The organism is Granulicatella sp. 572.rep1_STHE (genome assembly GCF_001073445.1).
Classification (GTDB): Bacteria; Bacillota; Bacilli; order Lactobacillales; family Aerococcaceae; genus Granulicatella; species Granulicatella adiacens.
The window spans coordinates 1-57,671 of the sequence record NZ_JVBO01000043.1; the positions used below are offsets into that span (position 1 = coordinate 1).

Here is a 57,671-nt window from a genome sequence, read left to right on the forward strand (position 1 = left end):
TCGTCTGGCAAACATCAGCTCGCTTTCCACTTCTTGTAATTTTTTTAGTGCGGCATTTTCTGTTTCTAAATATTCGTTTCGTGCCTTTAATATAGCCATTTCTGCACGAATACGCTCAGTTTCTGTCTGTATATTATCTGGTTTTCGTTTTCCTCGACTGTCTATTAATCCATCAGGGCCATATTTTTGATATTTTTTTACCCATTGATACACCAAGTTGTACGAGATGTTATATTTCTGTGCAGTTTGTTTATAGTTTAATTGATTTTGAATACAGTCTTTGACGATAAGGATTCTTTCTTCGTGCGATGTTTTTCTATATTTCATAGTGTATACCTCTGGCTTAGGATAGTAGGCCTTCGTGGCCTCACCATTAGTATACTTAATAATCCAATTTCGTACAGTTGTAACAGAAGGAATATTATATTTTCTTGTGATTGCCGTTAAATAGGTTTTCGATTCTAAAAACTCTTTAACCACCATTTCTTTAAATTCATTTGTATAAGTGTTAAACCCATCTCTATCTTCTAAAGCAGAAAGTCCATATGCTTTATATTTCGAAAAATACATATTAAATGTTCCAGGTGAAATCCTTAAACCATATTCACTACGCAACTCACGAAAAGGCACACCATCTAAATACAATTCTATGAATCGTTCTAATTCTTTTGCAGTATGTTTCTTAGCCAATCTAAAAAATACCCCCTCTAAAGTAGTTTACTTTTTTAGTGTCTACTTTAGAGGGAGCATATCAAAGTGAATTTCGGGATTTTTTATATATGGTAGAAAAGTTTATAATATAAAGCAAAAAAAGCAAATGTATCATTTTTGATACATTTGCTTTTTAACAAGTAGTAAATGCTTTTCTTAGTTCTGGATGGATTTCCCAATCTATTTTTGAATAGCTAGTAGTAATTGTATGTTCTTCTGAAAAGAGAAGGACACGTTCAACGATAGAGGCAATTTGATTGAAATGATGAGAGGAAATAATGATGGTTTTTCCTGCTGTTTTTAACTCTTCTAGTAATTCCACAATGAGGCGTTGATATTTTGGTGAGAGGCCGTTAAAGGGTTCATCAAACAATAATACGCTAGGATTCATGGTGAGCACACTAGCAATTGCCACGAGTTTCTTTTCCCCGCCAGAAAGGTGGTAGGGAATCCGGTCTTTTAAGTGTTCGATTTCAAGGAGCGCCAGTGTATCATTCACTCGTTTTTCGATTTCTTCTTCGGGCAATCCGAGCTGACGTGGACCGAAGGCAAGCTCTTCAGCAACCGTCGTATTGAATAATTGAATGTCGCTGTTTTGGAAAATCAAACCGACTTGTTGGTATAAGTGACCAGCATTACTTGGGTCTTTTAAGAAGTCTGCATCAATTACCCAATTGTTGAATTGGTATTTCCCAGAAGAGAGAGGAAGTAATCCAACCAAAATTTTAAAAAGTGTTGATTTTCCGGCTCCATTTGGTCCCATTAAAGCCACTGTTTCGCCTTTTTCGATATGAAGGTTGATATCGTGGATTCCAATGTCTTCGCTGTAGTGATAATTTCCATCTTGAATTGTAATCATAAGCATTCCTTTCTAGCGTAGCACGGTTGTTACAACAACTAGCACGATTAATTCGAATAATAATAAGACGTCCTCTTTCTTCCAGTTGAAAGGGACTTTATTTTTGACATCCATTCCGTAACCTCGAAGCGTCATGGCCTCGTAGACTTCTTTCGTGTGGTTTTTCGATGATAAATACAAGAGCCCAAGAATCGATCCAAATAACCCGAGATTTACTTTTTGTCCGATGGTTCGCAGTTGGACGCATTCGATTTGTTGCTGTAGATGCTTTCCGAGGATATAAGTGTATTTCATCGAGAGTTCGATTGTTTGAATCATCGTTTTTGGAAAATGCAACTGGCGAAGCGCCTCAACGAGTTGAACGCTTGTCGTTGTGGCTAAAAAGAGCGACAAGTTTAAGACAAGAATTCCTGTACGACCAAGGAAGAGGCCACTGTTCTGGAAACCTCTTAGAAGAATGCTTGGTAAGAGGACAATCACTGTAAAGAGGAGTACGCGAGTAAGTACTTTCCAAAGACGAAGGAGTGCTTCTCCTGGAAGAAAGGCGATATGCGTTAATAGGAAAATCGCCAAAATCCATAGTTGGATGGTGGAATGGCTGAGTGTGATCAGAATGGCTAAGCACACAAAGTAAACGAGCCGCATTGAGGACGAAGATTTCGCCTGCAATGCGGGTGTCATTTGTTTCATTTTGCCAAGGAGACGGCGCAATGAGTTGATATTCATTTGTAAATATTGATGGCTTTTTGAAGAGGCTGCGAGTGCTTCTTCGGTTTTTAGCCAGTCAGGGAGTTTACGCATGAGATACTTTTGCTCCATTCATTGATCGAATCATTTTTCCTAAAATATAGAAGATTAATAGTGCAGTAATGGCCGATAAAATATAACCAACTGCGATGTTTGTCCCAGGGATGGTGTAGTCACTGAAGAGGGCTTCGAATGAAAATCCATTCTCGATTCCTGCTGGGACATTGGTCATCATTTCAGCAAGTTCTTCAGAAGACCATTCTCCAAAAGCAGTACCTTCTGCTAATAATCCTAATGGACTTAACACAACTAAGGCGATTAAGACATAGCGGATTTTCTTCACGAAAGAAGTCGTATTGACTAAAGTTGGTGTGTATAGTTCTTGTGGAGCGACTTGTTTTACGAAACGATAAATCACATAAGTAAAGAAGACTTCCACGGCACCGGCAATCGTTAAGTGAGTTGCCATCATGGCAGGAATCGTAACTGCTAATCCATAAGGGTTATACAGTGGCTCTCCTCCTTGAGTGGCAATGATTGGTTGGATTCCAAGTTCAATGGCTGTTAAAAATGCTGCCACATTAATCCCTACGTAAGAACCAACGAGAACTCCGGCTGTTTCATGGTTTTGTTTACGGAAGAAATTGTAAACAGCATATCCGGCAAATGGCATTGCAATCGCCATGTTGAAAATATTTGCGCCAAGAGCAAGAATTCCTCCATCTCCAAATAGAAGAGCTTGTAAGAGAAGAGCGACGGTCAACGCCAGACTTGCGGCATACGGTCCAATTAAGATTGAAAGTAACACGCCGCCAACAGCGTGAGCAGTTGTACCACCAGGGATTGGCACATTAAACATCATTAATAAGAAAGATAACGAAGCAGCGATTCCAAGCATAGGAGCTAATTCTTTATTCTCTTTTAATTGAGCTTTTACTTTCGTAATGGATAATCCCACTACCGGTGCAGCAGCAACTGCTAAAACTGCACAAGTTGTTGGGCTTAAATAATTATCGGGTATATGCATAACAAATTCTCCATTCTGAAAAATAATTTCTGTTAACAGAATACCATAATCAAAAAAATGACTTCGTTATAAAATAGGTATAACAAATGTTACTATTTTCGAATCACATTCTTCGATTTCTATCTCATTGAGTCGTATACTAGAGATAGAACTATAAAGGGGGAGTTGTTAATGGAATTTGTTCAAGAAAATCAAGCGTTTAGACATTATAATGCTGCAGGAGAAGTGGATGCAGAAATTACATATACTCCGGAAGAAGAGGGAGTGATTGGTGCGGACGCGGACCACACTTTTGTCGATCCTAGTCTTCGTGGACAAGGAGTAGCGCGTCAATTAGTAGAACGATTAGCTGTGTATGCAAGAGAGGAAAACTTAAAAGTTCGCCCAATTTGTTCGTACGTAGTGGAATTATTCAAAAAAAGTACTGACTACGACGATATTAAAATATAAAAAAAGTTTCATTTTAAAAAAATTCAAAGCAAAATTCACACAAAATTCAAAATTAACCTCTATAATCTATTTATACCCAATAAAACACCTAAGGTTTACTTCTCCCAAATAAAAAAATGAACTCCCAACATTTTTTTATTAGTAAACCCTCCTAACCTTTTCCCGCTGTTCCCAAACAGCGGGTTTTTTTGTTTTGGAAAAAAGGTGATTTATGCTAGTATGAAGAAAGATACAAAAAAAGGAGATACTCATGAATCAAAATCACTATTATACACAGCAACCAAATAGTAAGAGTCAAGAGAAACATTTTAGTTATGTTTTAAAAGGATTCTCTTTCCAGTTTGTTAGTGACAATGGAGTGTTTTCAAAGAATACCATTGATTTTGGAAGTCAGTTATTGATTGAGTCTTATGAAGTTCCTTCTTCTTTTCAGGAAGGAAAACTGTTAGATGTTGGTTGTGGTTATGGTCCAATGGGTTTGTCTTTTGCAAAGGCCTATCCGAAGATGCATGTAGAAATGGTAGACGTCAATGAACGTGCACTCGAATTAGCTAGACGTAATGCTAAAGCGAATGGGATTGAAAATGTATCGATTCACGAAAGCTCGATTTATGATGAAATAAATGCGAAGGACTATTCTGTTATTATTAGTAACCCGCCAATCCGTGCAGGAAAAGAAGTGGTCCATTGTATTTTAGAAGAGGCGTATGACCATTTAATAGATGGCGGCCAACTAGTCATCGTAATTCAGAAGAAACAAGGTGCTCCAAGTGCGCAAAAGAAAATGCAGGAAGTCTTTGGAAATGTAGAGCGTATTGCTTTAGATAAGGGATATTGGATCCTTGTGAGCACAAAAGAGAAAGAGGATTGATGTATGGAAAAAATAGAAGGAAGAAGAAATAGTCGAAACCAACAGAAGAATCATAAGCCAAAGAAAAAATTCAACTGGAGAATCTTTTTGGCGTCAATTTTATTTGTGATTGCTGCCATCTTGTTAGCTGCGGATCCGATTCGTACATTCTTATTATCTAGACTACAAGCAGAACAGTCTCAAATCAATTCTTCGTTAACATTATCAGCGGTTAAAGCCAATGAATTACAAGAAGCGGAATTTGACTTTTCTAAAGTAGAACCGATTGATTTAAATCAAGTTTTAAAAGCCAATATGAAAAAAGGCACATTCTTAACACTAGGACAAATCGCTGTTCCAAGTGTGAAATTGAATTTACCGATTTATAAAGGTTTAGCAAATGAAGTCCTTCTATCGGGTGCTGGAACGATGAAACCCACACAGAAAATGGGTCAAGGGAACTACGCATTAGCGAGTCATAATTATTTCGGAGATATGACTTTATTATTCTCTCCGCTGGTAAACTTAAAAGTTGGAGATAAAATTTATACAACAGATTTAGAGTATGTGTATGAATATGAAACAACATCCGTAGAATTAATCGAACCAACACGAGTGGAAGTTATTAATGACCAACCTGGTGTTACAGAAATTACTTTAATTACGTGTGATGATTACAATGCGACAAAACGTTATTGTTTTAAAGGGAAATACGTTTCAAAAACTCCCGTTAGCGAAGCAAGTGATTCTGTAAAACAGGCGTTCAACTTGAACTTTAATACGATTCAATAATAGAAAATCCCAATCTCTTCATAAAGAGATTGGGATTTTTTTACTCATAAGGATATGGTTCGACGTGAATATCGATAAATGAGATAGCAAACTCGTCGTAAAGCTCTTTTTCAATAAATTCCGTTACTTGATGACTTTTGAAAACTGTTAAATCTTCATCCATACAAACCGTTAAGTCGATATAAATATTCGATCCATAACGACGTGCTTTGATTTCACGAATATCTTTAACTTCAGGATGACGTAGGATAACTGGAATATATTTGTCTAGTTCAGTTTGGTCGAAGCCGTCTGTTAATTGGAAGGTACTCTCAGAAAATACTTCATAAGCTGTGCGGACAATGAGAAGGCCGACAACGAAAGCCATGATATTATCGAGCCAGTGTAAGCCAAGAGAAGCAAATAACACCGCTAAGGCTGTCAAGAAACTGGTCATCGCATCGCTTAAGTTATCTTTAGCGGTTGCCTTAAGTCCTAGTGATTGAATGCGTGCTGCCAGGTTTTTGTTGTAGAAGTATACACCAATCATCACAATCCCTGAGAAGAATCCAACGACAGAAGAAATGAGTGAAGGAGCCTCCGTTACAGGGCTAAGGAATGTTTGGAAGGCATTTCTGACGACTTCAATCCCGATGAAGAACATGATAAATGAAGTTGCAAGGCTGGCGATGGTTTCGAATTTCCAATGGCCGTAGGGGTGGTTTTCGTCGCTTGGTTTTTGTGACAAGCGTAACCCTACGAATACAAGGATTGATGAAATCACATCTGTAAAGTTGTTCCAACCATCGGCAAACAGGGCTTCGGAGTTGAAGAGTTTCCCAACGAACAGTTTTGCTGCAGATAAAAAGATATATGTGCCGATACTTAAGAGGGCTCCGCGTTCGGCTTGTTTGAGGCGATCCGTTGCTGATAATGGCAAAATTGTCATCTCCTAAAAATAAATTCGTTTATTATAGTAAAACTTTTGAAAAAGGGGTGCAACAGATAAAGTATACCTAAAAAACTCAGTGAATATGGTGGCTAATTCAATTCTTGGGAATCCTTACGGATGTTATTATCATTACCATAATAGGATACCGGCGCAAGCCTTGGTCTTGCGCCTTTCAAGCCTCAAAGAGGGAGTAGGAAACGAGTTTCCACTCCCTCTAATTCGCATTGAATATTATTCCCTATTATGGTGATGATAAAATCCGTAATGCCCAAGAATTGATTTACTACGTATTTACCTTCGTGAAATGGAAAAGTGCAAGGAGTTAATGTGTGCTTCTCACTAACTTTTTAAATTAAGGACGGTTATTATCATTATCATAATAGGATACCGGTGCAAGCCTGGGTCTTGCACCTTTCAAGCCTCAAAGTAGGAGTAACGAGCAAGCTCAAACTCCTACTAGGCACAGTGGTTGAATGGCATGAGCTTCACTGTGAACAGTTTGCTCATACCTATTCAACTTTGTGGGGGAAAGAAAACGAAATGCACGAGATGCAATGATGTATCTCGTGCGTTTCTGTCTTTCTCCCTCGCATTGAATATCGTTCCCTATTATGGTGATGATAAAATCCGTAAGGTCCAAGAATTGATTTACTACGTATCCACCTTCGTGAAAAGGAGAGGTGCAGAGAGTTAATGAGTGCTCCTCACAATTTTTTAAATCGTTACGGATGATTATGATAAAATCCGTAAGGCCCAAGAATTGATTTACTACGTATTTATCATCGTGAAATGGAAAAAGTGCAAGGAGTTAATGTGTGCTCCTCTCCTTTTATATATGTTATATCTTTGAGAGAATAGGGCGCAGGGAAAAAGTGGAGTTTGCTGTAGACTCTCCTATATTTTTAATCAGAAACAATAGACGGAGTTTTGTGGATTTGTTATAATCGTTGTATTGAATGAGAAAGAGAGTGGTATCATGGCAACAGCATTGATCGTATATGCAAGTTTAACAGGTAATACAGAAGAGATTGCGGATATTTTAGCAGAAGCATTAGAAGAACGTGGAGTAGAAGTAGATGTGAAAGAATGTACTTCAGCACAAGCAAGCGAATTCCATAATTATGATATTAATGTTGTCGCAACATATACTTACGGAACAGATGGCGACTTACCTGATGAAATCGTTGACTTCTATGAAGAATTAGAGGAAGAAGATTTAACAGGAAAAGTATACGGTGCACTTGGTTCAGGAGATACTTTTTACGATAAGTTCTGCCAATCCGTATTAGATTTTGATGCTCAATTTGCAAAAACAGGTGCCAAAAAAGGTGCTGAAAATGTCTTAGTAGACTTAAACGCAGAAGCAGAAGATATTGAACATATCCAAGCTTTCGCACAAAGCCTTGTTGAAGCTTTAGCATAATTGAAAATGTTGGCTACCTTAGACCATTCGTTTAGGGTAGCTTTTTTATTGGAGGAAAAGGATGTATTATACAGTACAACAAACCGCAGAGAATCTGGAAATAGAATTAGGATATCTCATGCATTTAATCCAAACAAAGCAAGTGAAGACGGTGGAAGTGGATGGAGAGGTACTGTTAAACAGTGCGCAGTTCGACTTCTTCTTGAAACAACGGGAACGTCTCTTAGAAGAATATCAAAAGTACTTGGATGAACCAATCCCAGAAGATATTGATATTAAGGATGAGGACTAGTCTTTTATAGTTCATTTCATAAAAAACTCTGAAGCACAGCTTCAGAGTTTTTCGTTTTTGTTCAATTGGAAATTAATTATTTTCTTTTGCATATGCAGCAGATTGGGCACCTGCTTGACGACCAAAGATGATGATATCAGCAACTGCGTTACCACCGATACGGTTTTCACCGTGAACGCCACCTGTTACTTCACCAGCAGCATATAGACCTTGAATCGCAGAACCGTCTTCTTTAAGAACTTGAGCTTTCGTATTAATCTTCAATCCTCCCATTGTATGGTGGATACCAGGAGCAATTTGGATTGCGTAGTAAGGACCTTTAGATAAGTCATGATCCATTGCTGTTTTACGGCCAAATTCAGCATCGTTCTTATCGGCAACAGCTTTATTCCAAGTTTCTAATGTTGCTTTTAAAGTATCAGCAGGAACATTAATTTCTTTTGCTAGACCTTCAATCGTATCTGCTTTTTTCACTAGTCCACGTTTTTCGTAGAATTTAACAGCTTTAGCACGTTCAGTTAAAGCAGAGTCAAATACTAAGTAAGCATATTTTTCTTTTAATCCAATAATTTGTTGAGAAACTTTATCACGAGTTTCCATTTCGTTGTAGAAACGTTTACCATCTTGGTTCACAAGAATAGCACCTTCACCACGAACAGATTCAGAAATCAATGTTGAAGTAGATTGTTCTACTGTTGGGTGGATTTGAATATCTTTCATATCTACTGTTGCAGCGCCTAATTCTTTTGCTAAAACAATTCCGTCACCAGTAGAACCTTTTTGGTTTGTAGTAACAAAGCCTTTTAATTCTGGTTTGTATTCAGTAACCATTTCCATGTTTGCACCAAATCCACCAGTTGTTAGAACAACTGCTTTTGCAGAGATTGTTTTTTCTTTACCATCGACAGTAACGTTAACACCAGTGACTTTACCATCTTTTTCATTCACTTTTGTCACTACTGCATTGACGAATAATGGAATTTCTCTTTCAGAAACATTTCGTAATAATCCATTTACTAAATATTCACCAACAGCTGAACCATCAGCAGGGCGGTGAGTACGTTTTTGACTCATTCCACCAGTAGTTGTTAAATTGCTTAGTGTAATTCCCATTGAATCTAACCAATCGATGGCACTAGCTGAATTATCTACTAAGTAACGAAGTAGTTCAGGGTTGTTAGTTCCATGTCCACCTTTTAGTGATTCTTCATAGAATTTATCGTTAGAATCTTGAATTCCTTCTTTTTCTTGGAATTTCGTTTGAGAAGCATTCATACCAGCTGAAGATTTTGTAGTATTTCCTCCTGCAGTTGGCATTTTTTCCAAGATGACTGGATTTAAGCCAGCTTCTTTAGCTTGGATGGCTGCTGAAAGACCAGCACCCCCTGAACCAACGATGATAACATCGTAGCTTTCTTTTAATGTTGAAGGATCTGCGTATTTTTGAGCAGAAGCACTTGCAACAGCTTCAGCAGTTGTAGTAGTTGTTTCTTTGGCTGAAGACGAAGATTGTGAACTATTATTTCCGCATGCTGCTAGTAATAGTACGGAAGATAAAGCTAAACTAGCTAAAATTCCTTTTCTCATTTTCATTCTCCTTTGTGAAAAAAATGTTTTATTAATTTCCTTTGATATAATAGCACAGATTTAAGAAAACCTCAATAAAAAATAAAGAATTGTTTAAGAAATAACAATGTGTTCATAGATATTGATAAAAATAAAAGATCATCTTTTTGAAAAAAATAGTTGACACCGAGGACATTTGCGTTCATAATGAACACATCACTAGAAAAGGAGTTAAGAACATGGCAAATATTTGTATCGTATTAAAATTAAATACGCGTTGGCAAAGCCACTAGATACAGGTTGTTCTTAACGTACATTTGTACATGTAGATACAACCTTCATTGACGTGAACTTGTATCTATGTGGAATTTATCTTTTAAAGCAAACTCGACCACGTAGATCTATAGACTAGAGCTGACGTGGTCTTTCTATTTGTATGAGAGACTCGTAGTGGAATACGTAGTCTCTTTTTTTAATAGAGTTTGCAATATCATATTCAATTTTGGAGGAATTCATCATGAAAAAGAACAAAGGCATTTATTTATTCGGAGTATTATTAGTATTAGTAGTGATAGGAGCACTATTCTTCAATCAATCAGGAGACAAAAATAAAGAAACAAATACAACTAACACAGCATCCACACAAACAGAAACCGTTAAAGTTGGGGTATTACAATTACTTAGCCACCCAGCGTTAGATGCCATCTATAAAGGGCTACAAGACGAATTGAAGAACGAAGGATACGAAGTTGGTAAAAACTTAGAAATCGACCTTCAAAACGCGCAAGGAGACCAAAGTAACTTAGCCAGCATGTCTGAAAAATTAGTTTCAGGCGGAAACAACATCTTAGTAGGGATTACAACTCCTGCGACTTTAGCGTTGGCGAACAATACAAAAGAAACACCAATTATCATGGGTGGGATTACTTATCCAGTTGAAGCAGGCCTAATCGCAAGCGAATCAAAACCAGGAAACAACATCACAGGGGTGAGTGACCGTACACCAATCAAACAACAATTAGAAATCATGAAACAAGTTCTTCCTAACATGAAGAAAGTGGGAATCCTTTACACTTCAAGCGAAGATAACTCTGTGAAACAAGCCGAAGAAGCGCAAAAAGCAGCGAAAGAATTAGGCCTAGAAGTTAAAGTATCAACAATTGCAAACACAAACGATATTCAACAAGTAACTGAAAGTTTAGCAAGCCAAGTAGATGCCATCTTCGTTCCAATTGATAACACAATCGCAAGTGCAATGGCAACAGTCGTTCAAGTAACAGATGCGGTTAAAATTCCAGTATTCCCATCAGCAGATACAATGGTTGCTGATGGTGGAGTATTAGGAGTAGGGGTTGACCAATACCAAATCGGTGTAGAAACAGCTAAAGTAGTTGTAAAAGTATTAAAAGGTGCAAACCCAGCCGATACACCAATCACATTAGCAAACAAAGGTGTTGTTTATGTCAACGAAGAAAAATCGAAAAAATTAGGCATTACAATTCCAGAAAGTATCTTAAAAGATGCACAAAAAGTAACACCAACAATTAAATAAGATAGTTTAGAAACGTTGATATGATAACGACTATATGATGTGGTGATTCATACACAATATGACTTAAACGTCATAATGATCGTTTCAGAGGAGGATTTTTTTCGAAATGGATTTAGTAATTTCTTCGATTTCTCAAGGGATATTATGGGGCGTATTATCCCTAGGGTTATTCATTAGTTTTCGAATTTTAAATATTGCAGATATGACGACAGAGGGGAGCTTTCCTCTTGGGGCTGCCACTTGTGTGATTTTGATTCAACAAGGGGTAAATCCATTTTTAGCAACGCTTGTAGCCATGATTGCTGGGGCGCTTGCTGGTGGAGTGACGGCATTTCTGATGACTGTTTGTAAAATCCCAAGTTTATTAGCAGGGATTTTAACAATGACGTCACTCTTATCAATTAACTTACGTGTGATGGGGAAAGCCAATATCACACTGCTTGGGCAAGATACCATTTTTAGTGTCCTTTCAAAACTGGGCTTACCAAAGTATTTTGACATCATCATTATGGGGCTTGTCGTGATTGGGATTTTAATCTTCTTGATGTATTGCTTCTTCAAAACAGAATTTGGACAAGCGCTGATTGCAACAGGGGACAACGAAAAGATGGCGCGTGCACTTGGAATTAACACGCGTAAGATGACGGTATTTGGTTTGATGCTTTCCAATGCACTCATCGCCTTAGCCGGTGCGATTTTAGCGCAAAATAATGGATACGCAGATGTGAACTCAGGTCTTGGAACCATCGTTATTGCTCTAGCTGCGATTATTATCGGTGAAGTGATTTTTGCGGACGAGTCTTTCGTAGGACGTCTTGTCTGCATCCTTTACGGATCAATTATTTATCGTTTACTATTAATGCTTGTGTTATTACTCAATGTCTTCCAAGCAAATGACTTCAAACTCATCTCAGCAGCACTGATTGCCTTCTGTTTAACAGTGCCGCAAATAAAGAGCTGGATTCAGCAAAAAAGCACACGTCATAGAAAGGGGGAAAACTAAATGAGTATTGAAATTCAACACTTGTCAAAAACATTTTTCCCTGGAACTTCACGTGAGCATAAGGCACTAAAACTCGTCAGCTTATCGATTCAAGAAGGGGACTTCATTACGATTGTCGGCGGAAATGGTGCAGGGAAATCGACTTTCCTCAATGCGATTGCCGGTAATTTTGCTTTAGATGAAGGAACGATTTCGTTTGGTGGTCATCAAATTGAACAGACTGCGGACTTTGAACGCGCAGCTTACATTAGTCGTGTCTTCCAAGACCCAATGCAAGGAACAGCTCCTCGGATGACGGTTGCTGAGAACTTAGCCTTAGCGAATCGGAGAGGTCAAAAACGTAGCCTCTTTAAAACGTCTTCTAAAGAAGAATTGCAACAATTCGAAGCCTTACTAGCCCCGCTAGGACTTGGATTAGAAGAACGTCTTCATACAGAAATCGGACTCTTATCAGGCGGACAACGCCAAGCCATTTCACTCCTCATGGCAACGATGAACGCTCCGCAACTATTACTATTAGACGAACATACAGCAGCGCTTGATCCGAAAACACAGCGCAAAATTATGCAGAAAACACAAGAAACCATCGAAGAAAAGAACTTAACCGCGCTTATGATTACACACAATCTATCTGACGCGATTCGTTTTGGAAACAGACTCATTGTCATGCATCGTGGCGAGATTGTACGCGATTTTGTCAAAGAGGAAAAAGCAGCATTAACAGAGGAAGAACTATTCCGTTTAATGAATGCTCTTGATGAAGCAGACTTACAAGGTGAATAAAATAAAGGAAGAAGTGAAAGAATTTTCATTTCTTCCTTTTTTTATGGGCAGACTTTGATATAATGAAAGAGAATAAATTGTAAAGGATGAGTGCGAGTGGAGTTTTGGAGTCATTTGAACCCTAGGAGATACCGCAAATCAGGGTATATTGCTATTGGCGCATTAATCGGAGTCCTAGCAGGAAGTGCGGTTAGTTTATTTAGATATATGATTGGTTTTATTTTAGAACAAGTAGTGACCGTCTATTCATTTTTAAGAGAACAACCGCAATGGATTCTGGCATGGATTCTCTTTAGCCTTGTAATGGGGGTTATTTTAGGGCAGATTGTAAAGAGCGATCCTGATATTAAAGGAAGTGGGATTCCACAAGTAGAATTACAACTTCAAGGAAAGATGGATATGAATTGGTGGTCTGTCTGTTGGAAGAAATTCGTCGGTGGAGCGATTTCGATTGGCTCAGGACTCTTGCTTGGACGTGAAGGTCCTTCGATTCAATTAGGAGCATCAGTTGGTCAAGGAGTGGCAGAGACCTTTAAGGCAAATCGTGTACAGAAGAATGTATTTATTTCCAGTGGAGCTGGCGCCGGCCTTGCCGCAGCATTTAATGCTCCGATTGCGGGACTTATGTTTGTATTAGAAGAAGTTCATCATACTTTCAGTCCACTTGTCGCCGTGACAACTCTAACAGCGGCAATCGTGGCTAACTTTATTTCATTAAATGTATTTGGGACGCATCCATCGCTTAACCTTGGGAATGACCAACGTTTTCCGATGGAATATTATGGATATGTTGTCCTTCTTGGCATTGTCCTTGCAATTTTTGGATTAGCGTACCATCGTCTCACATTAGCTTTGCCAAAGATTTACAAGACGCTTTTCCCAAAAGTGGCACCATATAATTACTGTCTCATTGCCTTTATGTTGATTATTCCTCTTGGCATGTGGAATCCGCATGTTTTAGGCGGTGGTGGTGAGTTAGTATTAGCACTCGTTAAAGAAAATCATACTGTTCAATTTTTAGTGGGGCTATTTGTGATTCGTTTTGTCTACTCAATGATTTCATACGGAACGGGACTTCCTGGAGGGATTTTTTTACCGATTCTTTCACTTGGAGCTCTTCTTGGATTGGCATATGCTGAATTCCTCATTGAATTTTTAGGGGTAGACCCAAGTGTACGTGTGAGCTTCGTCTTTTTTGCGATGGCAGGGTATTTTGCGGCGATTGGGAAAGCGCCCCTAACAGCTTTACTTCTTGTAACAGAAATGGTGGGAGGCTTAAACCAATTAATGCCGCTTGGAATTTGTACTTTAGTGGCGTATATTGTGGCTGACTTCTTGAAGATGGACCCAATTTATGAAGTGTTGGCAGAACGTTTAGATAAAGAACATTCTACTACTACCAAAGGAGAACGAACGACTTTTGAAATTCCAATTATGGTAGATAGCTCGCTGGTTGGAAAAGCCATTCGTGAAGTAGAGTGGCCAAAAGAGATTATTATTGTAACCATAAGACGTGGTGCAAAAGAAATAGTGGCAAAAGGAGATACGATTCTTCTATCTGGTGACATCTTAATCGTTGTGTGTGATGAAGGTATAGTGGGTGCAATGACCGAACAAATGACCAAAATTGCAAGTGCCATCTAGAGATATTTCAAAATAAATGGTATACTGTTGAAAAGTCAAGAGGTGAAGATGAATGAGTAACTCAGGGAAAAATTTTCAAAGAACATTTAACCAATACGTCAGAAGAAATCAAGGTTGGGTATTTATTATTCTAACGCTCGTAATATTATTTTTATCAGTATTTATCTTCCGAAGTTTCTCGAAAACGACACCAACTCCATTAGAGAACTATCAAGATCAAATGACGAAAATGCAAGAACAAATTAATTCTCAAGCGGAGAAGATTCAACTCCTCGAAGAGCAAATTAAAAAATTACAGGAAAAAACAAATTAGAATAAACACCTAGATACGATCGTAAGAAGGTATCTAGGTGTTTTCATTATTGAGTTGATCAAAAATATGATGTAGTTTTTTCTGCAATTTATTAAACTTTATGTCGTCTGGTTTGTTTCCATTTAAATATAAGGAGTATGGAATTTCTATTTGTAGAGCTTGAACACGTTCTTGCCTTCCAAAAGTGGCAACAATACTTCCTCCTGAAAAAGGAGTATCTAAACGAGTAGGGAGGTTTTGTTCTTGAAAGAGAGCTTCGATTCTCTGAAGGGAATTCTTACTGATAGAAGTCTGTTTCCTGCTCCCAAGTATCATTTCATGAGAAGGAAAAAGCGAATCATCATAACTGTGTAAATCTAAAAGAAAAACCTGTTGGTGAATGTTCAATTTTTGAGTTAAGAGCTCTTGAGTTTTACGATAGTAAGGCTCGTAATAATCTTGAATCCATTGTCTTTGCTTCTGTTTTGAAGGGAAGTTTTTAAATAGAGGGACACCTTCTTCATCTGTCCTTGGAATAATCGGTTGAATGGAGTGTTTCTGTGTCATTTTAAATCGATTCACATCAACAATGTATCTAGAAACCGTAGCTTGGATGATTGTATAAGAATTAGAAGCGACTAATTCAGGAAGAAACCAATCGGTATGATTTCGTTTGGCATGTGGATTACAAAGAACTTCTATTTCTTCTGGAATATGGAGCCCACTATGAGGAATAGACAGTAAAAGAGAACTGTTAGAAAGTTCGTTTTGAATATACAAAGAGCCACCTGCTTTCGATTTTCTAATAGTCCTAGTATAGCAAACGATAGGGAGATTGTGTATAATTGATACTAACTGAAAAGGAGTGAAATTATGGCTGAAATTAAATTAGTACCAAGAAGTGAAGTAGATCCTTCTATTACATGGGATATGACTTTACTTTACCCAAGCGACGAAGCATTTTATGCAGAGTTGGACAGACTAAAGAAAGAAATGAAAGCTTTCAAAGATAAATATGAAAACAAATTAGGAGATTTAGAAGTATTAGATGAAGCGATTCGCCAATATGAAGCGATTGAATTAGCAGTATACCGCGCTTCTCATTATGCAGAACTCCCAATGACCGTAGACCGCTTGAATCCGAAAGTGATTGAAAATGCGACAGCGTTTGAAGCAGTCAGCGTATCCTATGCGGAAAATATGAGCTTTGTGATGACAGAACTCATTTCATTAGAAGAAGACTTCTTAAATCAATTCGTGGCAGAGAAGAGACCAGACTTAGCCTACTTTGTTGAAAAAGTGATTCGCCAAAAGAAACATACGCTCTCAAAAGATGCAGAACAAGTGTTATCAAACTTAAGCAGCTTACCAGGTTTCTACCAATTATATGAAGTAACAAAACATGAAGATATGCAATTCGAGTCATTTGAAGCAAATGGGAAGACACTTGAAAATAGCTTTGTATTATACGAAAACTTGCACGAAATGGATGCGGACAAAGAAGTGCGTCGCGCTGCGGCTAAGAGCTTCTACAAGACGTTAAACGCATATAAAAATACAGTTGCCAATGAATACATTTCTCAATTGAAGAAAGAAAAAATGATGGCAACAATGCGTGGATATGATAGTGTGATTGACTACTTATTAGACGAACAAGATGGGGATCGTGAATTATACGACCGTCAAATTCGTATGCTGATGACAGATTTAGCGCCTCATATGCAACGCTACATTAAATTATTAGCGAAAGAACACGGCATTTCTGATATGCAATTTATGGATGCCAAAATCAACTTGGATCCAGAATTCGAAGTGGATATGACGATTGAAGAATCTCGCGAGTACTTGAAGAAAGCTTTAGGCATTCTTGGCGAAGACTATAAAGCGATGATTGATGAAAGTTATGACAAACGCTGGACTGACTTCCCACAAAACATTGGTAAGAGTACAGGCGGATTCTGTGCGACGGTTCCTAACGTTGCCGGATTTATTCTATTATCATGGACTGGTAAAATGAACGAAGTATTCGTGTTAGCGCACGAATTAGGACACGCATATCACTTCATGTCAACAGGGAAACATCAATCGATTTTAAACAATGAGTGTTCATTATACTTCGTTGAAGCTCCTTCAACATGTAATGAAGTCATCGTTTCAAACTACTTACTCAAAACAAGTACAGATGCTCGTTTCAAACGTTGGGTGATCAGTAATATGATTAGCCGTACGTATTTCCACAACATGGTTACTCACTACATGGAAGCTGTGTACCAAGATCGTATTTATAAGATGATTGATAATAACGAAATGTTAAACGCAGATGTATTATCAAACGTGAAAAAAGAAGTGATGCAAGAATTCTTTGGAGACAGCTTAGATGTCAACGAAGGGGCAGAATTAACTTGGATGCGTCAACCTCACTACTACATGGGATTATATCCATATACGTATTCAGCAGGGCTTACAATCGGTACTGCAATTGCCAACCAAATCGAAGAGAATCCTGAACACGCTAAAGTATGGTTAGATACATTGTCTAAAGGTGGAAGCATGTCTGCCAAAGACTTAGCGATTCATGCGGGTTGTGATGTTTCAACAGATGAACCATTAAAACAAGCGATTGCTTACGTTGGACATTTAGTAGACCAATTAGAAAGCTTAACAGCAGAATTAAAAGCATAATCATAGTAAATAAAAAACGCGCTACAATCGTAGCGCGTTTTTTATTTAAGTGATAACTATGACTAACTTGAGATGAAGATAGTCCACTTTCAAAATGTTCAATTGAATTCATTTATTTATCTTTGTTTTCTATTGTTACCAAAGAATTTCGCATTGAGCACCCACCGTATCTTGAAAGGATTCGACAGGAGCTTGATTGGTTACAATATAGTCAATAGCATTGTAATTAGATAACTTGAAGTAATGACTCGTATTAAACTTTGAGTGGTCCGCAAGAAGTATCGCAACATCAGAGTTTGCAATCATCTGTTGCTTAAAAAGTGCTTGACTATGATTAGCTTCATAAGCAGCGAAACGGTCAAGCCCTCGACAGCTCATAAAGCAAATATCAGCATGGAAATTATTGATAAAACCCGTCGCAAAATCTCCCAAAGCCGAGTTTGTTCCATAGCCGATATGTCCTCCGCAGAAGAACAAAGTTATATTTTCATAATTGTTCAACTTACGTGCAATTTCGATCCCATTTGTAATCACACGTAAATTCTGAAGAGTTCCTAAGTGAGGAGCGAGTGTGGCGCACGTGGATGAACTATCGATAAAAATCGATTGGTTATCCGTTAAAAAAGTGGAGGCTGTTTCCGCTATTTGTTGTTTTCCCTGAGTTTCTTCATGGCTTCTGCTATCGTAAGCGTATTCAATATTGTTTGTAGTAACAAGTCGAACTTCACCATGAGATCGAATGATTTTTCCTTCTTTTTCCAATTTAATCAGGTCACGCCTCAATGTAGAGGTGGAGCAGTACATCAACGCTTCCAATTGAAAGGTTGAGATGATTTTCCTTTTCGTGAGAATATCCATAATACGGGACATTCGCTCGAAAGATACCATAATAAAACCCCCTAGTTGAACGTTTTTGAACATTTATGAACAAATTATAGCACAATACTTGAAGGATGTTCAATAGTTCATCCACGTATTGTATCCGCTTTCTTCAGTTGCTAATATATTAATCAGAAAGGGATGATACTATGACTTTTGATGAACAAGTAGTACGCGAACAAATTTGTGATGTGTGTCATAAAATGTGGCAACTAGGATGGGTAGCTGCCAATGACGGAAATGTCTCAGTTCGTATTGATGAGGATACCATCATCGCAACACCAACAGGTATCAGTAAGAGTTTTATCACTCCTGAAAAACTCGTTAAATTAAATATGAAAGGGGAAGTAATTGAAGCCAACGAAGGCTATCGTCCTTCAAGCGAAATTAAAATGCATATTCGCTGTTATGAAGAACGTGACGATGTGAGATCTGTTGTTCATGCTCATCCGCCAATTGCAACCGGATTTACATTAGCACATATTCCATTAGATACTTATTCACTAATTGAAAGTGCGATTGTTATCGGTTCAATTCCAATTACACCATTCGGGGTTCCTTCAACAATGGAAGTTCCAGATGCGATTACACCATACTTACAAGAACACGATGTGATGTTACTTGAAAACCATGGTGCATTAACAGTGGGTAGTGATGTCATTACAGCATACTACAGAATGGAAACATTAGAACTCGTGGCTAAATCAACATTCCACGGAAGAATGTTATTACTAACAAAAGGCATTGAAGAAAAAGAAATCTCAAGAGAAAAATTAGAGCAAATGTTCAAGATGCGCGAAAACTACAAAGTTACAGGACGCCACCCAGGATACAAGAAATACAATCCTGACGGAACGGTTCGTGAAGTGTAGAAGAATAGGAGGAACAAAAATGATTCAACATCCACGCATTGGGATTCGCCCAACTATTGACGGTCGTCGCCAAGGAGTTCGCGAGTCTTTAGAAGTTCAAACAATGAATATGGCGAAGAGTGTCGCTGCTTTAATCGAGTCCACATTGAAATATCCTGATGGACAACCGGTTGAATGTGTGATTTCACCATCAACAATTGGTCGTGTACCAGAAGCAGCAGCATCTCACGAACTATTCAAAAAATCAAACGTTTGTGCAACGATTACAGTAACACCTTGCTGGTGCTATGGTAGTGAAACAATGGATATGTCTCCTGATATTCCACATGCTATTTGGGGATTCAATGGAACTGAAAGACCAGGGGCTGTATATTTAGCAGCAGTTCTTGCTTCTCATGCTCAAAAAGGAATTCCAGCATTCGGAATTTACGGTAAAGACGTACAAGAAGCTACAGATACAGAAATTCCTGAAGACGTTAAAGAAAAAATCTTACGTTACGCAAGAGCAGCTCTTGCTACAGGTTTAATGAGAGATACAGCTTACTTATCTATGGGTAGCGTATCAATGGGTATCGGTGGTTCTATCGTAGATCCTAACTTCTTCCAAGAATACTTAGGAATGCGTAATGAATCAGTAGATATGACAGAATTTACTCGCCGTATCGACCGTGGCATTTATGATCACGAAGAATTCGAACGTGCGCTTAAATGGGTGAAAGAAAACGTTAAAGAAGGATTCGACCACAACCGTGAAGACCTTGTTTTGAGCCGTGAAGAAAAAGATAAACAATGGGAATTCGTGATTAAGATGTTCTTAATTGGACGTGACTTAATGATTGGAAACCCAAGACTTGCTGAACTAGGCTTCGAAGAAGAAGCGGTTGGTCACTACGCTCTTGTGGGAGGATTCCAAGGTCAACGTCAATGGACAGACCACTTCCCTAACGGAGACTTCATGGAAACATTCCTAAACACTCAATTTGACTGGAACGGAATTCGCAGACCATACATCTTCGCAACTGAAAATGATGCGTTAAACGGTGTATCAATGCTATTCAACTACTTATTAACAAACACTCCACAAATCTTTGCGGATGTTCGTACTTACTGGAGTCCAGAAGCAGTTGAACGTGTAACAGGACATAAACTTGAAGGCCATGCTGAAAATGGATTCTTACACTTAATCAACTCTGGTTCTTGTACATTAGATGGTACTGGTCAAGCTACAAGAAACGGTGAGCCAGTGATTAAACCATTCTGGGAATTAGAACAAAGTGAAGTAGATGCAATGCTTGCAAATACTGATTTCCCAGCAGCAAACCGCGAATACTTCCGTGGTGGCGGTTACTCAACTCGCTTCTTATCTAAAGGAAACATGCCTGTGACAATGGTTCGCTTGAACTTATTGAAAGGCGTTGGACCTGTATTACAAATCGCAGAAGGATACACACTTGAATTACCTGAAGATGTACACCATACATTGGATAACCGTACAGATCCAGGCTGGCCAACAACTTGGTTTGCTCCTCGCTTAACAGGTAAAGGCGCATTCAAGTCAGTATACGATGTAATGAATAACTGGGGTGCAAACCACGGTGCTATCACTTATGGACATATTGGGGCTGACCTTATCACTCTTGCTTCAATGTTACGCATTCCTGTAAATATGCATAACGTTGCTGAAGAAGATATCTTCAGACCTAAGAACTGGTCATTATTCGGAACAGAAGATTTAGAATCAGCTGACTACCGTGCATGCCAATTATTAGGACCTATCCATAAGTAATAGAAAGGAGAGACTAAAATGACAAAAACAATTATTTTAGCCTGTGTCGGTGGGTTAACAACAAGTATGCTCGTTGAACGCATTCAAGAAGTAATTTACCGTGATAAATTAGATTACTCATTCTACTCAGTAGGGATTACTGGGATTGATACTCTAAAAAATATTGATGTCTTATTATTAGGACCTCAATTAGCTTATTTAGAAGAAAAAGCAAAAGCTTCACTTCATGTTCCAGTTGCTGTAATTTCAGACGATGACTTTGAAAACATGCGCGGAGAAGAAGTTCTAAAACAAGCGATTGAATTATTAGGTTAAGCCAATGAGCGAGACAAAAAAAGTAGATACGCAACGATTGATGCAACTCATTGTCAAAAGTAGCAAAGTAACGACTTTAGCAATGCAATCCGTTAAGAGTGCTCTTGCAGGTGATATTTCATCTGCAAGAAGCCTCCTTGATGAAGCAAGAGTTAAAGGAGTTGAAGCGCATAATGTTCAAACAGAAATGATTCAGCAAGAAATTAGAGGCGAGGGAGATAGCCCTACACTTCTTTCCGTTCATGCGCAAGATCATTTTATGAACAGCCACTTGCTGCTAGAAGTTGTGAACATCATTGTAAATCAACAAGAACAAATAGAAACGCTGAAAGAGCGTATTACAAAACTGGAACAGGTAGGTGAAATGCATGAGTAATCCAGTTATTCTTGAAATGAAGGGAATTGTGAAATCGTTTGGACCTGTAAAAGCCTTAAAAGGTGTAGACTTTGACCTAAGAGCAGGTGAAGTACACGCGCTAATGGGTGAAAACGGGGCTGGTAAATCCACTTTAATGAAAGTATTGACAGGTATTTACGGCGCGAACGAAGGAACGATTCACTATAACGGAAAACAAGTAGAATATTCTAAGCCAAAAGAGGCTATGGACGATGGGATTGTAATCGTGCACCAAGAGTTGAATATGATGAACCACTTAACAGTGGCTCAAAACATCTTCATCGGTCGTGAAGAAATTAATCAAGGTCTCTTCATCAATGATAATGCCGGAAATAAAAAGGCAAAAGAATTATTCAAATTGTTGAAACTGGATATTAATCCACAAGAAAAAGTGGGAAACTTAACAGTTGGTAAACAACAAATGGTTGAAATTGCCAAAGCATTGTCAATGGATGCTAAGATTATTGTTTTCGACGAACCAACAGCAGCGTTAACAGAATCAGAAATTAATGAATTATTCGCAATTATTGATGACTTACGTGCTAAAGGTGTAGGAATTATCTATATTTCTCACCGTATGGACGAAATTGCCCGTATTACGGACCGTGTAACGGTTATGAGGGACGGGGAATATGTTGGAACTGTAAATACAAAAGAAACTACAAAGGACGAGATCATCGCAATGATGGTTGGTCGTACTATTTACGAAGATCCGAAAGCGGTTTCTGCAGTACCAGAAGGAGCACCTGTTGTATTAGAAGTGGAACACTTAAACTCAGGAAGCCACGTAAAAGATGTTAGCTTTGTGCTTCATAAAGGTGAAATCTTAGGTTTCTCTGGATTAATGGGAGCGGGCCGAACAGAAGTAGCTCGTTTACTATTCGGAGCGGATAAGAAAGATAGCGGAACAATTAAAATTAATGGTAAAGAGGTTGATATTAAAAATCCTCAAGATGCTATTAGAGAAGGTATTGGTTATCTTTCAGAAGACCGTAAACGTTATGGATGTATCGTTGATATGACCATTGCCAATAACACAGTAATGACAAACCTTGATAAGTACATTAAGGGTGGTTTAATCGATGACGGTGAAATTGTGAAAGTCAGTGATGAATTCGTTAAACAATTAAGAACGAAAACACCATCATCGAAACAACTAGTTCGTAACTTATCAGGTGGTAACCAACAAAAAGTTGTTATTGCGAAATGGCTAGAACAAAATAGCGATATTCTAATTTTTGACGAACCAACTCGAGGAATTGACGTTGGTGCGAAAAGTGAAATCTACTCATTAATGAATGAACTAGTAGCTCAAGGAAAATCAATCATTATGATTTCTTCAGAGCTTACAGAAATTTTACGTATGAGCGATCGTATTGTTGTCATGTGTGAAGGACGTAAAACAGGGGAACTTGATATCAGTCAAGCAACTCAAGAACGTATCCTCGCTTTAGCAACGGATCGATAATCGAAGAGAGGTATTGATATGGAAGAGAAAAAGTCCCTATGGACGAAACTGGTACAATCAGTTGGATTACAAAAATTAATTGCATTAATCGCGTTGATCGTGATTTTCACATTCTTTGCAGTCTCAAGTGAATCGTTCCGTTCGTTTGATACAGCGGTAAGCATTTTAGACGCATCTTATTACATTGGTTTCTTAGCAATTGGGGTAACATTCGTTATTATCACCGGTGGTATTGACTTATCAATCGGTACAGTAATGATGTGTTCTGCCATCGTTGGTGGAGTACTCCATACAAAAATGGGTTGGCCATTATGGCTAGCATTGTTGGCAATATTAGTGATTGGGGGTGTATTTGGATTATTCAACGGAATTTTAATTGCGAAATTTGGATTGCCACCATTCATCGCAACACTTGGTACAATGATGATTTCACGTGGTTTAAGCTCAATCGTATCAAACGTACAAAGTGTAACGTTCCCATTACGTGGAACTGGTGAAGGCTGGTATAAAGACTTATTCAGAACGCAAGATAATTTTCCGACCGGGTTGATCGTCTTGATTGTCGTAGCGATTATTGCAGCCATTGTTTTAAACAAAACAAAAATTGGTCGTTACATCTTTGCTATCGGTTCAAATAAAGAAGCTACTAGACTTTCAGGTGTAAACGTTATCAAATGGGAAGGTATGGCTTATGTTATCAGTGGACTTCTAGCAGGTCTAGCTGGTATTGCATATGCTGCAACGTATTCAACAATCCTTCCTGGTACAGGGAACGGTATGGAACTTGATGCCATCGCCGGAGTTGTAGTCGGTGGTACTTCACTTGCTGGTGGGGTTGGTTCTGTTGTTGGTACTATCATTGGGGTATTCATTATGTCTGTCTTGAAGATCGGTTTACCATACATCGACTTACAACCACACTATCAATTATTCATTACAGGTTTTGTTGTAATCGTTGCCGTTTACTCAGATATCTTAATCCGCATGAATAAGAAAAAATAAGTTTGATATTGTACACAATGAGTTGGGAAGACTCCTTCTTGGAAGGATCAAAAGGGACATATAAAGGAGAAAACATTATGAAAAAGTCATTCAAATATGCTATTGCAACTCTAGCTTGTGCTTCTGCATTATTAGCAGGATGTACATCAAATAAATCAAATGCTGATGGTGGAAAATCTCAATCAGGTGGCGACTTCAAAGTGGAAGTAATCGCGAAAGGTTTCCAACATGACTTCTGGAAAGCAGTTAACAAAGGAGCTGAAAAAGCAGCTCAAGAATTAGGGGCTAAAGTTACTTTCGTAGGACCTCAAAATGAAACAGCTATCGCAGAACAATTGGAACAATTAAATAACGCGATCAACAAAAATCCAAAAGCAATCGCTTTAGCTGCATTAGATACTGAAGCAGAATTAGATGCGATTAAACAAGCACAATCTAAAAACATTCCTATTATTGGGTTTGACTCAGGGGTTCCTGGGGCACCAGAAGGAGCAATTAAAGCTACTGCCTCAACAGATAACCATGCTGCTGGTGGTAATGCCGCTGAACACTTATTCCCATTACTAGAAAAGAAAATCGGCGACAAGAAAGTTCGTATCGGGGTTGTTTCTCAAGAAGTAAACTCACTTTCAATCACTCAAAGAACAAGTGGTTTCATTGATAAAATGGTTGAATTATTAAATAAAAAAGGCATTAAAACTGCTGTAACTGGACATGACAAGTTCAAAAACGATGTAAACGAAGCGGATGCAAAAGTTGTAATCGAAGTTCGTGTTCCAGCACAAGTAGATGATGCTGCAGGTAAAACAGAAGCTTCTACAGTTCTTGAAAAAGAAGATACTGTCGCAATCTATGGTTCTAATGAATTCGCTGCAAAAGCAATCATCAATGCTAACGGCGGTTTTAAAGAATCTAAACTTGGCGCAGACAAAATCTTAGCTGTTGGGTTCGACTCAGGTGCATTACAACAAGATGCTATCCGTAAAGGAATCTTCGTTGGTTCTGTAACTCAAGACCCAGTTCAAATTGGTTACCAAGCTGTTAAATTAGCGGTTGCCGCAGCTAAAGGTGAAACAGTGAAAGACGTGGATACTGGTTCTAAATGGTATGACGCTAAAAACATAGATAGCGATGAAATCAAAGCTTTACTATACGAATAAAAAATAGGGATTAGTAATGGAGGAGAAAACATGAGCTTGATTAAATTATTAGCCATTGATTTAGGTGCAAGTTCAGGACGTGTTATGCAGGCGATTTATGACGGACGCTCCCTCCAATTATCAGAGGTTCATCGGTTCAAAAACGAACCGGTGAATCTTAATGATGGTTTGTATTGGAATTTGTTGCACTTGTTTGGAGAAATTAAGCAAGGAATCAAGAAGGCTTCCAAAGATTCGATTCCGATTCGTTCCATCTCTGTTGATACATGGGGAGTAGACTATGCCTATCTAGATCAAAATGGAGATTTGCTCTATCAACCACATTGTTACAGAGATAATCGGATGGGTCGATATGAGGAGTCATTTTATAACGCTATCTCGAAGAAAGAATTGTTCCAAAAAACAGGTGTGCAGCCTGCAACCATTAATACGGTCTTACAAATCTACTCAGATTTGCAAGAAAAACCACAACTTAAAAATATCGTTCAACGCGTGTTGTTTATCCCAGATTTAATCAACTACTTACTTTCAGGGGTGCTTTCAAATGAATATACCATTGCAAGTACAAGTGGGTTACTGGATATCTTCACACAAGATTTCTCTGAAGAAGTATTTGAACGCTTAGATATTCCACGAAAATGGTTTACAACACCAACGAAGAATGGTGCAGTTTTAAGACAATTATCACCTCGCATCACTCAACAGTTGAAAGTTGATTCATTTGACGTGATTGCAGGAGCTGGACATGATACAGCTGCTGCAGTACTTGCGATTCCATATGAACATGAAAAAGGGACTGTCTTTATTTCATGTGGTACTTGGTCGCTTGTCGGAACGGAATCCGACGAACCTGTTGTAACCGATGAAGCATTTGCCTCGGGACTTACAAATGAAGGATGTTTTGATGGTAAATATCGTCTCTTACAAAACACGACAGGAATGTGGATTATTCAAGAATTACAACGCGACTGGCGCTTGCAAGGGGAAGAAGTTGGCTTTGGCGAAATGGTCACATTAGCCGAAGAAATAACGGACAACCAAACATGGATTCATCCAAACGATCCAGTTTTCGCTTCTCCTGGAGAAATGGAAACAAAAATTAAAGAATGGTGTAAAGTGAGTGGGCAAAAAGTTCCACAAACGAAAGGTCAAATCGTTCGTGTCGTTCTAGAAAGTTTAGCTTTAACCTATCTAGAGACGATTACGCAATTAGAACAATTGACAAAACATGAAATGACAACTGTTCAAATGGTTGGCGGAGGCATTCAAAACAAATTGCTTTGCCAGTTAACGGCAGACTTTACAGGACGTACAGTCATCACAGGACCAATCGAAGCGAGTGCACTTGGAAATATCTTGTCACAAATGCTAACTCTTGGAGTGATTTCAAGTCGCGAAGAAGCACAAGATATTATCAAGGCTTCAGAACCTGTAACGCGTTATGAAAGTCGTGTGATTGAGAATTTAGAAGAAATTCGCTTGAATTTCAATAAAGTGAAGAGAGGAATTCAGTCATGTTAAAACAAATTCCTAAAATTTTAAGCCCAGAACTTGTGAAATATTTAATGGAGATGGGACATGGAGATGAATTGGTACTTGCGGACGCTAACTTCCCAGCTCATCGTATTGGCCAACGCGTCGTTCGTATGGACGGACATGGGGTGCCTGTTGCTTTAGAAGCGATTCTACAAGTATTACCATTAGATACGTACAGTTCATATCAAGCAGGATTAATGCAAGTCGTTCCGGGAGATCCAACTGTTCCGGTGATTTGGGACGAATATAAACGTCTCTTAGAAGAAAATCACCCAGGAGCAGCAATTAAAGAGTTTGAACGATTTGAGTTTTACGAACAAGCAAAAGACGCCTATCTTGTAATTCAAACAGGAGAAAGTGCCTTGTATGGAAACATCATTTTGAAAAAAGGTGTTTTATAAATTTACTAGTTAGGAGAGAAAAATTATGTCAACATTTTATGTACCAGCAATTAACTTAATTGGAAGAGGAGTCGTTAAAGAAATTGGACCTTACGTAAAAGATCTAGGATATCATAAAGCTCTTTTAGTAACGGATAAATTTATCGAATCAAGTGATATTCTTCCTAAAGTCACAGAACCTTTAAAAGAAGCAGGTGTAGACTTCGTTGTTTACTCTGATGTAGAGCCAAACCCTACTTGTAAAAACGTTAATGACGGGGTTGCTGCATTAAAAGAAAACAACTGCGACTTCATCATCAGCTTAGGTGGTGGATCACCTCAAGACTGTGCAAGCTGTATTTCAGTAATTGCAACAAATGGTGGAAAACCACAAGACTACGAAGGATTACACAAATCTGCTAAAAAAGGGTTGCCAGTTGTTGCTATCAATACAACTGCTGGTACTTCAGCTGAAATTACAATCAACTATGTAATTACAGACGAAGAAAGAAAAGTTAAAATGGTAATGGTTGATAAAAACAGCCTAGCTTTAATCTCAGTAAACGACCCTGAATTAATGGTATCTAAACCAGCAGCATTAACTGCAGCAACTGGTATGGATGCATTAACTCATGCGGTTGAAGCTTTAGTAACTCCTGGTGCTTACGGGGTTACTAAGAAATTATCAATTGGTGCAATCGAATTGATTAAAGAATACTTACCACGTGCTGTTAAAGATGGTCATGACATCGAAGCTCGTGAAGGTATGGTGAACGCAATCTTCTTAGGCGGTATGTCATTCAACAACGCTGGACTAGGATATGTTCACTCAATGGCTCACCAATTAGGTGCTGTTTACAAACTTCCACACGGTGTATGCTGTGCTATGTTATTACCAGTAATCGAACGCGAAAATGCTAAACGTGTTCCAGCTGCATTCCGTGATGTTGCAAAAGCTTTAGGTTTACAAACTGAAGGTAAATCTGATGAAGAATGTGCAGCATACGCAATCAAAGAAATCGAAACTCTTTCTGAAACAGTAGGTATTCCTAAGAAATTAACTGAATTAGGAATTGAAGAAAAAGACTTCGACTTCGAATATCTATCTAAGAATGCGTTAATCGATGCTTGTGCACCTGGTAACCCATTCATGCCAACATTAGAAGAAACAATTGCTTTCTACAAAGAATTGTTCTAATCGGTAAAACAAAAATATTCGTATAGCTTTTTGAACGTGGAGTATTGTCCCCCCCCAGTATTTGGACAATACTCCTTATTTATTTCTGGATAAGATTTTATGAAAACGCATAAATTGTGCTTGAAATTTCAGTTTAGCTAGTCTAGTATTAAGGTATAGAATAAAAATAGGAGGAAATAGAATGATAGGGTTAATTCTTACAGGACATGGGGAGTTTGCAATTGGAGTAGGACACGCTTTAGAAATGATTGCAGGAAAACAAACTGCATATAAGGTAGTGCCTTTTTTAGAAAGCGATCCAATAGAAACTCTTGAAAATAATCTAAGAGACGCTATGAAAGAGTTGCAAGAGGAAACAGAAGGGATTGTAGTATTTGCAGACCTTTTAGGAGGAAGTCCTTTCAAATCAGCAATGGTTGCATCAATGGATTTCGATAATGTTGAGGTTGTCGTAGGTACAAACTTACCAATGTTAATTGAAATAGCGATGTTGCGCGAGTTCGCTTCAAGCGCTCAAGATGTAGTGACTCAAAGTTTAACAGCAGGTCGAGAAGCCATTCAACAGGTGAGTCTTCCAACGCCTCAAGATAAAGTGGTCGAAGAAGACGGAGATGGAATTTAATGACAGCAGAAATTATTTTAGTGAGTTCACTGACATTTATCGTTTTTGTTGCTGTTATTTTAGGGGTTTATTATTTCTTCTCTAGAAAGAATATGAAGCGCCAGCAACAATATTTCGAGAAATTACATGGTGATTTGCAGGTAGGAAAAAGAGTGATTTGTGCAAATGGTCTATACGGGACTGTGAAAAAAATTGATGAAGAAAAGACTGAAGTAGAAATTGCTAAAGGGGTTATCATTACCGTTTCTCGATATGCAATTTCTGAAGTCTTATAAAGGTGAATCTATGAAGTCTTTCTTTGGTGAATTCTATACGGGAAAAGATGGAGAAAAGTATTTTTATTTACCTTTATTAAAGAGTGTTTATAAAATTCCAGATGAGGATTTAGTAACTTTTAACGCCTTTAGACATCGCCTCATTATTGCCTTAGCAATGGGTGCCATTATCTATAGCTTTTATCCGGAGAGTATCCTCCTAAGTATTTTAGCAGCACTGCTTTTTTACGCATTGTCAACAATTGCATATGTTAAAAGTATTTTGCCAAAATATCTTGTGAAAAAAGAGGTTTTTATTTCAGAAATAGAGAAAGAAGCAGTAGAGGATTCAACCGTCCCAATTGTTAAAACTTGGATGGTAAGTCTGGTTGGAATACTGATTATTGCTGGAAGTTTTTTTGTATCTGGAGAGATACTGAATCGAATGATAGTAATTGCGTTTGGATTAGTCGTCACTTTCAGTGGAACAAGTGCAATGATTAAAAATACCAAAAAATAAATTTTTTGAAGCTTGAAGTTCAAGCTTCTTTTTTTATATAAAAAACATGTTAAAAAATGGGGGGGATTTAAAACATATCATTCTTTTTTCTATTGAAAGAATGAATGAAAACGATAAAGAAGAAACGATGAAGAAATTATTAAAAATATTTTTTGTTAAACGCTTCCAAAAATGATTAGAATTAGATATAATGAACTTAGCTTTTTATGAAAGGAGAGCGAACAATGCCAAATATTTTATTAACACGAATTGACAATCGTTTAATCCATGGTCAAGTGGCGACTCAATGGTCTTCTTATTTAGGGGCCAACCTATTATTAGTAGCCAATGACAAAGTGGCGGGAGATCCGATGCGTCAAGGGTTGATGGATATGGCTGCTCCTGCTGGTGCACAGACTCGTTACTTCACGATTGAAAAAACGATTAACATCATCGGTAAGGCAGCAGATCGTCAGTTGATTTTCATTATTTGTGAAAATCCACAAGACGTTTTAAAACTAGTAGAAGGGGGGGTACCGATTAAAAAAGTCAACATTGGGAACATGCATATGGCGGAGGGTAAACGTCAAGTTGCAGGTGTTGTCGCAGTGGATGATGCAGATGTAGCTGCATTTAAGAAACTGCAAGAGTTAGGAGTCGAACTTGAAATTCAGAAAGTTCCAACTGAAGGAAAAGAAGACGTATCGAAATTATTTCAATAATTTATATTTATAAAAGGGGTCAATGAATATGCAAGCAAGTTTTATTCAAATTTTATTAGTATTCCTAGTAACGTTTGTAGCTGCGATTGACCAATTTAGCTTTTTAGAATCACTTTATCAACCAATCGTTATGGGTCCTGTGATTGGAGCTATTTTGGGAGATCTCCAAACTGGTTTAATTGTTGGGGGTACTTATCAATTAATGACAATCGGTAACATGCCAGTCGGTGGGGCACAACCACCTAATGCCGTAATCGGTGGAATTATGGCGACAGTTTTGGCTATCAGTCTTAAATTAGATCCAGCTGCTGCAGTAGGTGCGGCTGTTCCATTTGCACTTTTAGGTCAATATGGCGTTACTTTGATTTTTGCTTTAATGTCACCAATGATGGCAGTAGCCGATGGATATGCACATGATGCTAATCCAAAAGGTATTGTTCGCTTGAACTACTTAGCGATGGCTGCTCTTGGGGCTATCTTTGGTCTTGTAGTTGTATTATTCTTTATCGGTGGACAAACAATCGGGGATACTTTAACGAAATCTATTCCTGAATGGTTTATGGCTGGTTTAGGTGCAGCAGGGGGTATGATGCGCTTTGTTGGGTTTGCAATCTTACTTAAAGTAATGGTTTCTAAAGAACTATGGGGCTTCTACTTCTTAGGTTTTGCTTTAGCAAACATTGTTTCTGCAAGTGAAAGCTTAGGTGGCTCTGCATTAGTATTATTAGCGTTTGTTGGTTTTGCAATTGCATACTGGGATTTCCAAATCCATACAAAATTCAAAACAGCTGGTGCTAGCATTGTGAACGATGGAGGTGAAGAAGATGGCATATAATATTCCAGATTCTTATAAAAACCAAACGCCTGCTCCACGCTTAGATAAAGCGACTTTAAATAAAATGGCATGGCGTTCAATTTTCCTACAAGCTTCTTTCAACTATGAACGTATGCAAGCAGCTGGTTGGTTATACGGTATTTTACCAGGGTTAGAAAAAATCCACACAGACAAAGATGACTTAGCTGCATCAATGTCTCATAACTTAGAGTTCTTTAATACTCACCCATTCTTAGTAACATTCGTAATGGGGATTGTATTATCTCTTGAACAAAACAAAGCAGATATTCAAACAATCCGTGCGGTACGTGTTGCTGCAATGGGACCATTGGGTGGTATCGGTGACGCTTTATTCTGGTTCACATTAGTTCCAATCGTAGCCGGTATTTCTTCAAACTTTGCTTTACAAGGAAGCATCGCTGGACCATTACTATTCTTGGCAGTATTCAATATTGCACAATTTGCAATTCGTTACTGGTTAATGCACTGGTCTTATAATTTAGGAACAGATGCAATTGGTATCTTTACAGCAAATGCCAAAGAATTCACTCGTGCTGCTTCAATCCTTGGAGTATTCGTGGTAGGGGCGCTAACAAGTCTTTACGGTGGTACTAAATTAGGGATTCAAATCGCAAACGGTGAAAAACCAATTGTTATCCAAACAATCTTAGATGGTGTATTACCAAAATTAATTCCACTTGGAATTACTTTAGGACTATATTACTTATTAGCGCGTAAAAAATGGACGCCATTACGTTGTATCGTTCTTCTATTAGTTGCCGGAATCGGTTTTGCGTTCTTAGGACACGTACTAGGAGTTAAATTCTGGGGTTAGTCAGAATACACAAAAAAATAAGCTAGGCATTAAGCCTAGCTTATTTTTTATATTTTTAATTGTGTTTTTTTGTAAGAACTTTAATACGATCTGCAAGAAAGACTGCAATGACTAATTTTCCTAAATCAGGAAGAATGAACGGATATAAACCGAAGCCAAGGATTTGTTGAAGACTTAGTTCTTGCATTTTAATGCTTAAGAGTACAAAGGTCATATAAGGAATTCCGATGACGTAGAAAATGACTTCACCAACAAGTGCGGCCAGAACCCATCCAAAAATATTATTGATACGGTTTCCAATAAATGAGATGACAGGTGCAGCAACCATAAATCCAATTACAAAACCAAATGATGGAGAAATAAATAATGCAGTTCCTCCTCCTAATAAGAAAAGTAATAGGAAGTGAATAAATTGAGCAGCAAATGCAGCAACTGGTGGCAAGAGTAGTGATGCCAAAATAACTGTAGCAGTTTGTGCTGAGAATGGTACTGGTCCAATCGGGATTTTTAAGTAGCTAGATACGTAACAGAGTGCACCAAAGAGTGCAGCAAGTACAATTGTTTGAATTGATAATTTTTTCATGTGTTTAACTCCTAATGATTTAATTTTCTGGGCGAATACTTACTTCGCCATATGATAATGAATGAATGGATCCATCGTCCGTTTGGACAATGAGATGACCGTTATTGTCCACGCTTTTTGCAGTTGCGGGGTATGTTTTCATACCGCTAATGACATTGATTTTCTTTCCGACAATAATCGAATGAGATTTATACTCTTCCATGAAGTCACGCTTACCCGAATTGATGGCCTCGTAGCATTGATTCCATTCTTTAAGGAAACGAGCTACAAATTCGTTGCGGCTAAAACTTTTGGGAATCTCTTGCGGTGAAAAGAGGGATCCGATAATTGGTTTTAAGTCCTCTGGAATAATGGCGTCGTCGATATGCAAATTAATTCCCATGCCAACAATCAACGCATCCACCCTTTGAGCTTCAATATTTGTTACCGCCTCTGTTAAGATGCCAGCAATCTTTTTATCGTGGTAGTAGAGATCGTTTACCCATTTAATTCCGACGGTTTCGTGAATGAAAGATTCTACTGCACGCGTTGCGGCAACAGCCGTAGCGCAAGTGATTAATGAAATACTATCCAAATCACCTTCAGGAAAAATACAGATGCTCATGTATAAACCAGATTTGGGAGGGGAGAGGAAGGTTCTTCCGAGACGACCACGTCCTGCAGTTTGCTCTTCGGCAATAAAAAAGGTTGGAACCCTTTCTCCTGAAGCACCATAGTTTTTAGCTAAATCATTGGTTGAAGTGGTTGTTTCAAAGACTTGAATATCCCAATCTTGTAATTGTTCACCTAGATAAGTCCGAATGCCTTCAAGGGTTAACAAATCTGTCTGTCTGGATAATTGATAACCTACTTTTGTGCTTGAGGTAATTTCGTAACCGTCTTTTTTTAATTGCTGAATAGCTTTCCACACTGCGGTTCGAGAAAGTTTCAATTGGTCAGCGATATCTTGTCCAGAAAGGGGTTTGTCTACGGTGCTATATAATAGACGTAAAACTTCCTGTTTAGTACTCATAATAGCCTCCTTTCGTCAATACTCATGTTTTTAAGTGTAACAGATTTCAATTGATTGTCAACTGTATTTTTTATACAGGTTAACAATTGCTGTAAATGGTTAAAATATAGCAGATTCTTATAGGAACATGGTATAATAACTGAGAAGATTTAGTGAAAGGAATTTTAGTATGAGAAAATTAGTCATTAACGGTGGGAAACCATTAAAAGGTGAAGTGACCATTAGTGGAGCAAAAAATAGTACAGTAGCTTTAATTCCGGCTGCTATTATCGCCGAAGAACCAGTAGTATTAGAAGGTGTACCAGACATCCAAGATGTTGCAGCATTAATTGAGATTTTAAATGATTTTAACGTGAAAACAGAATATGTAGATGGCACATTGACCATTGATCCAACGGAAATGAAATCCATCCCAATGCCAAGAGGAAAAATCCAAAGTATGAGAGCTTCTTATTATTTTATGGGAGCAACTCTTGCGAAGTTTGGAGAAGGTGTGGTAGGACTTCCTGGAGGGTGTTTCTTAGGACCACGACCAATCGATCAACATTTAAAAGGATTCAAAGCTTTAGGTGCCAATGTAGTAGATCATGATGGGGCAATCTATTTATCAACCGATGAAGAAGGCCTAGTAGGAACAAAAATTTATATGGACGTTGTTTCTGTAGGGGCAACCATTAACGTTTTATTAGCTGCTGTTCGTGCTAAAGGAAAAACGATTATTGAGAATGCCGCTCGTGAACCTGAGATTATTGATGTCGTGACACTGTTAAATAAAATGGGTGCCAATATTAAAGGGGCAGGAACAAGTATGATTCGTGTGGAAGGGGTAGAAAGACTCCACGGATGTAGTCATACAATTATACCTGACCGTATTGAAGCTGGAACTTATTTATCAGTTGCCGCAGCAGTTGGAGAAGGAGTTCGTGTTAAAAATGTCATTTTTGAACACTTAGAAAGTCTCATTGCAAAGATGGATGAGATGGGCGTCAAGATGGAAGTTGGAGAAGATGATATCTTTGTTTATCCTTCTACAAATCTTAAGGCAGTAAATATTAAGACTATGCCGTATCCAGGATTTGCAACAGACCTGCAACAAACGATTACGCCATTATTTATGAAAGCAAACGGGACTGCAATGATTGTAGATACCATTTATCCAAAACGTGTTGGGCATGTTCCAGAATTAAATCGTATGGGAGCCCATGGAAAAGTGATTGAAGATATTATTACATTTGAAGGACCAACGCCTCTAGTAGGTGCAGAAGTTGCTGCAAGTGATCTTCGTGCTGGAGCTGGACTTGTAGTCGCGGGATTAATGGCTGAAGGAACGACTAAAATTTCTAATATTGAACATATTCTTAGAGGTTATTCAAATATTGTTGAGAAACTTCAAGCTCTAGGTGCTGATATTACGATGATTGAAGAATAAGAAGGGACAATATGCCAGAACAAGTAGAAACTGTAACCTTGCAAAGTTTGCAAGAAAAGACTTTAAAAGAGATGTACGGCTTTGCTAAACATTATAAAATTCCTTATTACGGTCAGATGAATAAAAAGGAATTGGCACTTGCGATTATTCGCGCCCAAGAAGAAGCTACAGGATTTTTTCAAGTAGAAGGGGTCTTGGATATTAATCGTGCAGAGGTTTTTGGATTCCTTAGACCCATCAACTACTCAAGTAGTCAAGAAGACATTTACATTTCTTCTTCTCAAATCAGACGCTTTGATCTTCGAAATGGAGATTTAGTGAGTGGAACTGCACGTCCTCCTCGCCAAGGAGAGAAGTTCAATGGGTTGATGCAAGTGGGATTTGTAAATGGAAAAGATCCCGAAGAGGCAAAAGAAAGAGATCATTTCCCAGGACTTACACCACTTTATCCAGAAAAGCAAATGATTTTGGAAACAACAAGAGGGCGAATCTCCTCTAGAATGCTTGATTTAATTTGTCCGATTGGCTTTGGGCAAAGGGGCTTGATTGTTGCTCCACCAAAAGCAGGGAAGACAAGTTTATTAAAAGAAATTGCTAATGGAATTACGACAAATCATCCAGATGCTGAGTTGATTATTTTATTAATTGATGAACGACCAGAAGAAGTAACAGATATTGAACGAACAGTAAATGCTGAGGTGGTTTATTCAACGTTTGATCAGCTTCCAGAAAATCATATTAAGATTAGTGAATTAGTATTGGAACGTGCTTTGCGACTAGTGGAGGACGGGAGAGATGTCATTATTTTAATGGACAGCTTGACACGATTGGCTAGAGCATATAATTTAACGATTCCACCTTCAGGAAGAACTTTAAGCGGGGGGATTGATCCTGCTGCTTTCTATCGCCCTAAAAAATTCTTTGGTTCGGCTAGAAATATTGAAGAAGGCGGAAGTTTGACGATTTTAGCGACTGCTTTAGTTGAAACGGGAAGTCGAATGGATGATGTCATTTATGAAGAGTTTAAAGGAACTGGAAATTCAGAAATTCATCTTTCAAGAGAACTTGCAGAAAGAAGAGTGTTTCCTGCGATTGACGTTAAGCGCTCAGGAACGCGTAAAGAAGAAATGTTACTTTCAAAAGAGATCATTGATGTGATTTGGAAAGTGCGTCATTCGATTAAGGGTGATGGACTTGAGACAAGTGAGCAACTAGTGAAACAGTTGAAAGAAACAAAGTCCAATGACGATTTTATTCGTCGATTAAACTTATTAGGTTAATCTAACATCCCCTAAGTTTTTCTTAGGGGATGTTGTTTTTTATGTCAAACGGAATTTTATTTAGAATGCTCCTTATGGTAGAATAAAAGAAGGAGTGATTTCACGTGAAAAAGAAAAAAGTAATCAAAACAAATGCTGTAAGAATGGTAGAACAAGCCAAGATCCCCTATGTTATTCATGAGTATGATGTAGATACCGCTCATTTAGATGCGCTTCATGCTGCAGATGGAATGGGAATTCCTGTTGAAGAAGTGTATAAAACGATTGTGTTAACAGGGGATAGAACAGGGCATCTAGTTGCTTGTATTGCAGCTCATAAGGAATTAGATTTAAAACAGGTGGCAAAAATTTCAGGGAATAAGAGAGTTGAATTACTATCTCTAGATCAGCTCGAACCTCTTACAGGGTATGTGCGCGGAGGCTGCTCTCCCATCGGTATGAAAAAGAAATTTCCAACTTTTATTGAGGAGAGTGCGATGCACCATAAGACTATTCGCATCTCAGCGGGAAAGCGTGGTTTGCAAATGGAATTGGCACCGAAAGACTTACAAAAAATGACTGAAGCAACCTTGTTTAATAATGCTAGTCATGAGGAAATTGATGAGTGATTTAACGATTCTTCACGTGAATGATATGCACTCAAATTTTCATTCGTTAAAAACGCAAACGAATTTTATGAGGGCCAGAAGGAAAGAACTTGAAGAATTAGGTCACACTGTTTGGGCAGTTGATTTAGGAGACTTGATTGATCGAGTTCATCCTCTTGTGGAAGCAAAAAATGGTCAAATTGCGTCGACCATTTTGAACCAGCAAAAAATAGATTTTGTAACACTAGGAAATAATGAGGGGACTGCTTATACTCCAGAAGAATTAGAAGGAGCTTATAAGGAAAAGGATTTTAAAGTCGTTATTTCTAATGTGAAGTGGCAATCTACAGGCGAAACACCGCCTTATGCAACTGAAATCCAATTCGAAAAAATTGATCAGTGTAGTATTGCGATACTAGGGCTGACAGCTTCCTATCCAGAAAGTTATGAACCGAATGGATATTGGATTGAAGACCCTTTAAAAACGCTCGAAAGATTAGTTCCTAGACTTGCTAGTGAGGGACACCAAATTATCCTTTTATCCCATTTAGGTATTGATTTGGATACCTTGATAGCCGAATCGTATCCAGAAATTCAAGTGATTCTTGGAGCACACACACATCATTTATTTAAAGAAGGAAAAAGGGTAAACCAAACACTCTTAACGGGTGGGTTCAAATATGGTGCTTACATTGGAGAGCTCCATTTAAAAACTAAGAAAGAAAAGCTCATTCCTTTAGAAGAAAGTATGATTGAAGTTGAAACGCTAAAAGAGGATCCTGCCGCTGATGAAGGAAAAATCTACCTAGAAGAAGGAATCAAATTACTCAAAGAAAATATTGTTCTTCGTCAGATTCCAGATTATTCAGTAAGAGACTTGGCACAACTTTCCCTTGAAGCCATGATTAGGCAAACAGGGATTCCAATTGCAATTACGTATACTGGTCTCTTCGTGCATGAGTTTAAGAAGGGAGCATTAACGAAGTTTGATTTACATGACTGTATGCCTCATCCGATTCACTTAAATAAAAGTCAATTTTCTGTAAAAAATTTCAAACAATTACTCCGAGTTTTTGAAGAACAACAACCAGAATTACTAGAAAAAGCTATTCGCGGATATGGTTTTCGTGGTAAACTATTTGGAGAGATCTTATATACTGGTTTTTCTAAAAAGGGTGAAGAAATTATCGTCGATGGAAAAGTTTTAGCAGACGATGAAATCATTACATTTGTGTGCCCAGACCATATGCGTTTTGTTCCTTTTTTCCCGATGATTGAAGAAAAAGGGATCAACCAAATATTATATCCAGATTTATTAAGAACGATTATTGAAAAAGAATTAATTTTTAAAGAAAGGAACTATCATGACTGAGAAAACCGTAGAGACGCTTTCAGATGAATTGAGTCAAGTTTTGCAAGAAATTGTGACGAATCCTGAAGAAGAACCAAAAAGAGCGGTGGTAGTGGACGAAAAGACAATTTTGGTCGATGAGGTACATTACCAAATCATTGAAGATTATAGAAACGGCTTTAATATTGAAGCATTCAATGAACGATATAACGATATTTTTGAGCGTTATGACTATATTGTAGGGGATTGGGGCCATGAAAAATTACGATTAAAGGGCTTCTTTAAACATTCTCATAAATTAGCAACACCAGATAGAGATATTGATTATTTACAAGAGTATATTTTGGAATATTGCAATTTTGGCTGTCAGTATTTTGTATTAGAAAGAGATCCTGAGGCAAAACACAAACCTGTTCTTGAGGAAGAAAAACCACAACGACCAAGACGTGAGAGAAGTTCTCAAAGAAAACGCCAAAATAATCCAAGACGAGAGCATGTATTTAGTCCAGTAGATTTAGATGCTCCTGCGAGAAATCAACAAAACCGTAAATTCAAAGAGAAATCTCAAAATCGTCAAAAGCGTCGCAATAATGAAACAAATCCACGAAATAAAAAAGAACAAGATTTTAATCTAAAAGAATTTATTCCAAAAGAGACAATGAAGGAATATGGAGATAAAACGTTTAAACCGAAAACGAAGAAATCAAATTCGCAACATTTCTCAATGAAAGAAGTTGAAAAATCTTCAAGTAGCAAGGTGAAGAAAAGTGTCGTTAAAAATCCTCAGAAAAAAGGATTTCATATTAGAGAGAACCAACAAAGAGGGAAATAAATGTATAAAGCGTATTTTATTGATTTAGATGGAACTATGTATAAGGGGAAAGAACGTATTCCCACTGCAGAAGCTTTTATTAAAAGACTACAGGAAGCCAATATCCCGTTTTTATTCGTAACAAATAATGCGACGAAAACTCCTGAACAAGTGGCTCAAAACTTGCGTGAAAATTATGGAACAAATATTGAAGCCTCAGAAGTCTATACAAGTGGTGTTGCTGCAGTCGATTATATAAAAGCACATTATCCTGTAGAACGTATAATGGTAATCGGAGAAGAAGCGATTAAGAATCAAGTAAAAGCAGCTGGCTTTACACTGGATTCAGAAAATCCGGAAATAGTCCTACAGTCCTTAGATCGAAATGTTACTTATAAAGATTTAGAGAAAGCGACTTTAGCTATTAGAGGTGGAGCAACCTATATTGTTACAAATATCGATTCCAATTTACCGAGTGAAAAAGGCCCTGTTCCTGGTTCAGGAGCAATAACTGGATTCTTAAAAGTAGCTACCCAAGTCGAACCGATTGTTATTGGTAAACCAAGTAGTATCATTATGGAATCAGCATTAGACTATCTTAATGCGAAGTTTCCTAACTCACATTTTTCAAAAGAAGACATTGCCATGGTTGGAGATAATTATCAAACAGATATTCAAGCAGGCATTCAATATGGAATGGATACAATTATGGTTTTAACTGGATTTTCTACAAGAGAAACATTGTTGAACGTAGAGGAACAACCAACCCATTTAGTAGAGGATTTGAGTAAATGGAACATTTAATGAGACCTTATCGAGTTCAAAAATGGGGGGGCGCTACTGCTCTATTTTTATTCTGGTTAAGTTTAGGAATTACCTTTGTGATCTTTTTCGAACCTCTATACCATTGGTCTATTCAGTGGTTTGAAGTAGAAAAAATGACTGGATACAGTGCGGATGTTCTTAAAACAAATTATCATGAACTGATAGGATATTTGACGAATCCGTTGAATGATTCACTGGTGATGAGTAATTTTACGAGTTCTCAGCAAGGCTTATTTCATTTTTTTGAAGTCAAAAGGCTATTCTTTATTAATTTTGCGATATTCCTTTCATCTGGTTTAGTCAGCTTTTTTGGAATTCGGTCCTTAAAACAAAGGCGTCTAACATGGCTTTTGAGAAGGCCAATTCGGTGGCTAGTTCTCGTACCGATTTTCGTTTGTGTTGGTATTGCAAGCTTTTTTAATACATTGTTTATTAAATTTCATGAGCTGTTTTTTAACAATGATGCTTGGATTTTTGATCCCAAAAAAGATCCTATTATTTTAGCTTTGCCAGAAGAATTTTTTATGGTCTGCTTTATAGTGGTCTTTAGCATATTGCTACTCGGGTTATTGGGAACCAATTTATTGATTGAAAATTTAAAAGAAATCTAGTCTTTTTATACGAGAAGTGACCTTTTATCGAAGGTTGCTTCTCTTTTTTTATAAAAATATTCATTTTTGGAAGCACTACTCATGAAAAAATGATATGATAAGGATAGCGAATTTTTTAAGGATTGGGGGAATGAATCAATGAAATTATCGATTGTAATTCCATTTTATAACGAAGAAAATATGATTCAAAAAATGTATGATGCTTTAGTAAAAGAAATTAATCAAATCACACAAGCTGAATTTGAATTAATTTTTATTAACGACGGGAGTAAAGATCGTACCTTTGAGAAAATGCTGGCCATTGCAGATGCAGATTCTCGCGTAAAATACATTAGTTTTAGTAGAAATTTTGGTAAAGAAGCTGGGACGATAGCAGGTCTTGAATACGCAACTGGGGAAGCTGTGATATTAATGGATGGAGACTTACAACATCCACCTGCACTATTACCTAAGATGATTGCTGCTTATCAAGAAGGCTATGATGTTGTTAGCGCGAGACGTACACGGACAGGAGAGAAACCGCACCGTACGTTTTTAGCAAAACATTTTTACAAATTAGCCAATAAGATGATGGACATTGAATTAATGGATGGAGTATCAGAATTCCGTTTATTCAGTCGTAAAGCCGTTCGTGCCATTTTATCTTTACAAGAATATAACCGTTTTTCTAAAGGAATTTTTTCTTGGATTGGCTTCAAAGAAAAAGTAATTGAATATGAAAATCAAGTGCGTACAGTGGGAGAAACCAAGTACTCATTGAAGTTTTCGTTGAATTATGCTATTCAAGGGATTTTATCTTTCAATGACAAACCATTGCGAATGTGTATTAACTTAGGTCTTTTCTGTTTAATGATTTCAGTCGCTTATGTATTGTGGTCATTTGTACAATATTTTGTAGCCCCTGACACGATGGTTAGTGGATATTTCACAACTATTTTTTCAGTAGTTCTTTTTGGAGGAATTCAACTGATTTCTATCGGCGTGTTAGGTGAATACATTGGAAAAATTTATTACGAAGTTAAAAAACGCCCTCATTATCTTGTGGATCAAACCAACATGACACAGAAAGGAGAGCAAAATGACAACTAAGAAAAAAGTCTATTTAGCTAGTTTCCTAGCTCCGATGCTAATTATGCTCGTAGCTTGGATCATAGATGGATTTTTCCCTTTTGGTGCTAAATCATTAATGGCGGTTGATTTTAATGCACAATATATTGGTCTCTATGCCTATTTTAAACATTTATTTTTAAATGGAGATTGGAGCAGTTTTTTCTATTCGTTCTCTAAGTCGATTGGAGGAGGAATGCTTGGAATTTGGGGATTTAATTTATTGAGTCCTTTTAATTTTCTGTTTCTATTGTTTTCTGAAGAGAATTTCCAATGGGTTGTTCCTGTGACCATTGCCTTACGTTATGGAACGATGGGTCTAACAATGACGCACTTTTTAGTAAAGCGATATGATGGCTTAAAGAAAAAAGCCTATTTATTACCAATTGTAGCGACAATCTATGCATTAAATGGGTTTAATGTTAGTTATCAAATGAACCCTATTTTTTACGATGGTATGATTGTCTTGCCACTTGTATTAATCGGAGTTGAACAAGTTTTAGATAATGAATCTCCTAAGGGCTATATTGGAATGCTTGCTCTTGCATTGTTTGTTCATTTCTATATGGGCTATATGACCTGTATCTTTGTGGTGATTTATGCATTCTTTTATATTATCCGCTCTAAAGAGTTTACGAACTTCAAAATTACGTTTGAACGTTTGTTGAAATTAGCGAGTGCTTCCATTATTGCAGTAGGGATGGTTGCAGTCATTCTATTGCCGATTATTATTAGTTTAGTTTCTACAAAAGGTGGATTACAAAGCTCCTTAAAATTTGAATGGACTTTGCAAATCAATCCTTTAGAAATTTTGGCTAAATTATTTTTAGGGGCTTTCGACAATGAATCGTGGCCAGCTGGACCAAACTTGCCAAATATTTATGTTGCAAGTTTAGGTATTTTAGGGACTATTTACTATTTTGTTTCTAATAAAATTACAAAATGGGGCAAGATTGCTGCAGGATTTGTGTTAACGATTTTCCTCATTTCATGTGCCCATGAGTTTACAAGTAAATTATGGCATATGGGTCAAAACCCGGCCGGATTCTTCTATCGTTTTTCATGGATTATTGCTTTCTTCTTGATTTATCTTTCTTATTTAAGTTTAAGAGAAATGGAACGTTTTACTCCAAAAGAAGCGAGTATTTTATTTGTCGGTATGGCCATTATTTTTGTGATTGTTCAGTATCAAACTCATTCATTCTTGACGGTTTGGCAACGCATAGCCACAATCGGAATTTATATGATTATCCTTCTTGCTTTATTCTGGACAAAGGTAAAGAAACCATGGGTCGTTATTGCAGCTCTCACGGTGGTTGAACTGACGGCAAATGCGGCTATTGTTCAGTCTAGAGTGGGGTATACAGATGCCTATAAGTATCATGATGCGGTACTTCAATTAAAAGAGGCGATTAATCCGATTAGACCAGATCATTCTGATTTTTATCGTATTAATAAATCATTTAATTTAAGTAAAAATGATCCATTTATGGTGGACTATCCAGGCTTATCTGTATTTAGTTCTAACTTAGAAAATAGTACGAGAGATTTATTTGACCGATTAGGAAATAACGGGATTAATGCTACCACTTATTATCAAGGAACGCCTTTCCAAGATGCGCTATTCTCTGTGAAATATTTAGTGGCTCCAAAACCTGTATATACGAAGGAATATCCGGATACCTCTAAAATGTATGTATTTGGAAATATGGTAACCAGAAAAGATATTACGACTAAAGAACCTGTGTTTGAAGCAATTAGAACGATTACTTATCAAGGTGGTCCAATTTTACCAATTGCATTTGGAGTGAATGATGATACGACGAAGGTTAAACTTGAAAATCATCAACCTATTCAAAACCATAATAAAATTGTTCAAGCAATGGGACAAACGAGTGAGTCTTACTTAACGATTCTAGCTGCCAATGATGTGCAATTAGAAAATATGGAAGTGTTTGATTCTTCAAAACCTGAAACGTATCGACGAATTGATTCTTCAAAACCAGGAAAAATTACGTATCATTTAGTTCCTCAGTCTTCTGAAGACTATTGGGTATCGATTCCTCAGATTCTTTCTCATTCGAATAAAAATAACGTTAGAATTTTGCTGAATGGAAATAGTTATGATTTCCAAAATAAATTCCAACAAGCACAATTAATTCAAATTGCTCACAACTCACTTGGAAAAGCAGTAGATTTGACGATTGAAATTGATTCGAATGAAGAATTTAACCTTTCAGGCTTACGTCTAGCAAGAACGAACGGCACTTTAGCAAATCGCATTATCGAAGAACGACAACGCCAAGGTTTAAAAGTAGAACACTGGAATCAAAGTAATTTTAAAGGAACTGTAAATATTACGGATGATAGTACTTGGATGATGACAAGTATTCCATATGATAGAGGATGGACAGTGAAGGTAGATGGAAAAGTAGTTGGAACTAAGAAAATTTGGGATAGTTTATTAGCCTTTCCAATTACTTCTGGTGAACATACTATTGAGATGACCTATTTACCAGATGGCTTTATGGCAGGATTAATCATTTCTATTTTCTCTATCGTAATTTACGGAGTTGCAATTTATAAAAAGTGGATTTAATCCAGTAGGAGTAGACTGTAATGACAATTTCAAAATTGAAATTAAAGTATAGTTCGTTATTTCTTATTCCATTTATATTGATGTTGGGGGTCTTCCTATGTTTAGGTTTGACCCCTTTTTCAAAAAGTTCTATTCATAGTGGAGATTTTCTTTCTCAATACTTTCCATTATATATAGGATTACATAAAATGTTTTGGAATGGCGATTTTAGCGGACTGTTTTGGTCATTTGAAAAATCATTAGGAGGAGCAATGCCGAGTGTGTGGGGATTTAATAGTTTAAGTCCGTTCACTTTTTTATATGTGCTTTTTCCTATCTCGAGTTTTCATGTCATCAGTTATATCATTCCTTTAATTCGTTTTGGAGTTATGGGAGTGGTATTTGGTTATTTTATAGAGAAAAAATATCAAGCTGTATCGAAACGATACTGGCTTGCAGTTGGATTATGTACTTCTTATGCTTTAAGTGGTTTTATCATTTCTCAGCATTATAATCCTAATTTTTTAGATAATTTGGTTTATGTTCCTTTTATCTTTTTGGGGATTGAGGATATTTTCCATGGAAAGAAATCCATAAAACTTCCCGTATTTTTAGCACTGAGTTTGATTACCAATTTCTATACAGGATATATGATGTGTCTTTTGATTATTCTATACACAATGTATATCGCTTTTTCTGAAGAACAATCATGGAAAGAAACTTTTGCAAAAATCATGCGAGTAGCTCTTTTTTCTCTCATTGGAGTAGGGATGGCTGCTTTTTGGCTATTGCCTGTTTTCAGTGCATTATTAGAAAGCAAAGCCAGCGCTAGTAGTACATTTGAATGGTCCTTTAAAGCGGTTAATGACTTAGTTTCAATGAGTCAAAAATTTATCGTAGGATCTTTCGGGGAAAAAGAATGGGGAGATCCGCAAGCACTTCCTCAGCTATTTGTAGGGAGTCTAGGATTGTTTGGGTTGTTCACCTTTTATGCCTGCAGGGAAATTACCTTAAGGAAAAAAATCATGGCGTCCATTGTGCTAGTTGCAATGATATTGTCTTTTCATATTCAAGGGTTAGATCAAATTTGGCATATGGGACAAAGACCAGTAGGCTTCTATTTTAGAAACTCTTGGATTGCTAATTCGTTTCTATTTGTACTTGCTTCAGAGAGCTTAATGAAATGGAAGGCTGAATTTAATTGGACTCATGTAATAGTGACATCTGTCGGATTTGGGAGTATCCTAGTTGCTTCGTTGATGACTTCTCTAAAAATTGTGGATGCCTCACAAAAAATACTCGCTTTCGTCATTTGGACAATCGTTTTAATGATTGTTTTTATTCCAAAAATCAATATTCGAAGAAGATATCAGCTATTGAGTGGAATTGTGTTGTTTGAACTCGCTTTAAACGCCTTTATGGGCTTAAGAAGGGTTCCTTATTTTGTCAGTCGCGATAGTATACAAGAGCAAATGACATTAGCCTCCAAGTTTGACGAAAAATATGGACAAACTCGCCATGATTTTCAGCGGATGGAAATTCATAAAGGACTTTCCTATGCCAATTTTCCGATTGCGTTTGGCTACAATGGGGGTTCTCATTTTACTTCTAGCTTAGAGTATTCGTTGATTCAAAAGTTGGGACAATTAGGCTTAGCTACTTCTCAATCAGTCGCTAATTATAGCAATCGAAATGTCATTCTCGATTCCCTCCTTGGTGTTTCTAGAGTAATGATGACAGGAGATGAGAAATCAGCTTTTCCTGATATGAGAGGCCTGTATTTAAAAGAAGATACCTTTGAAAAATATACAGTCTATAAGAATCCTTATGTTTTCTCCTTAGGCTTTTTAACCAATGAATCGACGGCTAGAAACGTTCGCTTCAATCAAAATGCTCCGGTTTCGAATCTCAATCAGTTATTGGAAGTCATTGGATTAAATTCGACTTCAGCTCTCAAGGAAATCACTATCCCTAAACCGATTGTTAAAAATCTAGAACAGTCTGGAGAAAAGTTTACGGCGATTAATGAGGAGGAAGAGACACAAATCCAATGGACGATCCCGATGAATCCAAATAAACTTTATTTTGTTCAAATCCCTGTATCGCAATCAGGAAATATTAATAAATCTAAAGTGATGCTTGACGGGACGAACTATTCTTATGAAGTTCGCTTCCATTCGAATCAGCTTTGGCCAATTGGAAATGGGAATCTTGCTTCATCCTTAAATTTCTCTTTTGAAAAAGGAAAGGTCAAAGAATGGAATGTTCAAGATGTTAAATTTTATGAACTGGATATTCCAACACTCGCAAATGCTTTAGAACAAACCAAAAAAGAAAACTCTATAACGATTGATTCTTACTCTAATTCGACTGTTAAAGCACATGTAACAGTTACAGATTCGAATCAAGGATTTGCGACCTTTACGATTCCTTATCATTCTGGATGGAGTGTATTGGTTGATGGAAAAAAACAAGAGGTGAAAAAATCATTGGACTTGTTTATGGGCGTGACACTGACGAGAGGTGAACATGAAATTGTTTGGGCTTATGATCCGCCAGGGTTGAAAATCGGAAGTCTCATTTCCATATTATCAGTCTGTGTACTAAATTTCCTTTTAAAATACAGTCAAATGGATACCTCAAAGTAAAGAGACAACATCAGAAATAGGAATTATTTCTGATGTTGTTTTTTTTAGTGTCTTTATAGAATCTTATCTTTGAAATCCGCTCAAATTCATGGTTATAATGGCCTGTTATTAAATTGTATGAGAAGAGGAGGGAGGAAGATGTTTTTGGATGCAACCACTTTAGGGCAAATGGTTTTATCAAAAGAAATTAGCCCACTAGAATTAGTTGAAGAGTCTATTCAAAAAGCTACATTATTGAATCCTTCCTTAAATGCTATCGTTTATACACAATATGAGGAAGCCATAGAAAAAGCAAAACGTTTTTCTTTAAAAAATCAACCTTTTGCGGGTGTGCCCCTCTTTCTAAAAGATCTAGGACAAGAGCAAAAAGGGAGTATTTGTACCTATGGCTCACGTTTATTCAAAGATGTAAAAAGCATGCATACAGATAACTTTGTCAAACGCTTAGAAAATCTTGGGTTTATTATTTTGGGACGTACGAATACGCCGGAGTTCGGCTTTAAGACAGTGAGTGACTCCTTGTTACATGGTCCCGTTCGAAATGCGGTGAATCTTGATCGAAATGCTGGTGGTTCTAGTGGCGGGGCAGCAGCGGTTGTAGCAAGTGGAATCACGCCGGTTGCTGCAGCAAGTGATGGTGGTGGCTCAATCCGAATTCCCGCAAGCCATAATGGTTTGATTGGACTGAAACCTTCCAGAGGGCGTGTAATTTCAGGTCCAGGCTCATATCGTGGCTGGAATGGTGCAACGGTTCATTTTGCAATGACGAAAACGGTCCAAGATACGAGAAATTTATTATTCCACCTGCAAGAGTACCAAATGGAAAGCCCGTTCCCGTTGCCGAAACTCAGCGCCAAGGAACTTTATACAACAGAAAAAATGAGACCGCTGAGAGTAGCCGTATTATTGCAGTCACCTGTTGGAGAAGAGGTCTCTAAGGATTCGGTGGATGCGGTGATGAAGATTGCGAATTTCTTTGAGAACCATGGGCACTTTGTAACGCTTCTTCAAAAAGATCCAGTCGACGGTATCGCTTTGCAAAAAGGTTTTTATATTATCAGTGCGGTGGAAACAGCGTTGATGTTCCAGAATATTGAACGCCTGCTCGGACGCCAAGTAACGCGTGACGATATGGAACTAATGACATGGGCGATTTATCGTAGTGGACTGGATATTTCAGGGATGGAGTACTCTAAAGTGGCTTCAAGTTGGGACAGTTATGCTTATCAGATGGCGCAGTTACACGAGCAGTATGATGTGTTACTGTTGCCAGCAGTTGCTAATGCCGCTCCGAGTCTAGTTCCGTATGAATTATCTGCGGATTTACAATCAAAACTCAGTCGTATCGATGATTTTACAAAAGACCAAAAGCAGCAATTACTCTGGGAAATGTTTGAGGAGAGCGTAGCCGATACGCCGTTTACGCAGCGATTTAATATTACAGGCCAACCCGCAATTAGCTTGCCAGTTCACCATACTAAAGACGGACTTCCAATTGGTGTGCAACTCGCTGCTGCAAAGGGAAGAGAAGACCTTCTCCTACAAATTGCAGAATGGTTTGAGCAAGGACAATTATTACAAGTAACAAAACAGTAGAAAGAAGTGAAAGTGTGATAGAAACAGAAGCTTTATTTAAGCCTTTCAAATTAAAAAAAGGAGTCACATTGGACAATCGATTTGTGCTTTCTCCAATGGTGACGAACTCTTCAACGAAAGAAGGTCATATTACAGAGGATGATTTAAAATATGCCGAGCGTCGTGCACATTCAGCGGCCCTTCAAATTACAGGGGCGGCTTACGTGAATAAGCAAGGACAGCTTTTTGAGTATGGATTTAGCGCAGCCTCCCTCGATGATATCGAAGGCTTAACTAAACTAGCTAAAGCGATGAAATCAGGTGGAGCTAAAGCTATCCTGCAATTAACGCATGCAGGACGTTTTGCAAGCCATGCCTTAAATCGTGACCGCTATGTGTATGGCCCAAGTGCGATGACATTACAATCGCCGTTCCCTCATGAAGTGAAAGAATTAACTGTAGAAGAAATTCATGGCATTATCGAAGATTATCGCCGTGCTGCACAAATTGCTATTCAGTCTGGATTCAACGGGTTAGAAATTTCATCGGCACAACGACTACTTATCCAAACCTTCTTCTCAACTTTCTCTAATGAGCGTACAGATGAATATGGCTGTAAGACGTTGGAGGACCGTTCGAGAATCGGGATGGAAGTGTTAACGGCGGTTCAAGAAGTGATTGATGAATATGCCACAGATGATTTTATTTTAGGTTTTAGAGCGACGCCTGAAGAAACGCGCGGAAATCAAATTGGATACACTGTGGATGAGTTTCTTGAGTTCTTCGAAGAGGCGCTAAAAAAAGTGAACATTGACTACTTAGCCATCGCCAGCTGGGGACACGATGTCTTCAGAAATAAAGTTCGTGCCAAGGGACCGCATCAAGGCGAACTCGTGAATAAAGTCGTCTATGAACGCTTAAAAGGTCGAGTAGCAGTGATTGCTTCAGGAGGCATTAATTCTAAAGAAAAAGCCCTCGAAGCATTAGAAAATGCAGACTTAGTCGGTCTTTCAACACCATTTATCACGGATCCAGAATTTGCCATGAAGATTCAAGAAGGCAACGAATCAGAGATTCAATTAACGATTAAACCAGAAGCCCTTGAAGCATTAGCGATTCCAAAGGCGGCTTTCAAAGATATCGTACCTTTAATGGACTTTGGAGAGTCACTTGAAAAAGAAGCCAGAGATTTCTTCAGAGGCCTTGAAGCGAACTACGAGGGGAGAGAGATAGGTGAAAATTAGTCTGTTAGATTACGGCCTCGTAGATGAAGGGAAGACGAGTAGAGAGGCTATTCGTGAAACGCTGGAGTTGGCGCAATTAGCAGACGAACTTGGATTTCATCGTTTCTGGGTGAGTGAACATCATAATGTGCCAGCACTCTCGATTAGTGCTCCAGAAGTGGTGATTGCGTACCTTGCTAGCCACACGAAGAACATCCATATTGGTTCGGGTGGAATCATGGGTTTGCATTACTCACCGTATAAAGTTGCTGAAATCATGTCAACGCTAGAAGGACTATTCCCAGGGCGTGTGGATATCGGTCTTGGTAATTCGCCAGGTACGCCGGTTGTAGGTCGTCACCTAGAGTCGCATTATTCTAAAGAACAATATGCCGAATGGTTAGAAAAGCTCCAACAGTATTTGAATGAAGCTCGTCGAAAAGGTGTCGTGGTTCCAGAAACAATGACTATTCCAGAACAGTTCCTTCTTGGGATGGGAGGTCAGTCGATTGAGTCTGCGGCCTCTCTAGGGTTGAGTTTTGTGTATGGTGTATTTCCATATATTCCTCAAGACCCTGTGGAGTTGGCGAAAAGTCTCTCCCAGAAATATCGCAGCAACTTTAAAGCAGGAACACATAGCAAACCAAGTAACTTTGTACTAGCGGTATTTGTAGTCATTGCTGATACGAGCGAAGAAGCAGAAGAGATGGCGAAACCACTAGATTTATGGATGCTTGGAAAACAGGATTTTACGGAGTTCCATACCTTCCCAACCCAAAAAGATGTAGAAGAATATGAATTCACACAGCGGGACCGTGAGAAAATCGCAAGCAACCGCAGTCGACTCATCGTGGGAAATCCACGTGAAGTTTACGAGCAAATGGAGGCGCTAAGAGCAGTCTCTAATCCTGACGAGCTCTTATTTATTCCACTCGTCGGTTCAATTGAAAAGAGAAAACGTTCAGTGGAATTACTCGCTGAATTATATAAAGGAGAACAATAAAATGAGAAAATTTGCAAACTTTTTATGGATTGATAAAGAAGGAGAAAACTACACAATTCGTATGACTCCAGAACTTCAAGATGATGTCGGTACGATTGGTTTCGTTCAATTTAACATGGATGACCAATTAGAAGCTGAAGACGAAATCTTAAGCTTAGAAGCAAGTAAAACAGTGATGTCCATTGTGACTCCACTGTCAGGGAAAGTCGTAGCTAGAAACTTAGCCGCAACAGAAGATCCTAAATTATTAAACTCTGAAAAACCAGAAGAACACTGGTTAGTGACATTAACGGACGTTGATGAAGCAGCATTCTTGGCATTAGAAGATGAATAATCATAAAGAAGAGCAGTTGCTCAGGAAAATGATTGAGTTTTTGGCGCAGGAAGCAGGAGAATCCCTTGAAGTTGAAGGGAAAACGGTAGAAGAGTTGAAGACACTTTGGCGAGGGTTTGTAAATGTAAGGCAACCTAAAGGGTCGCCTGCAGAATATGTCACTTTTGAGAATGAGTATTTACAAGAATACCATGCTCCAAGAGTGCAGACATTAGCAGATTGCCTATCAACACCAAATGATCAAATCAAACTCTATTATGGGGATTTATGTGAACTGAAAGTCGATGCGATTGTGAATGCGGCGAATAGTGAGATGCTGGGATGTTTTATTCCTAATCACCGTTGTATTGATAATGCCATTCACACTTTTTCAGGCATTCAACTTCGCTCCTTTTGTCATCATTTAATGGAGGAACAAGGGAAGAAGGAGCCTGTTGGAAAAGCAAAAATCACGCCAGCTTTCAACTTGCCATCGAAGTATATTATTCATACGGTAGGGCCCTTCTTGCCTCCAGGGCAAAAAGTAACGCCGCTTCGTGAACAGTTACTTGCGGGTTGTTACAAGAGTTGTCTGGAAGCCGCAAGAGAAGCCGGACTTACATCGATTGCTTTTTGCGGGATTTCAACAGGAGAGTTTGGATTTCCAAAAGAACCTGCTGCGCGTATTGCCATGGATACCGTGAACAAGTGGTTGCAGGACACGTCTTCAACAATGACCGTTGTCTTTTCAACTTATACTGAGGAAGACCAATCGATTTATCAGAAATTATTATCAGGAGAACAGTAGAATGACGAAATGGAATGCATTACAAAAAGAAAGAACGACTGAAGCTAGTTTACTGGCGGATTTATTCCAGGAAGCGGATGCTATTGTGGTTGGTATCGGTGCTGGGATGTCGGCAGCAGATGGATTCACCTACATTGGCAGTCGATTCGAAGACGCTTTTCCTGATTTTATCGAGAAGTATCAATTTTTAGATATGTTACAGGCGAGCTTGTTTCATTTTCCAAGTTGGGAAGAGTATTGGGCGTTTCAAAGTCGTTTTATCACGCTCAACTACTTGGATCAACCTGTGGGACAATCGTATGTGGAATTGTTAGAAATGCTTAAAACGAAGCCATACCATATTATTACGACAAATGCGGATAATGGTTTTTGGGTAGCCGGGTATGACAAAGAGAAGGTTTATCATATTCAAGGGGAGTATGGGCTTTTCCAATGTAGCCAGCACTGTCATCCAAAAACGTATCAAGATGATGCATTAGTCCGTAAGATGATTGCGGAACAAAAGGACATGAAGGTACCTTATGAACTGATTCCGTTCTGTCCTGAATGCGGAGCGCCACTTGAGATTAATAAGCGTAACGCCGAAAAAGGTATGGTGGAGTCAGCAGATTTCTTTGCACAAAAAGCACGTTATGATGGGTTTTTAGAAGAACATAAACACGATAAAGTTCTCTTTTTAGAAATCGGAGTGGGCTTTACAACGCCACAATTTATCAAAACACCTTTCCAAAAATGCGTCCAAGCGAATCCAAATGCGCTGTTTGTAAGTATGAATCATAAACATTACCGCATTCCGATGGCGCTAAGAGAGCAGACCGTACAATTGTCAGAAAACATCGCCCCATTGATTCATGGGACCTATCAAGAGCTTAAAGGAGAATGACCGATGTATTTAATCGAACCAATCCGTGATGGAAAATATGTAAAAGATGGAGCAGTAGCGCTTGCGATGCAAGTATATGTGCAAAGTAATGTCTTCTTAGATGATGACATCTTGTTCCCATATTACTGCGACCCTAAAGTAGAAATTGGAAAATTCCAAAATACAATTGCCGAAGTAAACGAAGAGTATTTAAAAGAAAACAATATTCTTGTTGTTCGTCGTGACACAGGCGGTGGTGCTGTATATGTGGACTCTGGTGCAGTGAATATATGCTATTTAATTCAAGATAATGGAATCTTCGGGGATTTCAAGAGAACGTATGAACCAGCAATTAAAGCCTTACACGAACTCGGCGCAACAGCTGTCGAACAAACAGGTCGTAACGACTTAACGATTGAAGGAAAAAAAGTATCTGGTGCTGCGATGACGATTAGTAATGGTCGTGTATACGGTGGTTTCTCGCTCTTATTAGACGTTGACTATGATGCGATGGAAAAAGTCTTGAACCCAAATAAGAAGAAATTACAATCTAAAGGGATTCAATCGGTACGTGCGCGTGTGGGAAGTATTCGTCCATATCTTGCTCCAGAGTATCAAAACGTGACGGTAGATGAGTTCAAAAACTTAATCACATGTAAGATTTTAGGAATGAACTCGATTGATGAAGCGAAACGTTATGTATTAACCGAAGAAGATTGGAAAGCAATCGATGAACTCACAGCTTCTAAGTATAAAAACTGGGAATGGAATTATGGCCAATCTCCTCAATATAGTGATTACCGTGATGGCCGTTTTGCATGCGGAACGATTCAATGTTACCTAGAAGTAGAACAAGGGCGAATTTCAAACTGCCGTATTTTCGGAGATTTCTTTGCAAAAGGAAATGTACAAGAAGTTGAAGAAAAACTAAAAGGCGTTCGTATGGTGAAAGAAGACTTAGTAGAAGCCTTAAGTGCCATCGATTTAAGCAACTACTTTGGCGCAGTTACTGCCGAAGAATTTGCTGGACTCGTTTTAGGAGAATAAAAATAGAGTTATACCGTATACGGTATAACTCTATTTTTGCTTGATTAGTCTAATTCTTCTTTTGCTGGAATGCTGTGTGCTAGACGGCTTGCTGCAGCGGCTGCAATAGCTCCTACTAAGTCGTCTAAGAAGATGTTTACTTTACCAGTTGATTTGTCATCTAAGTTTTTAAGAATTCCTGGTTTTACTTTGTCGATATAACCGTAGTTTGTAAATCCAATAGAACCATATACGTTAACGATGGATAATGCTAAGATTTCATCGACACCATATAAAGGTTCATCTTCAGATAAGACATCGTTTAATAGTGGATGTAATTTCTTTTCCTCAGCAAGTTTATCCATTTCAATTCCAGTAATGACAGCATTTTGTACTTCACGTTTCTTTAAAACGCTGTGAACATTACTTAGGCATTCTTCCTTTGTCAAACCTGGAACATATTTTTCTTGTAAGAAATAAACTAAATCAGCAATTTGATCTACGTCTACACCACGTTCAGATAACAATTCTAAAGAACGTTCGTGTAATTCTTTTGGGCTTTTCATAAAAATCCTCCTTTTTATTCATTATGAAACCCTTTTAAAAAGAGTAGCTTTTTATTTTAACACAAAAAAGAAAAACGCCCAAATGAATTGAGCGTTTTTTTGAAATTTTGTAAACAGTTAGAACATGGATGAACTGTGAATAGTGCTTGGTCGACTATTTGGGTTCACATACGTCATCGCAGCATTAATGGCAATAGGTGCTTCACCAAATCCAGTAGCAATGATTTTTACTTTGCCATCATATGTTGCGATATCTCCAACAGCAAAGACACCAGGAAGTGTGGTTTCCATTTGGCTATTTGTCAAAATACAATTTCTTTGAACTTCAAATCCCCAGTTTTTCATGCCTCCGATAGAAGAAGAGAAGCCATAGTTCACAATGAAATCGTCAACAGGAATTTCGATTTGATCTTCGCCTTTAGCGTGTTTTAGTACAACGGATTGAATTTTCTCACCATTTCCGATTATTTGCTCAGGAAGATAAGGGGTTAAGATTTCAACGCTTGATTCTTCTAGTTGTTTTACGCTATGTTCTTGCGCTCGAAACTGAGGGCGACGATGAATGATAGAAACTTTTTTTGCAATGGGTTCCAATGCAAGTGCCCAGTCTACAGCAGAGTCTCCACCTCCACAGATAGCAACAGTATGATCTCTAAAGCGTTCTAGGTTATTGACAAAATAATGTAAATTTTTACCTTCGTAATGTGAAGCTTCGTCAATTTCTAGTTTTCTTGGTCGAAAGGCTCCGTTTCCGCAAGCAATAATTACCGTTTTTGCTAAATGGGTTTGTTTTGAAGTAATCACTTCATATCCAAACTCAGTTTTGTTTAATTCTAAAGCTTCTTCTTCTAAACAGTACTGAGTGCTTGGGAATCTTTCTAATTGTGCTAATAAGTTTTCAATTAATGTTCCTGCTTGGATTTCAGGAAAAGCGGGGATGTCATAGATTTTCTTTTCAGGATATAACATCCATGGTTGACCGCCTAATTCTGGTAAACTCTCTATAATTTTAACAGAAGCTTGGCGTAGACCAGCGTAAAAAGCGGTGAAAAGCCCAACAGGCCCACCGCCGATAATAATAATATCAACAATCTCTTGAGTCACCTTGTACCTCCGATTAATAAAACATTCTTAAAATAAAGGCCATTATAATTCCTGTTAATACTCCGGCAAAGACCTCTACTGGTTTGTGACCTAAATACTTTTTAATAATTAATTTTTTATTTTCCTCTGTATCGAAAATATTGATGGGATCGTCTTCTGATTCGATTTCAACATGCTTTAGAGAACTAGACTCTTCTCGCAAATGTTCTTCGTATAATTTTTGTAATAAAATCCCTTGCTCACCGCTTTGTCGTCTTACCGCCATCGCATCGAACATCACGATTAAGCCAAAAGTAGTGGCAATAGCTACCAAAGGAGAAGTGAATCCATATTCGATAATTAGAGCAGTAATCAAAGAGCTAACTGCTGCAGAATGAGAGCTAGGCATTCCACCAGTACTCGTTACTAAAGAAACATGAGCATCTGGTTTCTTTGAAAAATAGGCAATAGGAAATTTAACAAATTGTGCAAACAGAATCGAACAAATAGAAGCGACTAATGGATAATTCTGAAATATTGTCATTCAACTACACTCTTTCTTTTTTTATACTAATCTACTATACCATGAATTCATCAAAATCACTAAAGAAAATTTATAGAATGAAATGATTTTTTTCTTAAGTTTTGTAGAAAGGCTAAATTGCACCTGTTTCGCTTTTGTGGTTTAATAGAAGAGGTTAGATGAGCAATTCATCATTAAGAAGTAAAAGGAGATGGAAGAATGAGTCAATTTCCACAACTAAATGAATTAAATACAAGTAATCCACTTGTAACGGTGCATACAAATCATGGAGATTTCAAATTGGAATTATTCCCTGAAATTGCACCTAAAACAGTAGAGAACTTTGTGACACACGCTAAAAATGGTTATTATAACGGAGTGATTTTCCACCGTGTTATTGAAGATTTCATGATTCAAGGAGGAGACCCAACTGGAACAGGGATGGGTGGCGAGTCTATTTATGGCCGTACTTTTGAGGATGAATTTTCAAGAGAAGCGTTTAATTTATATGGAGCTCTTTCAATGGCGAATGCGGGTCCAAATACAAATGGATCACAATTTTTCATCGTTACAGCAAAACAAGTACCCGCTCAAATGTTAAAACAATTAAAAGATGGCGGCTGGCCTGAAGAAATCGTTGAAGAATATGCTAAAATTGGTGGTACACCATGGTTAGATCATCGTCATACTGTATTTGGACGCGTTGTTGAAGGAATGGGCGTTGTTCTTGAAATCGAAGGCGTTAAAAGAAATGGACAAGATCGTCCATTTGAAGATGTAGTGATTGAATCCATGGAAGTAAACGCGTAGGGAGGTCCTATGAGTAAAACTTTTAGAATTGGCGACATCGTTACTGCGAAAGTAACAGGTGTACAAAATTACGGAGTTTTCTTAGAGCTAGACGAAGATACGCAAGGGTTGATTCATATTTCTGAGTGTAAGCATGGATATATGGATAATGTGCACGATTTTGTGAAAGTAGGACAGGAAGTGACAGCGAAAGTCATTGACGTCGATGAATTTTCAAATAAGATTAGTTTATCGATTCGATCACTTGAAAAATTAGATGTACCAGACTTTCCACAGCGCATTAAGAAAAATCGCAAACGTTACACTCCATCGATTGGTTTTTCTAGCTTAGCCAAGAAACTACCAATATGGATTGAAGAAGCTCAAGAAAAATTTGTAAAAGATAAAAATAAGAGTTAATAGATTCGCTTTTTAAACAATCTATTTGACGAATATTAAAAATTTTAAGGAGGCATTCAAATGGGACATATTTCATTTGATTATTCAAAAGCATTAGGTTTCTTTAATCAAGAAGAAATCGATCACTTGCAATCTACTGTGACTGCATTAGATAAAGACTTGAGAGAAGGATTAGGAGCAGGAAACGACTTTACAGGTTGGATTAACTTACCTCGCGACTATGACAAAGAAGAATTTGCTCGAATTAAAGCAGCTGCTAAAAAGATTCAAGAAGAATCTGAAGTGTTAGTAGTA

Annotated in this window: 60 protein-coding genes (1 of these 60 running past the window's edge); 47 read left to right on the forward strand and 13 right to left on the reverse strand. The window is 37.9% G+C overall.

Features of this window, described 5'->3' with window-relative positions:
* From ADH99_RS09150 to cbiM, 4 genes are all read right to left on the reverse strand, one after another.
* Nucleotides 1–690: helix-turn-helix domain-containing protein (locus ADH99_RS09150; RefSeq protein ID WP_049555913.1), on the reverse strand; the 690-nt coding region annotated here is incomplete at its 3' end.
* Nucleotides 691–844: 154 nt separating this feature from the next.
* On the reverse strand, nucleotides 845–1,570 hold the full coding sequence (locus tag ADH99_RS09155; RefSeq protein WP_049555783.1) for an energy-coupling factor ABC transporter ATP-binding protein: 726 nt from the start codon (nucleotides 1,568–1,570) through the stop codon (nucleotides 845–847).
* A 12-nt stretch (nucleotides 1,571–1,582) separates the two neighbouring features.
* On the reverse strand, nucleotides 1,583–2,371 hold the full coding sequence (locus ADH99_RS09160) for an energy-coupling factor transporter transmembrane component T (protein ID WP_049555782.1): 789 nt from the start codon (nucleotides 2,369–2,371) through the stop codon (nucleotides 1,583–1,585).
* Nucleotides 2,364–3,344 carry a cobalt transporter CbiM gene (gene cbiM / locus ADH99_RS09165; protein ID WP_049555781.1) on the reverse strand — a complete coding sequence of 327 codons (981 nt, stop codon included), beginning with the start codon at nucleotides 3,342–3,344 and terminating at the stop codon, nucleotides 2,364–2,366. Before cbiM ends, ADH99_RS09160 begins: the two co-directional genes overlap by 8 nt.
* 171 nt (nucleotides 3,345–3,515) lie before the next feature.
* Between cbiM and ADH99_RS09170 the strand changes: the two genes are divergently transcribed.
* The 3 genes from ADH99_RS09170 (at nucleotide 3,516) to ADH99_RS09180 (ending at nucleotide 5,436) form a co-directional block, all read left to right on the forward strand.
* Entirely contained in the window at nucleotides 3,516–3,794 is a 279-nt protein-coding gene (locus tag ADH99_RS09170; protein WP_049555780.1) for a GNAT family N-acetyltransferase, read from the forward strand.
* 250 nt (nucleotides 3,795–4,044) lie between these two features.
* Nucleotides 4,045–4,665: a class I SAM-dependent methyltransferase gene (locus ADH99_RS09175; RefSeq protein WP_049555779.1), complete on the forward strand. Its 621-nt coding sequence runs from the start codon at nucleotides 4,045–4,047 to the stop codon at nucleotides 4,663–4,665.
* A 3-nt stretch (nucleotides 4,666–4,668) separates the two neighbouring features.
* A complete protein-coding gene (locus ADH99_RS09180) occupies nucleotides 4,669–5,436 on the forward strand; it encodes a class A sortase (RefSeq protein ID WP_049555778.1) in 768 nt (255 codons plus the stop codon).
* A 40-nt stretch (nucleotides 5,437–5,476) separates the two neighbouring features.
* Here the strand turns inward: ADH99_RS09180 and ADH99_RS09185 are convergent, their stop codons facing one another.
* Nucleotides 5,477–6,364, reverse strand: a complete 888-nt coding sequence (locus ADH99_RS09185) for a cation diffusion facilitator family transporter (protein ID WP_049555777.1) — start codon at nucleotides 6,362–6,364, stop codon at nucleotides 5,477–5,479.
* Between the two features lie 979 nt (nucleotides 6,365–7,343).
* Here ADH99_RS09185 and ADH99_RS09190 point away from each other — a divergent pair.
* Nucleotides 7,344–7,790, forward strand: a complete 447-nt coding sequence (locus ADH99_RS09190; protein ID WP_039849122.1) for a flavodoxin — start codon at nucleotides 7,344–7,346, stop codon at nucleotides 7,788–7,790.
* A gap of 61 nt (nucleotides 7,791–7,851) precedes the next feature.
* Nucleotides 7,852–8,082, forward strand: coding sequence for a hypothetical protein (locus tag ADH99_RS09195; RefSeq protein ID WP_005606923.1), 231 nt, complete (start codon nucleotides 7,852–7,854; stop codon nucleotides 8,080–8,082).
* A gap of 72 nt (nucleotides 8,083–8,154) precedes the next feature.
* Here the strand turns inward: ADH99_RS09195 and ADH99_RS09200 are convergent, their stop codons facing one another.
* Nucleotides 8,155–9,669, reverse strand: a complete 1,515-nt coding sequence (locus tag ADH99_RS09200; protein ID WP_049555776.1) for a flavocytochrome c — start codon at nucleotides 9,667–9,669, stop codon at nucleotides 8,155–8,157.
* Nucleotides 9,670–10,165: 496 nt separating this feature from the next.
* On the opposite strand from ADH99_RS09200, the gene trpX reads away from it, so the two are divergent.
* The 5 genes from trpX to ADH99_RS09225 all read left to right on the forward strand — a co-directional run bounded on the left by trpX (nucleotide 10,166) and on the right by ADH99_RS09225 (nucleotide 14,943).
* Entirely contained in the window at nucleotides 10,166–11,200 is a 1,035-nt protein-coding gene (trpX, locus tag ADH99_RS09205; protein ID WP_049555775.1) for a tryptophan ABC transporter substrate-binding protein, read from the forward strand.
* Between the two features lie 106 nt (nucleotides 11,201–11,306).
* The gene (locus ADH99_RS09210) at nucleotides 11,307–12,203 is read left to right on the forward strand and encodes an ABC transporter permease (protein ID WP_049555774.1); all 897 of its coding nucleotides are present in this window, start codon (nucleotides 11,307–11,309) and stop codon (nucleotides 12,201–12,203) included.
* A complete protein-coding gene (locus ADH99_RS09215) occupies nucleotides 12,204–12,986 on the forward strand; it encodes an ABC transporter ATP-binding protein (protein ID WP_049555773.1) in 783 nt (260 codons plus the stop codon). It abuts the gene before it with no gap.
* 96 nt (nucleotides 12,987–13,082) lie between these two features.
* Nucleotides 13,083–14,630: a ClC family H(+)/Cl(-) exchange transporter gene (locus tag ADH99_RS09220; RefSeq protein ID WP_049555772.1), complete on the forward strand. Its 1,548-nt coding sequence runs from the start codon at nucleotides 13,083–13,085 to the stop codon at nucleotides 14,628–14,630.
* A 52-nt stretch (nucleotides 14,631–14,682) separates the two neighbouring features.
* Complete coding sequence (locus ADH99_RS09225) at nucleotides 14,683–14,943, forward strand: hypothetical protein (RefSeq protein ID WP_049555771.1); 261 nt, start codon at nucleotides 14,683–14,685, stop codon at nucleotides 14,941–14,943.
* Between the two features lie 33 nt (nucleotides 14,944–14,976).
* Here ADH99_RS09225 and ADH99_RS09230 read toward each other — a convergent pair whose 3' ends face one another.
* Complete coding sequence (locus ADH99_RS09230; protein ID WP_049555770.1) at nucleotides 14,977–15,702, reverse strand: N-formylglutamate amidohydrolase; 726 nt, start codon at nucleotides 15,700–15,702, stop codon at nucleotides 14,977–14,979.
* A 93-nt stretch (nucleotides 15,703–15,795) separates the two neighbouring features.
* Between ADH99_RS09230 and pepF the strand changes: the two genes are divergently transcribed.
* Nucleotides 15,796–17,604 (forward strand): oligoendopeptidase F, encoded by a 1,809-nt coding sequence (pepF, locus tag ADH99_RS09235; RefSeq protein WP_049555769.1) that lies wholly within the window; start codon nucleotides 15,796–15,798, stop codon nucleotides 17,602–17,604.
* A 135-nt stretch (nucleotides 17,605–17,739) separates the two neighbouring features.
* Here the strand turns inward: pepF and ADH99_RS09240 are convergent, their stop codons facing one another.
* On the reverse strand, nucleotides 17,740–18,492 hold the full coding sequence (locus ADH99_RS09240; protein WP_039849118.1) for a DeoR/GlpR family DNA-binding transcription regulator: 753 nt from the start codon (nucleotides 18,490–18,492) through the stop codon (nucleotides 17,740–17,742).
* A gap of 140 nt (nucleotides 18,493–18,632) precedes the next feature.
* Between ADH99_RS09240 and ADH99_RS09245 the strand changes: the two genes are divergently transcribed.
* The 16 genes from ADH99_RS09245 (at nucleotide 18,633) to ADH99_RS09320 (ending at nucleotide 32,364) form a co-directional block, all read left to right on the forward strand.
* Nucleotides 18,633–19,355, forward strand: coding sequence for a class II aldolase/adducin family protein (locus tag ADH99_RS09245; protein ID WP_005606906.1), 723 nt, complete (start codon nucleotides 18,633–18,635; stop codon nucleotides 19,353–19,355).
* 19 nt (nucleotides 19,356–19,374) lie between these two features.
* Nucleotides 19,375–21,141, forward strand: a complete 1,767-nt coding sequence (locus ADH99_RS09250) for an L-fucose isomerase (protein ID WP_049555768.1) — start codon at nucleotides 19,375–19,377, stop codon at nucleotides 21,139–21,141.
* 18 nt (nucleotides 21,142–21,159) lie between these two features.
* Complete coding sequence (locus ADH99_RS09255; protein ID WP_005606903.1) at nucleotides 21,160–21,456, forward strand: PTS sugar transporter subunit IIB; 297 nt, start codon at nucleotides 21,160–21,162, stop codon at nucleotides 21,454–21,456.
* A 4-nt stretch (nucleotides 21,457–21,460) separates the two neighbouring features.
* The gene (locus tag ADH99_RS09260; protein ID WP_049555767.1) at nucleotides 21,461–21,832 is read left to right on the forward strand and encodes a PTS lactose/cellobiose transporter subunit IIA; all 372 of its coding nucleotides are present in this window, start codon (nucleotides 21,461–21,463) and stop codon (nucleotides 21,830–21,832) included.
* Nucleotides 21,825–23,321 carry a sugar ABC transporter ATP-binding protein gene (locus ADH99_RS09265; RefSeq protein WP_005606899.1) on the forward strand — a complete coding sequence of 499 codons (1,497 nt, stop codon included), beginning with the start codon at nucleotides 21,825–21,827 and terminating at the stop codon, nucleotides 23,319–23,321. Before ADH99_RS09260 ends, ADH99_RS09265 begins: the two co-directional genes overlap by 8 nt.
* Nucleotides 23,322–23,339: 18 nt before the next feature.
* Nucleotides 23,340–24,323: an ABC transporter permease gene (locus ADH99_RS09270; RefSeq protein ID WP_005606897.1), complete on the forward strand. Its 984-nt coding sequence runs from the start codon at nucleotides 23,340–23,342 to the stop codon at nucleotides 24,321–24,323.
* A 77-nt stretch (nucleotides 24,324–24,400) separates the two neighbouring features.
* The gene (locus ADH99_RS09275) at nucleotides 24,401–25,483 is read left to right on the forward strand and encodes an ABC transporter substrate-binding protein (RefSeq protein WP_049555766.1); all 1,083 of its coding nucleotides are present in this window, start codon (nucleotides 24,401–24,403) and stop codon (nucleotides 25,481–25,483) included.
* A 30-nt stretch (nucleotides 25,484–25,513) separates the two neighbouring features.
* Complete coding sequence (locus ADH99_RS09280) at nucleotides 25,514–27,004, forward strand: rhamnulokinase (RefSeq protein WP_049555765.1); 1,491 nt, start codon at nucleotides 25,514–25,516, stop codon at nucleotides 27,002–27,004.
* Nucleotides 26,998–27,420 carry an RbsD/FucU family protein gene (locus ADH99_RS09285; RefSeq protein WP_049555764.1) on the forward strand — a complete coding sequence of 141 codons (423 nt, stop codon included), beginning with the start codon at nucleotides 26,998–27,000 and terminating at the stop codon, nucleotides 27,418–27,420. Before ADH99_RS09280 ends, ADH99_RS09285 begins: the two co-directional genes overlap by 7 nt.
* Before the next feature lie 25 nt (nucleotides 27,421–27,445).
* Nucleotides 27,446–28,597: an iron-containing alcohol dehydrogenase gene (locus ADH99_RS09290; RefSeq protein ID WP_049555763.1), complete on the forward strand. Its 1,152-nt coding sequence runs from the start codon at nucleotides 27,446–27,448 to the stop codon at nucleotides 28,595–28,597.
* Nucleotides 28,598–28,778: 181 nt separating this feature from the next.
* Nucleotides 28,779–29,219 (forward strand): PTS galactosamine/N-acetylgalactosamine transporter subunit IIA, encoded by a 441-nt coding sequence (gene agaF / locus ADH99_RS09295; RefSeq protein WP_005606889.1) that lies wholly within the window; start codon nucleotides 28,779–28,781, stop codon nucleotides 29,217–29,219.
* Entirely contained in the window at nucleotides 29,219–29,494 is a 276-nt protein-coding gene (gene yajC / locus ADH99_RS09300; RefSeq protein ID WP_005606888.1) for a preprotein translocase subunit YajC, read from the forward strand. The genes agaF and yajC overlap by 1 nt, the downstream gene beginning before the upstream one ends.
* A gap of 10 nt (nucleotides 29,495–29,504) precedes the next feature.
* Entirely contained in the window at nucleotides 29,505–29,993 is a 489-nt protein-coding gene (locus ADH99_RS09305; RefSeq protein ID WP_049555939.1) for a hypothetical protein, read from the forward strand.
* A gap of 224 nt (nucleotides 29,994–30,217) precedes the next feature.
* Nucleotides 30,218–30,694, forward strand: a complete 477-nt coding sequence (gene agaV, locus ADH99_RS09310; RefSeq protein WP_005606885.1) for a PTS N-acetylgalactosamine transporter subunit IIB — start codon at nucleotides 30,218–30,220, stop codon at nucleotides 30,692–30,694.
* Nucleotides 30,695–30,722: 28 nt separating this feature from the next.
* A complete protein-coding gene (locus ADH99_RS09315) occupies nucleotides 30,723–31,529 on the forward strand; it encodes a PTS mannose/fructose/sorbose/N-acetylgalactosamine transporter subunit IIC (protein ID WP_039849113.1) in 807 nt (268 codons plus the stop codon).
* A complete protein-coding gene (locus ADH99_RS09320) occupies nucleotides 31,519–32,364 on the forward strand; it encodes a PTS system mannose/fructose/sorbose family transporter subunit IID (RefSeq protein ID WP_049555761.1) in 846 nt (281 codons plus the stop codon). The genes ADH99_RS09315 and ADH99_RS09320 overlap by 11 nt, the downstream gene beginning before the upstream one ends.
* A 55-nt stretch (nucleotides 32,365–32,419) precedes the next feature.
* On the opposite strand, the gene ADH99_RS09325 is transcribed toward ADH99_RS09320, so the two are convergent.
* Complete coding sequence (locus ADH99_RS09325; protein ID WP_049555760.1) at nucleotides 32,420–32,947, reverse strand: biotin transporter BioY; 528 nt, start codon at nucleotides 32,945–32,947, stop codon at nucleotides 32,420–32,422.
* A 19-nt stretch (nucleotides 32,948–32,966) separates the two neighbouring features.
* Entirely contained in the window at nucleotides 32,967–33,959 is a 993-nt protein-coding gene (locus ADH99_RS09330) for a biotin--[acetyl-CoA-carboxylase] ligase (RefSeq protein ID WP_049555759.1), read from the reverse strand.
* A 169-nt stretch (nucleotides 33,960–34,128) separates the two neighbouring features.
* Here ADH99_RS09330 and ADH99_RS09335 point away from each other — a divergent pair, with 169 nt between their 5' ends.
* The 17 genes from ADH99_RS09335 to ADH99_RS09415 all read left to right on the forward strand — a co-directional run bounded on the left by ADH99_RS09335 (nucleotide 34,129) and on the right by ADH99_RS09415 (nucleotide 54,017).
* Nucleotides 34,129–35,388, forward strand: a complete 1,260-nt coding sequence (locus ADH99_RS09335) for a UDP-N-acetylglucosamine 1-carboxyvinyltransferase (protein WP_049555758.1) — start codon at nucleotides 34,129–34,131, stop codon at nucleotides 35,386–35,388.
* 11 nt (nucleotides 35,389–35,399) lie between these two features.
* On the forward strand, nucleotides 35,400–36,668 hold the full coding sequence (rho, locus tag ADH99_RS09340) for a transcription termination factor Rho (RefSeq protein ID WP_049555757.1): 1,269 nt from the start codon (nucleotides 35,400–35,402) through the stop codon (nucleotides 36,666–36,668).
* A 104-nt stretch (nucleotides 36,669–36,772) separates the two neighbouring features.
* The gene (gene ybaK, locus ADH99_RS09345) at nucleotides 36,773–37,276 is read left to right on the forward strand and encodes a Cys-tRNA(Pro) deacylase (RefSeq protein WP_005606876.1); all 504 of its coding nucleotides are present in this window, start codon (nucleotides 36,773–36,775) and stop codon (nucleotides 37,274–37,276) included.
* Nucleotides 37,269–38,627 carry a bifunctional metallophosphatase/5'-nucleotidase gene (locus tag ADH99_RS09350; RefSeq protein WP_049555756.1) on the forward strand — a complete coding sequence of 453 codons (1,359 nt, stop codon included), beginning with the start codon at nucleotides 37,269–37,271 and terminating at the stop codon, nucleotides 38,625–38,627. The genes ybaK and ADH99_RS09350 overlap by 8 nt, the downstream gene beginning before the upstream one ends.
* Nucleotides 38,620–39,438, forward strand: a complete 819-nt coding sequence (locus ADH99_RS10140) for a YutD family protein (RefSeq protein WP_053091368.1) — start codon at nucleotides 38,620–38,622, stop codon at nucleotides 39,436–39,438. The genes ADH99_RS09350 and ADH99_RS10140 overlap by 8 nt, the downstream gene beginning before the upstream one ends.
* On the forward strand, nucleotides 39,439–40,221 hold the full coding sequence (locus ADH99_RS09360; RefSeq protein ID WP_049555755.1) for a TIGR01457 family HAD-type hydrolase: 783 nt from the start codon (nucleotides 39,439–39,441) through the stop codon (nucleotides 40,219–40,221).
* Nucleotides 40,209–40,853 (forward strand): TIGR01906 family membrane protein, encoded by a 645-nt coding sequence (locus ADH99_RS09365; protein ID WP_049555754.1) that lies wholly within the window; start codon nucleotides 40,209–40,211, stop codon nucleotides 40,851–40,853. Before ADH99_RS09360 ends, ADH99_RS09365 begins: the two co-directional genes overlap by 13 nt.
* Nucleotides 40,854–40,991: 138 nt before the next feature.
* Nucleotides 40,992–41,942 carry a glycosyltransferase PgfS gene (gene pgfS / locus ADH99_RS09370; protein WP_005606866.1) on the forward strand — a complete coding sequence of 317 codons (951 nt, stop codon included), beginning with the start codon at nucleotides 40,992–40,994 and terminating at the stop codon, nucleotides 41,940–41,942.
* Nucleotides 41,932–44,559 carry a YfhO family protein gene (locus ADH99_RS09375; protein ID WP_049555753.1) on the forward strand — a complete coding sequence of 876 codons (2,628 nt, stop codon included), beginning with the start codon at nucleotides 41,932–41,934 and terminating at the stop codon, nucleotides 44,557–44,559. Before pgfS ends, ADH99_RS09375 begins: the two co-directional genes overlap by 11 nt.
* Before the next feature lie 20 nt (nucleotides 44,560–44,579).
* Nucleotides 44,580–47,186: a YfhO family protein gene (locus ADH99_RS09380; RefSeq protein ID WP_049555752.1), complete on the forward strand. Its 2,607-nt coding sequence runs from the start codon at nucleotides 44,580–44,582 to the stop codon at nucleotides 47,184–47,186.
* Nucleotides 47,187–47,324: 138 nt separating this feature from the next.
* Nucleotides 47,325–48,782 carry an amidase gene (locus tag ADH99_RS09385; protein ID WP_049555751.1) on the forward strand — a complete coding sequence of 486 codons (1,458 nt, stop codon included), beginning with the start codon at nucleotides 47,325–47,327 and terminating at the stop codon, nucleotides 48,780–48,782.
* A gap of 14 nt (nucleotides 48,783–48,796) precedes the next feature.
* Nucleotides 48,797–50,005, forward strand: a complete 1,209-nt coding sequence (locus ADH99_RS09390; RefSeq protein ID WP_049555750.1) for an NADH-dependent flavin oxidoreductase — start codon at nucleotides 48,797–48,799, stop codon at nucleotides 50,003–50,005.
* Entirely contained in the window at nucleotides 49,995–50,987 is a 993-nt protein-coding gene (locus ADH99_RS09395; RefSeq protein WP_049555749.1) for an LLM class flavin-dependent oxidoreductase, read from the forward strand. The genes ADH99_RS09390 and ADH99_RS09395 overlap by 11 nt, the downstream gene beginning before the upstream one ends.
* 1 nt (nucleotide 50,988) lies before the next feature.
* The gene (locus ADH99_RS09400; protein WP_049555748.1) at nucleotides 50,989–51,321 is read left to right on the forward strand and encodes a glycine cleavage system protein H; all 333 of its coding nucleotides are present in this window, start codon (nucleotides 50,989–50,991) and stop codon (nucleotides 51,319–51,321) included.
* On the forward strand, nucleotides 51,314–52,108 hold the full coding sequence (locus ADH99_RS09405) for a protein-ADP-ribose hydrolase (protein ID WP_049555747.1): 795 nt from the start codon (nucleotides 51,314–51,316) through the stop codon (nucleotides 52,106–52,108). The genes ADH99_RS09400 and ADH99_RS09405 overlap by 8 nt, the downstream gene beginning before the upstream one ends.
* Before the next feature lies 1 nt (nucleotide 52,109).
* Entirely contained in the window at nucleotides 52,110–52,991 is an 882-nt protein-coding gene (locus tag ADH99_RS09410; RefSeq protein WP_049555746.1) for an SIR2 family NAD-dependent protein deacylase, read from the forward strand.
* 3 nt (nucleotides 52,992–52,994) lie between these two features.
* Entirely contained in the window at nucleotides 52,995–54,017 is a 1,023-nt protein-coding gene (locus ADH99_RS09415; protein ID WP_049555745.1) for a lipoate--protein ligase, read from the forward strand.
* A gap of 44 nt (nucleotides 54,018–54,061) precedes the next feature.
* Here ADH99_RS09415 and ADH99_RS09420 read toward each other — a convergent pair whose 3' ends face one another.
* The 3 genes from ADH99_RS09420 to ADH99_RS09430 form a co-directional block, all read right to left on the reverse strand.
* Nucleotides 54,062–54,562 carry a phosphatidylglycerophosphatase A family protein gene (locus tag ADH99_RS09420; RefSeq protein WP_049555744.1) on the reverse strand — a complete coding sequence of 167 codons (501 nt, stop codon included), beginning with the start codon at nucleotides 54,560–54,562 and terminating at the stop codon, nucleotides 54,062–54,064.
* A 117-nt stretch (nucleotides 54,563–54,679) separates the two neighbouring features.
* Nucleotides 54,680–55,666 (reverse strand): NAD(P)/FAD-dependent oxidoreductase, encoded by a 987-nt coding sequence (locus ADH99_RS09425; protein ID WP_049555743.1) that lies wholly within the window; start codon nucleotides 55,664–55,666, stop codon nucleotides 54,680–54,682.
* A gap of 13 nt (nucleotides 55,667–55,679) precedes the next feature.
* Nucleotides 55,680–56,189 (reverse strand): divergent PAP2 family protein, encoded by a 510-nt coding sequence (locus ADH99_RS09430; RefSeq protein WP_049555742.1) that lies wholly within the window; start codon nucleotides 56,187–56,189, stop codon nucleotides 55,680–55,682.
* Between the two features lie 198 nt (nucleotides 56,190–56,387).
* Here ADH99_RS09430 and ADH99_RS09435 point away from each other — a divergent pair, with 198 nt between their 5' ends.
* The 3 genes in view from ADH99_RS09435 to ADH99_RS09445 are tightly spaced (at most 60 nt apart) and all read left to right on the forward strand, a layout consistent with a single transcriptional unit that may run on beyond the window.
* Complete coding sequence (locus ADH99_RS09435) at nucleotides 56,388–56,978, forward strand: peptidylprolyl isomerase (RefSeq protein WP_049555741.1); 591 nt, start codon at nucleotides 56,388–56,390, stop codon at nucleotides 56,976–56,978.
* Between the two features lie 9 nt (nucleotides 56,979–56,987).
* Nucleotides 56,988–57,377 carry a CvfD/Ygs/GSP13 family RNA-binding post-transcriptional regulator gene (locus tag ADH99_RS09440; protein WP_049555740.1) on the forward strand — a complete coding sequence of 130 codons (390 nt, stop codon included), beginning with the start codon at nucleotides 56,988–56,990 and terminating at the stop codon, nucleotides 57,375–57,377.
* Nucleotides 57,378–57,437: 60 nt separating this feature from the next.
* Nucleotides 57,438–57,671, forward strand: the 5' end (the start) of a protein-coding gene (locus ADH99_RS09445; protein WP_049555739.1) for a glucose-6-phosphate isomerase. The gene runs 1,113 nt beyond the window's last position; only the first 234 of its 1,347 coding nucleotides appear in the window; it begins with the start codon at nucleotides 57,438–57,440; its stop codon lies off the right edge, out of view.

Coding starts and splice junctions, on each gene's coding strand:
- ADH99_RS09155 (WP_049555783.1), bottom strand. CDS start 1,570: ATGATTACAATTCAAGATGGAAATTATCACTACAGCGAAGACATTGGA.
- ADH99_RS09160 (WP_049555782.1), bottom strand. CDS start 2,371: ATGCGTAAACTCCCTGACTGGCTAAAAACCGAAGAAGCACTCGCAGCC.
- cbiM (WP_049555781.1), bottom strand. CDS start 3,344: ATGCATATACCCGATAATTATTTAAGCCCAACAACTTGTGCAGTTTTA.
- ADH99_RS09170 (WP_049555780.1), top strand. CDS start 3,516: ATGGAATTTGTTCAAGAAAATCAAGCGTTTAGACATTATAATGCTGCA.
- ADH99_RS09175 (WP_049555779.1), top strand. CDS start 4,045: ATGAATCAAAATCACTATTATACACAGCAACCAAATAGTAAGAGTCAA.
- ADH99_RS09180 (WP_049555778.1), top strand. CDS start 4,669: ATGGAAAAAATAGAAGGAAGAAGAAATAGTCGAAACCAACAGAAGAAT.
- ADH99_RS09185 (WP_049555777.1), bottom strand. CDS start 6,364: ATGACAATTTTGCCATTATCAGCAACGGATCGCCTCAAACAAGCCGAA.
- ADH99_RS09190 (WP_039849122.1), top strand. CDS start 7,344: ATGGCAACAGCATTGATCGTATATGCAAGTTTAACAGGTAATACAGAA.
- ADH99_RS09195 (WP_005606923.1), top strand. CDS start 7,852: ATGTATTATACAGTACAACAAACCGCAGAGAATCTGGAAATAGAATTA.
- ADH99_RS09200 (WP_049555776.1), bottom strand. CDS start 9,669: ATGAGAAAAGGAATTTTAGCTAGTTTAGCTTTATCTTCCGTACTATTA.
- trpX (WP_049555775.1), top strand. CDS start 10,166: ATGAAAAAGAACAAAGGCATTTATTTATTCGGAGTATTATTAGTATTA.
- ADH99_RS09210 (WP_049555774.1), top strand. CDS start 11,307: ATGGATTTAGTAATTTCTTCGATTTCTCAAGGGATATTATGGGGCGTA.
- ADH99_RS09215 (WP_049555773.1), top strand. CDS start 12,204: ATGAGTATTGAAATTCAACACTTGTCAAAAACATTTTTCCCTGGAACT.
- ADH99_RS09225 (WP_049555771.1), top strand. CDS start 14,683: ATGAGTAACTCAGGGAAAAATTTTCAAAGAACATTTAACCAATACGTC.
- pepF (WP_049555769.1), top strand. CDS start 15,796: ATGGCTGAAATTAAATTAGTACCAAGAAGTGAAGTAGATCCTTCTATT.
- ADH99_RS09240 (WP_039849118.1), bottom strand. CDS start 18,492: ATGGTATCTTTCGAGCGAATGTCCCGTATTATGGATATTCTCACGAAA.
- ADH99_RS09245 (WP_005606906.1), top strand. CDS start 18,633: ATGACTTTTGATGAACAAGTAGTACGCGAACAAATTTGTGATGTGTGT.
- ADH99_RS09250 (WP_049555768.1), top strand. CDS start 19,375: ATGATTCAACATCCACGCATTGGGATTCGCCCAACTATTGACGGTCGT.
- ADH99_RS09255 (WP_005606903.1), top strand. CDS start 21,160: ATGACAAAAACAATTATTTTAGCCTGTGTCGGTGGGTTAACAACAAGT.
- ADH99_RS09260 (WP_049555767.1), top strand. CDS start 21,461: ATGAGCGAGACAAAAAAAGTAGATACGCAACGATTGATGCAACTCATT.
- ADH99_RS09265 (WP_005606899.1), top strand. CDS start 21,825: ATGAGTAATCCAGTTATTCTTGAAATGAAGGGAATTGTGAAATCGTTT.
- ADH99_RS09270 (WP_005606897.1), top strand. CDS start 23,340: ATGGAAGAGAAAAAGTCCCTATGGACGAAACTGGTACAATCAGTTGGA.
- ADH99_RS09275 (WP_049555766.1), top strand. CDS start 24,401: ATGAAAAAGTCATTCAAATATGCTATTGCAACTCTAGCTTGTGCTTCT.
- ADH99_RS09280 (WP_049555765.1), top strand. CDS start 25,514: ATGAGCTTGATTAAATTATTAGCCATTGATTTAGGTGCAAGTTCAGGA.
- ADH99_RS09285 (WP_049555764.1), top strand. CDS start 26,998: ATGTTAAAACAAATTCCTAAAATTTTAAGCCCAGAACTTGTGAAATAT.
- ADH99_RS09290 (WP_049555763.1), top strand. CDS start 27,446: ATGTCAACATTTTATGTACCAGCAATTAACTTAATTGGAAGAGGAGTC.
- agaF (WP_005606889.1), top strand. CDS start 28,779: ATGATAGGGTTAATTCTTACAGGACATGGGGAGTTTGCAATTGGAGTA.
- yajC (WP_005606888.1), top strand. CDS start 29,219: ATGACAGCAGAAATTATTTTAGTGAGTTCACTGACATTTATCGTTTTT.
- ADH99_RS09305 (WP_049555939.1), top strand. CDS start 29,505: ATGAAGTCTTTCTTTGGTGAATTCTATACGGGAAAAGATGGAGAAAAG.
- agaV (WP_005606885.1), top strand. CDS start 30,218: ATGCCAAATATTTTATTAACACGAATTGACAATCGTTTAATCCATGGT.
- ADH99_RS09315 (WP_039849113.1), top strand. CDS start 30,723: ATGCAAGCAAGTTTTATTCAAATTTTATTAGTATTCCTAGTAACGTTT.
- ADH99_RS09320 (WP_049555761.1), top strand. CDS start 31,519: ATGGCATATAATATTCCAGATTCTTATAAAAACCAAACGCCTGCTCCA.
- ADH99_RS09325 (WP_049555760.1), bottom strand. CDS start 32,947: ATGAAAAAATTATCAATTCAAACAATTGTACTTGCTGCACTCTTTGGT.
- ADH99_RS09330 (WP_049555759.1), bottom strand. CDS start 33,959: ATGAGTACTAAACAGGAAGTTTTACGTCTATTATATAGCACCGTAGAC.
- ADH99_RS09335 (WP_049555758.1), top strand. CDS start 34,129: ATGAGAAAATTAGTCATTAACGGTGGGAAACCATTAAAAGGTGAAGTG.
- rho (WP_049555757.1), top strand. CDS start 35,400: ATGCCAGAACAAGTAGAAACTGTAACCTTGCAAAGTTTGCAAGAAAAG.
- ADH99_RS09350 (WP_049555756.1), top strand. CDS start 37,269: ATGAGTGATTTAACGATTCTTCACGTGAATGATATGCACTCAAATTTT.
- ADH99_RS10140 (WP_053091368.1), top strand. CDS start 38,620: ATGACTGAGAAAACCGTAGAGACGCTTTCAGATGAATTGAGTCAAGTT.
- ADH99_RS09360 (WP_049555755.1), top strand. CDS start 39,439: ATGTATAAAGCGTATTTTATTGATTTAGATGGAACTATGTATAAGGGG.
- ADH99_RS09365 (WP_049555754.1), top strand. CDS start 40,209: ATGGAACATTTAATGAGACCTTATCGAGTTCAAAAATGGGGGGGCGCT.
- pgfS (WP_005606866.1), top strand. CDS start 40,992: ATGAAATTATCGATTGTAATTCCATTTTATAACGAAGAAAATATGATT.
- ADH99_RS09375 (WP_049555753.1), top strand. CDS start 41,932: ATGACAACTAAGAAAAAAGTCTATTTAGCTAGTTTCCTAGCTCCGATG.
- ADH99_RS09380 (WP_049555752.1), top strand. CDS start 44,580: ATGACAATTTCAAAATTGAAATTAAAGTATAGTTCGTTATTTCTTATT.
- ADH99_RS09385 (WP_049555751.1), top strand. CDS start 47,325: ATGTTTTTGGATGCAACCACTTTAGGGCAAATGGTTTTATCAAAAGAA.
- ADH99_RS09400 (WP_049555748.1), top strand. CDS start 50,989: ATGAGAAAATTTGCAAACTTTTTATGGATTGATAAAGAAGGAGAAAAC.
- ADH99_RS09405 (WP_049555747.1), top strand. CDS start 51,314: ATGAATAATCATAAAGAAGAGCAGTTGCTCAGGAAAATGATTGAGTTT.
- ADH99_RS09410 (WP_049555746.1), top strand. CDS start 52,110: ATGACGAAATGGAATGCATTACAAAAAGAAAGAACGACTGAAGCTAGT.
- ADH99_RS09415 (WP_049555745.1), top strand. CDS start 52,995: ATGTATTTAATCGAACCAATCCGTGATGGAAAATATGTAAAAGATGGA.
- ADH99_RS09420 (WP_049555744.1), bottom strand. CDS start 54,562: ATGAAAAGCCCAAAAGAATTACACGAACGTTCTTTAGAATTGTTATCT.
- ADH99_RS09430 (WP_049555742.1), bottom strand. CDS start 56,189: ATGACAATATTTCAGAATTATCCATTAGTCGCTTCTATTTGTTCGATT.
- ADH99_RS09435 (WP_049555741.1), top strand. CDS start 56,388: ATGAGTCAATTTCCACAACTAAATGAATTAAATACAAGTAATCCACTT.
- ADH99_RS09440 (WP_049555740.1), top strand. CDS start 56,988: ATGAGTAAAACTTTTAGAATTGGCGACATCGTTACTGCGAAAGTAACA.